This is a genomic window from uncultured Ferrimonas sp., from assembly GCF_947489035.1.
In the GTDB taxonomy this organism is placed as follows: domain Bacteria; phylum Pseudomonadota; class Gammaproteobacteria; order Enterobacterales; family Shewanellaceae; genus Ferrimonas.
In genome coordinates, this window is record NZ_CANLCI010000014.1 from 1 (window position 1) to 56645 (window position 56645).

The following is a 56645-nucleotide window of genomic DNA, read 5'->3' on the forward strand; positions in this document are numbered from 1 at the left end:
AAAGCAGTGCCATCGAAGCTCGCCGCAGGCGACAATAGCTACCGCGCAGCAACGCCAACAGTTAACTAATACACAGCTTTTTTTATGGCCGCCGCTTTTGTCCGTGGACTCACCGCCGCCGTCATTGAACGAATTTGTGCTGTCGTGATTGCTGTCGTGATTAGTGTGGCCACAGCCTGGTCGAATCGGTTGTCATGCGGGGGCGTGCAGCTTACGCCAAAGGGCGGCTAACGAGCGCGCCGGTGCAGAGGATTGCCGCGGCGAGTCTGCGCCATTTTATCAATACGGCTGGATTGTTAACTTTTTGTGGTAAATGCTGCATTTACGGTTGGGATTTGTAAGAATGCGCGCCAAACCGTCAGTAGATTGATTCATGGAGAGATAATATGAAACGGACCTTTATCGCCGCGTTGTTGCTGACGCCAGCAGCCGCAATGGCCGACTACAGTGCAGAAGCGGAATTGGGCGCGACCTTAATCAGTGGCAACACCGACAGCACCAATATCCTCGCCAAGTACAACAGCAAGCATAAGCTGGGCGACTGGAGCAACAGCTATAAGTTAGAAGCGCTGTACAGCGAAGACGACGGCGAACGTGCGGCGGAAAAATACCTTGCCGAAGCGCAAACGGATTATCCTGCCGAGGGAAAGCACTACTTCTTCGCGGCCTTGGGGGGCGAGGTGGATAAGTTTAGCGGCTACGATTACCAAGTGAATGCCGCTGCCGGTTATGGTCAGCGCATTATCCAGCAAGACACCATGACCTTAAAAGCGGAGATTGGCCCTGGTTACACCTACAAAAAAGTAGATGAGGACGTAAGCCCGAATGCCGACGACGAATCCGATGCGATGATGCGAGTCTTTGGTGAGTTTTGGTGGCAGTTTTCAGACAACGCCGAATTTAAGCAGGTGCTGCGTTCGGACGTTGCTTTTGATGGCGCCACCATCACCAAAAGCGAAACCTCGGTTGCGGCCAATTTGATTGGCGAATTGGCGATGAAACTGTCTTATAACGTGGATCACAACAGCGATCCGGTGGCGGGCACCGACAGCACCGACACCATCTTAGCCGCCACCTTGCTGTACAAGTTTTAAGGAGCAGCAGCCAACCGCCACTTAGGTGGTGCAGCGGCATGGGCCTGTTGAACAAGCCCACAACCGAAAAGGGCAGCGTTTCGCTGCCCTTTTTCATGGCTGTGCATCAAGTAACGGTTGCTCAGCTTTGCTGCAAGCCGCGCAGCCAGTTGATCTCATCCGCCCACAGGGTGTCATCGATGGTTTCTAATACCAGCGGAATGCCGAGGGTAGCGTGGTGAGTCATCAAGAACGCGAACAGTTCTGTGCCCAGCTCCCCTTGGTGCAGGCTGTGGTGGCGGTCTACGCGGCTGCCTAAGGTGGACTTGCTGCCGTTCAGGTGCATCGCTTTTAGGTAATCAAAGCCAACGATGTTATCGAACTGCTCAAAGCTGCTGGCGGCGGCCTCAAAGCTCGACAGATCGTAACCCGCGGCAAAGGTGTGGCAGGTGTCTAAGCACACCCCCACTCGGGATTTGTCCTCAACTTGCTCGATGATGGCTGCAAGGTGCTCAAAGCGGTGGCCAAGGTTGGAGCCCTGACCGGCGGTGTTCTCGATAATGGCGCTCACCCCACGGGTGGCATCCAAGGCCAAATTGATCGATTCGGCGATGCGCGCCAAGCAGTCTTGCTCTGAGATCTGCTTCAGGTGGCTGCCAGGGTGGAAGTTCAGCAAGGTTAGCCCCAGCTGTTCACAGCGCTGCATCTCGTCGACAAAGGCATCGCGGGAGCGCTGTAAGGGCTCAGCTTCGGGGTGACCCAAGTTAATCAGGTAGCTGTCGTGGGGCAGGATCTGCTCTGGCAGGAAGCCATATTGCTGGCACCGCTGCTTAAATTTACGGATGTTATCCGCCGTTAACGGTTTGGCCTGCCAGCGGCGCTGATTTTTGGTAAACAGGGCAAAGGCGTTTGCACCGAGGTTGTGGGCATTAACGGGGGCGTTTTCTACGCCGCCACTGGCGCTAACGTGAGCTCCGATGTATCGCATGACGTCTCCTTTGTATTAACTCGGCGATGCTACGGTGGCTGGCTTGCCTAGGCAAATGGATTCGGTACTCTAGCGTCATCGATTTTTTCGGAGCGCACTCCTATGGTTAAAAGCTGGCAGTCGTTGTTGCAAGCTGAGCAACAGCAACCCTACTTTTCTCAAATGATCACTCAACTGCAACAATGGCGAGCCCAAGGGCAGGTGATCTACCCGCCACAGGCGCAGGTGTTTGCCGCGTTTGAGCAAACCCCACTGCAGCAAGTGAAAGTGGTTATTCTTGGGCAAGATCCATACCACGGCGCCAATCAGGCCCACGGATTGAGTTTTTCGGTCGGAGCCGGGATAAAAGTGCCGCCTTCGTTGGTCAACATCTATAAGGAGTTGAGCACCGACATTGCCGATTTTGTGACACCGAACCACGGCGATCTGCATGGCTGGGCACAGCAGGGGGTACTGCTGCTGAACACGGTGTTAACGGTTGAGCAAGGCCAAGCCCATTCACACGCTAAAATAGGATGGGAGCGTTACACCGATGCGGTGATTGCCCAGATCGATCAACACTGCGATGGGGTGGTGTTTATGTTATGGGGCAGCCACGCCCAGAAAAAGGGCAAGAACATTAACCGCGATAAGCACTTGGTGCTGGCGGGGCCGCATCCGTCGCCGTTGTCGGCCTACCGTGGCTTTTTCGGCTGCGGTCACTTTTCACAAGCCAACCAGTGGTTAGTCGAGCAACAACAGCAACCGATTGATTGGCAAGTTTGATACGGATCATAGCGGTTGGGACGCGGATCCGGCACTGTTTGAGTAACGCTCGTGACGAGCAAATGGAGGCGTAATGCTAGCTCGAATTGATACCGATCATCGTCATATCTCAACGCTGTTGGATCTGCTTGAACGCAAGATTGAGCGGTTGCAGCAAGGCGGTGCTATCCAGATGACGATGTTGCGCGATGTGGTGGACTACCTGCACCGCTATGCCGATCAATGCCACCATCCCATGGAAGACATTCTCTACCAGTTTTATCTGGATAAGACCGGTCAGTCCGAGGGAGAGATCCACCGCTTAGGCCATGATCACCTGGCCTTAGCCGACGCCACCAATGCGATTTTAGATACTTTAAACATGATCCTGAGCGATCAGGTGGTACCACGGCAACGGCTGATTAAGGATCTGCAGCTGCTGTTAACCATGCAGCGTCAGCATTTGCAGTTTGAAGATACGGTGCTGCTGCCGAAGATCAGCGCAGCACTGGATGAGCAAGATTGGCAACAGCTGCAATCCGAGATAGCGCATAAAATTCAAAGCGATCCGCTGTTTAATAGCAGTGAACGCGACTATGAAGATCTGCGTGCGTACTTAGCCGAAGCTTAACGCGCCAAGATAGTTCACATAAAAAAACGCCTCGCAATGCGAGGCGTTTTTGTTGCCAGTAACAGCGTTAATGGTCAGGCAACCAGAGCGCTGTTAATGACGATTAGCAGGAGAGGTTAATCCTCCTCCAACAACTCTTCTTCTAAGTCGAAGCAGAAATCGATCCCTTCCAACTCTTTGCGTAAACGAGCACGTTCTTTAATTGCTTCGATCTCACGCCACTTACGCTTTTTACTGCCACGCGAGCGGGTGGGTTTCTCTACTACGCTACCAGTCGGCGAACCGTAATCCAGTCGTTCCATAACTTCCCCCTGTTGCTATGTCCTGTAATCACTTACGGATATATCACGCACGGGAGAGATCTTGCAACATCTTTGTTACAAAATGAACTGTTCTTGGAAACGTTTAGATTGAACCTTGACGCAGGCTTGCAACCAACGCATTGGTTGACGCGTCCAGTTTGTTTGGCTGGGTTTCGGCTTCAATTTCAGCTAAAACCGCGTCACCAAGCACCTTACCCAGTTCAACGCCCCACTGATCGAAGGAGTTGATCCCCCACAAGGCGCCCTGTACGAAGGTACGATGCTCATATAAGGCCACTAATGCGCCTAACGTGAACGGCGTCAACTTATCCATTAATAAGGTATTGCTAGGGCGGTTGCCCGGCATCACCTTGTGGCTGGCTAAGCGATCCAAGCTGGCTTCATCCAGGTTTTTGCCTGCCAATTCGGCCTTGGCTTCAGCAAAGGTTTTGCCTTGCATCAACGCTTGCGCCTGCGCGAAGCAGTTGGCGGCCAACATGTTGTGATGCTTGCCAATGGGGTTATGGCTTTGCAGTGGCATGATGAAATCCGCAGGGATAATGGCGGTGCCTTGGTGGATCAGCTGATGGTAAGCGTGTTGACCGTTGGTGCCTTCGCCACCCCAGATCACTGGGCCCGTTTGGTAATCAAACGGGTTGCCGTCTTTATCAACGCTTTTGCCGTTGCTTTCCATATCCAACTGCTGCACGTAAGCCGGCAGGCCACGCAGGTAATGATCGTAGCTCAGCAGCACTTGGCTTTGGGTGCCAAAGAAGTTGCTGTACCACAACGACAACAGCCCCATTACCGCGGGCATGTTCTGCTCTAGTGGTGCTTCACAGAAGTGTTTATCCATCGCTTCGGCGCCGCGCAGCAGTTGCTCAAAGTGATCAAAGCCGACAGCCAATGCGATAGGCAGACCAATGGCCGACCACAGGGAATAGCGGCCGCCAACCCAATCCCACATTGGGAACACGTTTTCCGCCTTCATGCCAAACTCTACTGCGGCAGGCACGTTTGAGCTGATCGCCACGAAGTGATCGCCAATGGCGCTTTGCGGCACGCCGTTGGCGATAAAGTGATCGCGGGCGCTGACGGTATTGGCGATGGTCTCTTGGGTCGAAAACGATTTGGAGGACATCAGCACTAAGGTGGTTTCGACATTCACGCGCTTGAGCTTCTCCGCTAAGGCGGTGCCGTCAACGTTGGCAACAAAGTGCAGCTTCAGGCCATCTTTGGCGTATGGGCGCAGTGCTTCGGTGGCCACTTTCGGGCCTAAGAAGGAGCCGCCGATGCCGATGGCGATGACGTCGGTAAAGGCTTTGCCGGTGTGGCCGGTTAGCACGCCGCCATGCACGTCAGCCACAAACTGCTTCATCTTGGCGAGCGTGGCGTTCACCTCTGGCACCACGTTGTTGTCGCCGTCATTGATTTCAGTGCGCTGGCTGTTACGCAGCGCGGTGTGCAGCACGGCACGACCTTCGGTGTTGTTAATGATGTCGCCATTGAACATGCCATCGCGCAACTGCTCTAAACCCGCTTCGCGTGCCAGTTGGCACAACGCGGACAGGGTGTCGTCGGTCAGCAGGTTTTTAGAGAAGTCTAATTTCAGTGCGGCGGCTTTAATGGACATGCGCTGAGCGCGCTCTGGATCGGCGGCGAAGCTCGCCCGCAGCGAGAACTCTTGGTAGCTGTCGCGTTGCTGTTGCAGTTGTTGCCAAGCCGGAAGTTGAGTCAGTGTGGTCATGTTCTGTATTCCCAAACAATGAGCCCGAGCATAAGCTCGGGCTGACTAAGAGGTGTGTGTGCTTATAAACCTAGGCGGTCGCGCAGCATGGTTTCCAATTTGTCTTGATCGATAGCGAAGTTACGGATCCCTTCGGCCAGTTTCTCGGTGGCCATGGCGTCTTGGTTCATCTCCCAGCGGAACTGGTTTTCAGACATTGGGGCTGGGCGGCTTTGCACTTCGCCGTTGTAAGCCAATACGCGCTCTACTTTAACGTCGCTGGCTTCCAAATCGGCCAACAGGTTTGGCCCAATGGTCAGGCGATCGCAACCGGCCAGTTGCAGGATCTCACCGGTGTTACGGAACGAAGCGCCCATCACGACCGTGTTGTAGCCGTGCTGCTTGTAGTATTGGTAGATCGCGGCAACGGAAACCACACCCGGATCGGTTTCGGCGCTGTACTCGTCACCCGTGGCTTTCTTGTACCAATCCAAGATGCGGCCAACAAACGGAGAGATAAGGTAAACGTCGGCTTCGGCACAAGCGCGGGCTTGGGCAAAGCTGAACAGCAAAGTCAGGTTACAGCTGATCCCTTCTTGCTCTAATTGCTCGGCCGCGCGGATCCCTTCCCAAGTGGAAGCCAGTTTGATCAGAATGCGTTCTGGACCAACACCGGCTTCTTGATACATACGCATTAGCTTGCGTGCTTTGGTGACCGAGGCTTGGGTGTCGAACGACAGACGCGCGTCTACTTCTGTCGAGATGCGGCCTGGTACCAGTTTCAGGATCTCTAAACCGATGTTCACCGCCAGTTTGTCGGCGGCGTCTTCCAGTTGCGTGGCGGCATCGTTGCTTTGAGCTTGGGCATAGGCCACTGCATCGGCGATCAGGCGGTCGTATTCAGGGATCTGCGATGCCTTGAGGATCAGCGATGGGTTGGTGGTTGCGTCTTCCGGCATGTAGCGACGGATCGCTTCAATGTCGCCGGTATCGGCAACAATGGTGGTGAATGCTTTTAATTGCTCTAATGCGTTGGCCATCGGGAGTTTTCCATACTGCAAAGGGGTGCGAGACCCCGCTTCGGGTTAATCTGATCATTAAAGGTGATTTGCCTCAATTTGCCAACCACTTGCGTAAATTAATTACCAACAGTGTGGAAAGCTGCCATATAAGATGGGTTTTGGCCTACATCTGTTCAACTTTTATGAAAGGAAACAACAAAAAAAGCCACATTTGTGGCATGAAAAACACGCAGATATTCGGTTCAATTGGGTGGCCTAGTTAAATTGAGTGGTTTTTGCACAGAAATAGACCGACGCAAGCCAGTAAAAAACGCACATATTACCCGCGTTAATTTTGCATTTTAGTTAAAGTGGTGGGGTTTTGGTGTATTTTCGGTTGCGGCGAGGTAGCGTAGATGATTCGGTGTGATCTTCGTCACCTGTGGTCGGAAATTTTGTGTGTTACTGTGCCGCCTCGTTATCAGTACAGGAACGCGGCAAACGCGCTTCGAAACATAACAATTTAGCGACAATAAGGCTGATAACTGGCCTGAACTGGCCCACAGTTTGTAATGGAAGTTTACTGTTAGTCACCGCTGGAACTGCCCGTATGAGAATGCGTAGCAGGCTCTTTTGGTGCCCTCAAGAAGAACTTAATATGATTGAAACTATCTCTGCTGCTTTAAACACGGCCATCGGCTTCGCCAACGGCCTACTTTGGGGCAAGCTACTTATTTACGTATTGGTTGCTGCTGGCATCCTGTTCACCGTGCGTTTGGGCTTTATCCAGTTTCGCCTGTTTGGTCATGGTGTGCGTTTGGTACGTCAGGGTCGCAACAAGACCGATGGCATCTCCTCGTTCCAGGTATTTTGTACCTCAATGGCGGCGCGAGTGGGTACCGGTAACATGGCCGGTGTTGCCGTTGCGATTACCGCCGGTGGCCCAGGCGCCATCTTCTGGATGTGGCTGATCGCCATGTTGGGCATGGCAACCGCCTTTGTTGAGTCGACTTTGGCTCAGGTTTACAAGGTACGCGGCGAAGATGGCCAGTACCGTGGTGGTCCGGCTTACTACATCGAGCAAGGCTTAGGTAAGCGCTGGATGGGGTCGCTGTTCTCTATCTTGCTGATCATCGCTTTCGGTTTTGCCTTTAACTCGGTGCAAGCCAACACCATTACCGATGCACTGCATAACGCTTTCGAGCTGGATAAGAGCATCGTTGGGGTGGTGATCATGCTGGTGACGGCGTATGTGATCATGGGCGGCCTGAAGAAGGTCGCGAAAGTATCTGAACTGATTGTGCCGGTAATGGCAGTGCTGTACTTGGGCATTGCGATGGTGGTACTGGTGCTGAACATCGCTGACGTACCCGCGGCCATTGCCTTAATCGTTAAGAGTGCCTTTGGCTTTGAACAAGCAGCAGGCGGCGCCTTAGGTGCCATCATGGCGGGTGTGGCTCGTGGTTTGTTCTCCAACGAAGCGGGCATGGGCTCGGCGGCAAACATTGCGGCTTCCGCAACGCCAAACCCGAACCACCCTGCGTCTCAGGGCTTCGTACAGATGATCGGCGTCTTTGTTGATACCATTGTTATCTGTACTGCGTCTGCGGCCATCATCTTGCTGTCCGGCGTGCTGGATGCTTCTGAAGGTCAGAAGGGCATTGGTTTGCTGCAGTTGGCGCTAACCAACGAGTTGGGCAGCTGGGCGGCGTACTTCTTGTCGTTTGCTATCGTGCTGTTCTGCTTTAGCTCCATCATTGCGAACTACAGCTACGCAGAAAGCAACATTCTGTTCCTGACCAAGAGCAAGCCAACATTGCTGGTGTTCCGCTTGTTGGTGCTGCTGATGGTGCTGATCGGTTCGATGGCGTCGCTGCAGATGGTATGGAACTTCGCTGACGTATCAATGGGCTTGATGGCGTTGGTGAACTTGATTGCCATCATCTTGCTGTCGAAAGTGGCCTACGCGGTGATTAAAGATTACGAAGTTCAGTTGCACGCGGGCAAAACCCCAGCGTTTGATCCAAGCCGCATTGCGCGCTTGAAAGATCAACTGGCTTGTAACAACTGGTTTGACGACGAAAAGCACTAAGCTTCGCCGATAATCCCAATCGAAAAACCACGCCAAATGGCGTGGTTTTTTTGTGTCTGGTCGATGGTATATTGGCTCCACTTACAGCGGATTTGGAATGCGATTATGTTGGCGGTTATCTCTCCGGCGAAAAATTTAGACTTTGACACACCAGCCCATATGGCGGTGCACACTCAACCAGCCTTGCTGGCTGAGGCCGAAGAGTTGATGGACACTTGCCGTCAGTTAACCCCAGCGGATCTGGCGTCACTGATGAAGCTGTCGGATAAGTTGGCGGGGCTCAATGCGGCTCGCTTTGCGGATTGGCACACACCATTTACCCCAGACAACGCCAAACAGGCGGTGCTGGCGTTTAACGGCGATGTCTACACCGGTTTAGATGCGGCCAGCTTAAGCGAAGCGCAGCTGCAATACGCGCAGCAACATCTGCGGATCCTCTCTGGGTTATATGGGCTGTTGCAGCCACTGGATCTGATCCAACCCTATCGCTTAGAGATGGGCACCAAACTGGGCAATGAGCGGGGTAAGGATCTGTATCAGTTTTGGGGCCGCCAGATCACCGAGGCGTTAACCGCCGCGGTGGCCGAGCAGGGGGATCAGGTGGTGGTGAACTTGGCATCCAATGAATACTTTAAAGTGGTAAAGCCGAAGCTGCTGGACGCGCGGGTGATCACCCCAGTGTTTAAAGATCAAAAGAATGGTCAGTACAAAATCATTAGCTTCTACGCCAAGAAAGCCCGTGGCCTGATGGCGCGCTTTATGATCGAACAGCAGCCGCAGCAGCCGCAGGATCTGGAAGCGTTTAACTACGACGGTTACTACTTTTGTGCTGAGCAATCCACGGCAGACAGCTTAGTGTTCCTGCGGGATGAACAGCGCTAACCCGTGGCAGTAATAAGCTGGCGTTAGCACCGACTTCATGGCAGTGGCGCCATCAAAAATGCCCCCTCAATGGTTGAGGGGGCATTTTTATTGATGGCTTAATTCAGGATTAAGATTTTGGCAGTGGGATTGGCCGTAAGTTGCTGTTGGCGTTAGCCATTAACCAGGTGAACACGGTGTAGACCGCCGAGGACTGCTGAATCGCCGCGGGCGGGATCTTGTCGAGGGTGTCATCGGGGGTGTGGTGGTAATCAAAGTAATCAGTCCCGTCTAAGGCCAAACCGGCGACGGGCACCCCCAGCGGGGGCAATACCGACATGTCTGGGCCACCCCAGCTGTTGTTGTTGCCCCGCTTAACGCCTAAGGATTCCAGTTGCTTAGCCATGGCATTAAAGTCGCTAAGGGCGTGTTCACCAACGCGGCTGTGAATGGCGTAGATGGGGCCAGCGCCAAAGTCAGCTTCGGCGGCGATGTAGTGCTTATCCAATTCCCCCTTATGGGCATCGCGGTACGCTTTGGCGCCCACGAGGCCAATCTCTTCTGCGGCAAAGAGCGCCACACGGATGGTACGCTGCGGCTTCAGCTTGGCATCGATGATCTGCTGGGCAGCCCCCACAACAATGCCAACTCCGGCACCATCGTCTAGGGCGCCGGTGCCTTCATCCCACGAATCAAGGTGGGCACCAATTAAGACGATCTCGTCGGCTTTGCTGCTGCCGGTGATCTCACCAATCACGTTGTACGACGTTTTAGGGCTGAAAGATTCAGTTTGAATGTTCATGCTGAGCTCAACATGGCTGTCGCGCTGTAGCATGCGAGTCAACTGATCCGCATCCGGTGCCGACAGGGTGACGGCAGGCACCTTGGCAATCCCTTTGGCGTAACGCATCACCCCCGTGTGGGCAAAACGGTGGCTGTCGGTGCCTACGGAGCGCAGCAGCAGGCCAACGGCCCCTTTGCTGGCGGCAATGGACGCGCCTTTGCTGCGTGCCTTAACCACTGGGCCATAACCTCGGCCATCGCGAGAACGCTCCATCTGGTGATCAATAAACGCCAACTTGCCGGTTAATGACCCCGCCGGTGCGGCTTCCAGATCCGCCAAGGTGGCAAAACGCACAATCGGTGCGGTAATGCCGGATTCTGGCGTGCCCACGGAATTGCCTAAGGCGGTGATCACCAAGGCTTGGGGGTAAGGTTGGGTTACCTGAGCACTGATGGCACGACGCTCCCAATGGGGCACTTGCACAGGCTCGATATACACCTTATCAAACCCCATCGCTTTAAAGCGGGCTTGAGCCCACTGCACGGCACGCATGTCTGCGGCGGTGCCCGGTAGGCGCGGGCCAATTTCGGTGGTGAGATCTTCCACAATTTGATAAGCGGCACTGGACTGCATCGCTTGCTGCTGCAGCTGGGCGGCGGCATCTAAGGTGGCGTTAGAAAAGGGGTTGGCCAGTGCGGCAGCACTAACGAGTGAAAGGGCGAGAATGGCGCGTTGCATAAAATCCCTGCAAAGTGAGTTATCCGTAAGCGGGCTACTTTAGCAGATCTTGGGGTGAAGCTAAGAGGCGGTGGCGGGCTTTATGTAACAGCAGGTGGCAGGGCTGAATTACAGGCATAAAAAAACCGACCCTAAGGTCGGTTTTTAAAGCTTTCTGCTCAAAGTTCTGTATTACAGAGCTTTGATTTGAGCAGCCAGACGGCTCTTATGACGAGCAGCTTTATTCTTGTGGATCAGGCCTTTGGTGGCCATGCGATCCAGGATAGGCTGGGCGGCAGTGAAAGCTTCGGTAGCAGCAGCTTTGTCACCAGAGGCGATTGCAGCTACAACTTTTTTGGTCAGGGTGCGCATCATGGAGCGACGAGAAGCGTTGTGTTGACGACGCTTTTCAGCTTGGATGGCACGCTTCTTAGCAGACTTGATGTTAGCCAAGTGCGAACTCCTAAAAACGGTACGATCTGGATTTTACAAGGGTCGCGAATTTACTCATTTCGCTCGTTAATGTCAATGACGACGGGCAAAATAACGCCAATATATTGGTCCAGAAACCAATTTTGGCCTTCCACAACCCTACGGTTTAAGATGGTGCGAAATTCTAGCAGCATTCCTGCCACGGTGACAGTGGTCGTGGATTTTTTTTGCTGACTATTGCGCCATTGGCGAATAAAGCGTCAATTATGCCCCTCTATCCAAGTTGAGTATTCCTGTTGAGTAAAAAATTAGTGCGTTCTGGCCTTATTGTCAGTGCGATGACCCTGATCTCTCGCGTGCTGGGATTAGTGCGTGATGTGGTGGTGGCCAATTTAATGGGGGCCGGGGCGGCGGCGGATGTCTTTTTCCTGGCCAATAAAATCCCCAACTTTCTGCGTCGGCTGTTTGCCGAAGGGGCGTTTGCCCAAGCGTTTGTACCAGTGCTGAGCGAATACCAGCACGATAAGCCCGATCAGGTGCGGCAGTTGGTGGCGAAAGTCAGCGGCACCTTAGGCACCATTATTACCGTTGTGACCCTGCTGGGGGTGATCGGCTCGCCAGTGATTGCCGCCCTGTTTGGTACCGGTTGGTTTATTGATTGGCTGAATGACGCCCCCGGCGGGGAGAAATTTACCCTTGCGGCCCTGATGCTGAAGATCACCTTCCCCTATTTATGGTTTATCACCTTAACGGCGTTGTCGGGGGCGATTTTGAATACCCTTGGCCGTTTTGCGGTGGCGGCGTTTACCCCGGTCTTTTTAAACGTGGCCATCATTGCCTGTGCCTTGTGGTTGGCGCCGCAGCTGGCACAACCGGAATTGGCGCTGGCGTGGGGGGTATTCTTAGGCGGACTCATTCAGTTTCTGTTTCAGATCCCCTTTCTATACCGCAATAAGATGTTGGTGCGGCCGCAATGGGGTTGGCATGATCCTGGGGTAAAGAAAATTCGTACCTTGATGATCCCAGCCATGTTTGGGGTGTCGGTCAGCCAGATCAACCTGTTATTTGATACTTTAATTGCCAGCTTCTTGATGACCGGCTCCATCAGTTGGCTTTATTACTCGGATCGCTTGTTGGAGTTTCCTCTGGGTCTGTTTGGGATTGCCATCGCAACGGTGATCCTACCGGCGTTGTCGCGCAATCAAGCCGCGGCCGATCCGAAGCAGTTTGCCCGCACCATGGATTGGGGCGTACGCAGCGTATTGCTGGTGGGCATTCCGGCGATGTTGGGATTGATGGTGTTAGCGCAGCCGATGCTGATGGTGCTATTCATGCGCGGCGCCTTCTCCGTGGCAGACAGCCAAATGGCGGCCATGAGCCTATTAGCGTACGCCTCAGGCTTATTAAGCTTTATGTTGGTGAAGGTGTTAGCGCCGGGTTATTACGCCCGCCAAGACACCAAAACTCCGGTGCGCTACGGCATCATTGCGATGGTGGCCAACATGGGCTTTAACGTCGCTCTGGCGATCCCCTTTGGCTACGTTGGCTTAGCGTTGGCAACGGCGGCATCGGCCACCTTAAACGCTGGGCTGCTGTACCGCGGTTTAGTGCAGCAGCGGGTGTATCAAGTCAGCCAGCAAAGTGGGCGCTTAATTGGCAAAATGGTGGTGGCCGGGGCAGTGATGGCCACTACGGTGTGGTGGCTATCCCCAGCCGAAGCGGTGTGGTTAGCTTGGGGCCTAGCCGAGCGCAGCTTGTGGCTCTTTACCTACATTGGTGCTGGCGTAGCCACCTATCTGGCCAGCTTGCTGCTGTTAGGGCTGCGCCCGCGGCATCTGCGTGCGGCTTGAGTTAAATTCGACCGGACTGGGATGATGCAGCCAATGGCCGTGCCAGTTCGCCGCCTACGGCGCGGCCGTCCATTGGTATTGCCCCTAAGCTGGGGTATAATCCGGCGATTTTCGAAGCAAAAGACAAGCTGCACCCTATGGAGTTAGTGCGAGGGATCCACAACCTCACCCCAAAACATCACGGCTGTGTATTAACCATTGGTAACTTTGATGGGGTACACCAAGGCCACGCGGCGGTTATTGCCCGAGTGGTTGAGATGGCAAAACAGCATCAGGTGCCCGCAACGGTGCTGCTGTTTGATCCGCAACCGCAAGAGTATTTTGCCGGCGATAACGCGCCAGCAAGATTAAGCTTGTTGCGCGATAAACTGAGCCGTTTGGCGCAGTTGGGGATTGATCGGGTGCTGTGCATCCGTTTTAACCAAAAGTTTGCCGACTTTGAAGCCCAGCGCTTCGTTGAGCAGCTGTTGGTGAAGCAGCTCGGGGTGCGTCACCTCGTGGTGGGCGACGACTTTTGCTTTGGTAAAGCGCGGCAGGGCAACTACGCCATGCTGCAACAAGCTGGTGCACGCCACGGCTTTACCGTGCAAGACACCGCCAGCTGTTTGCTGGGGGCGGCACGGATCTCCAGCACCTTGATCCGACAAGCGTTGGCGCAGGGGGATCTGAGCGGTGCTGAGCAGATGCTGGGTTACCCATATCAGATCAGTGGCCGCGTAGCCCATGGCGACAAGCTGGGGCGCACCCTCAACTTTCCTACTGCCAACTTGCCTTTAAGACGCAAGGTGGTGCCGGTAAGTGGGGTGTACGCGGTCAAGGTACGCTTTGCCGATGGCAGCGTGCGCGATGGCGTGGCCAACGTGGGCAAACGCCCCACGGTGCACGGTGAAAATTGCCGTTTAGAAGTACATATTTTTGATTTTGCTGCTGACATTTATGGGCAGCAGTTGCAGATCCAGCTGATCAGTTGGCTGCGAGATGAACAACGCTTTGAGTCGCTTGATGCGCTGAAAGCCCAAATAAGCGCAGACGTTATCGAAGCAAAAGCTCGTTTGTCTGCACCTGAATACTTAGTTTGAACTCCTTGATGGTGAAGCCCTAAATGGTTGATTACAAAACAACTCTGAACTTACCGGAAACAGATTTCCCGATGCGTGGCAACTTGGCCAACCGGGAGCCGGAAATGTTGAAAAACTGGGACGAGAAGGCGCTGTACAAAGCGATCCGTGCCAGTCGTCAGGGCGCCAAGCCGTTTATTCTGCACGATGGTCCTCCGTACGCGAACGGCGACATTCATATCGGTCACTCAGTGAATAAGATCCTGAAAGACATCATCATCAAGTCCAAAACCATGGCGGGCTTTGATGCGCCATACGTGCCGGGCTGGGATTGTCACGGTCTGCCAATTGAATTGAAGGTCGAAGGCAAAGTCGGCAAGCCGGGCCATAAGGTGTCTGCAGCGGAGTTTCGTCAGAAGTGTCGCGAGTACGCCAAGGTGCAAGTGGAAGGTCAGAAAGCCGACTTCATCCGCTTGGGCGTGTTGGGTGAATGGGATAAGCCATACCTGACCATGGATTTTGGCACCGAAGCCAACATCATTCGTTCGCTGTCAAAAATCATCGACAATGGCCACCTGCACAAAGGCGCGAAGCCAGTGCATTGGTGTACCGATTGTGGCTCTGCCTTGGCTGAAGCCGAAGTGGAATACGAAGATAAGAAATCCCCAGCCATCGACGTTAAGTTTGCGGCTGCAGACGACGCGGCGGTTGCGGCTAAATTTGATGGCGAGGCGGGCACCGGCCCAATCAGCGCCGTGATCTGGACCACCACCCCGTGGACCTTACCAGCCAACCGCGCCATTTCGCTGCACGCTGAAGTGCAGTATGCGTTAGTGCAGCTGGACGGCGAGCGCCTGATCTTAGCCGCCGATTTGGTTAACTCAGTAATGCAGCGCGCCGGCATCGAAAGCTTTAAAGAGCTGGGTTACTGTCAGGGCCAAGCGTTAGAGCTGCTGCAGTTCAAGCACCCTTTCTACGACTTTACCGTTCCGGCCATCTTGGGCGAGCACGTTACGACCGAATCCGGTACCGGTTGCGTTCACACCGCACCGGGCCACGGCCAAGACGATTTCATCGTTGGTAAGCAGTACGATTTGGAAGTGGCCAACCCGGTGGGTAACAACGGCGTTTATCTGCCCGATACCGAACTGTTTGCTGGCCAGCACGTATTCAAAGCCAACGACAACGTGATTGCGGTACTGCAAGAGCGCGGCGCCTTGCTGCACATGGAAAATATCCTGCACAGCTACCCGCATTGCTGGCGCCACAAAACGCCAATCATCTTCCGCGCTACGCCGCAGTGGTTTATCTCGATGGATCAAGCGGGTTTGCGTCAGCGTTCACGGGAAGAGATTGAAAAAGTGCAGTGGTTGCCTGATTGGGGCCAAGCGCGCATCGACAGCATGGTGGCTGGTCGCCCAGATTGGTGTATCTCGCGTCAGCGTACTTGGGGCGTACCAATTGCTCTGTTTACCCATAAAGAGACTCAAGAGCTGCACCCACGCACCATCGAACTGATGGAGCAAGTGGCCAAGCTGGTGGAAGAGCAAGGGATCCAAGCGTGGTGGGATCTGGATGCCAGTGAGCTACTGGGCGACGACGCCGCCAACTACGATAAGGTGCAAGACACCTTGGATGTGTGGTTTGATTCTGGCGTGTCACACCACAGTGTGGTGGATGCCCGTGACGAGTTTAAAGGCCAGCCGGCGGATCTGTACTTAGAAGGCTCGGATCAACACCGTGGCTGGTTCATGTCGAGCTTGATCTCCTCTACCGCGATGAAGAACAAAGCCCCGTACCGCCAAGTGCTGACCCACGGTTTCACTGTGGATGGTAAAGGCCGCAAGATGTCGAAGTCTATCGGCAACGTGATGAGCCCACAGCATGTGGTGAACAAGCTGGGTGCCGACATCCTGCGTTTGTGGGTGGCCTCTACCGATTACTCCGGCGAGATGACCGTTTCTGACGAGATCCTCAAGCGCTCGGCAGATGCGTATCGCCGCATTCGTAACACCTCTCGTTTCTTACTGGCCAACATGAATGGCTTCAACCCAGCCACCGATATGGTTGAGCTGGCTGATATGGTGGCCGTGGACCGCTGGATTGTGGCCCGTGCTCACAGCCTGCAGCAAGAGATTGTAACCGCGTACGATCAATACAACTTCCATCAGGTTACTCAGAAGCTGATGCACTTCTGCTCGGTTGAACTGGGTAGCTTCTATCTGGACATCATCAAAGATCGTCAGTACACCGCCAAAGGCGACAGCGTTGCGCGTCGTTCTTGTCAAAGCGCGCTGTACTTGATCTCGGAAGCGATGGTGCGCTGGATGGCACCAATCTTAAGCTTTACCGCCGATGAGATCTGGCAGCAACTGCCGGGTGAGCGTGAGCAGTTTGTCTTTACCCAAGTGTGGTACGACGGCTTAGCCCCAATGGCCGACGACGCCATCTTGAGCGACGGCCAATGGCAGCAACTGGTTGATGTGTTAGCGGTGCTGAACAAGTCTTTGGAAGCGGCGAAGAAAGACGGCATTAAAAACCGTTTGGGCGCGGACGTAACTCTGTACGCCAATGGCGAGCTGAAAGCGCTGTTGGAGCAACTGGGTGACGAATTACGCTTTGCGCTGATCACGTCCAACATCCGCGTGCTGGATCTGGCTGACGGTGCTGATGCAGAAGAAACCGAGCTGGAAGGCTTAAAGGTTAAGCTGGTTAAGACCGAAGCGGAGAAATGTGAGCGCTGCTGGAACCACCGCGAAGACGTGGGCAGCCACGCGGGTCACGAAACCATCTGTGGTCGCTGTGTGACCAACATTGATGGCGCTGGGGAAGCTCGTACATATGCTTAAGGAAGCCTGGGCTAATCGCCCCGCGCAATGGACGCGCAGTGGTTGCTCTTGGTTATGGCTGGCAGTGGTTGCATTGCTGGTCGATCAAGCCACTAAGTTGTATGTGGCGGCCAGCTTTGAGTACGGCGTGCGCTTGCCGTTTTTGCCGTCGCTCAACCTAACCTACGTGCATAACCCCGGTGCCGCATTCAGCTTTTTAGCCGATGCCGGTGGTTGGCAGCGTTGGGGTTTTGCGGTGTTTGCGTTGATTGTGACCGTCGCACTTACCCTGATGATGCGCGCCGAAAACAAACAGAAAAAGATGATTAACATCAGCTATGCGCTGATCATCAGTGGTGCCATTGGTAACATGATAGATCGCCTAGCTTATGGCTATGTGATCGACTTTATCGACTTTTACGTGGGCAATTGGCATTGGCCAGCGTTTAACATCGCCGATACCGCCATCTGCATTGGTGCTGCCCTAATGATTTTAGATTCGATGCTGCAACCTAAGCCATCGAAGGAGGCTAAGTGAGCGAACTGGTAGTCGGGCTTAATGCCCACGTATTTATGCACTTTAACGTTGAGCTGCCCGATGGCAGTGTGGCCGATAGCACCCGAGCTCACGGTAAGCCCGCACGGTTAACCTTGGGTGACGGCAGCTTAAGTGCTGGCATGGAAAAGGCGTTGATGGGCTTAGCAAAGGGCGATAAAAAGCGCTTTAGCTTGCCGCCAGAAGACGCCTTTGGCCAACCGAACCCAGACAACATGCAGCACATGGATCGCACTCAGTTTGCTGCGGATGCGGATCTGACTAACGGCACCATCATGGCGTTTACCGCGCCGGATGGAAATCAATACCCCGGCGTGATCCGCGACGTGGTGGGCGATTCAGTAACGGTGGATTTTAACCACCCACTGGCTGGGCAAACGGTGCTGTTTGATGTGGAGATTTTGGACGTCGTTGCCAAGGAGGCACAATGAAGGTCCTGATGGCCAATCCCCGCGGTTTTTGTGCTGGCGTTGATCGCGCCATCACCATTGTTGAGCGGGCACTGGAGCTGTTTGAAAAGCCGATCTACGTACGCCATGAAGTGGTGCATAACCGCTACGTGGTTGACGGCCTGCGTAACCGTGGCGCGGTGTTTGTTGATGAACTGAGCGAAGTGCCAGACAACAGCATTGTGATCTTTTCAGCGCACGGGGTATCGCAAACCGTGCGCGGCGAAGCCAAACAGCGTGGCTTGAAGGTGTTTGATGCCACTTGTCCGCTGGTGACCAAAGTGCACATGCAGGTAACTCGCGCCAGCCGCAAAGGGATTGAGTGCGTGTTGATTGGTCATGCTGGTCACCCCGAGGTGGAAGGCACCATGGGCCAATACGACAACGCCGAGGGTGGCATCTACCTGATCGAATCGCCGCAAGATGTGGCGAAGATGCAGGTGAAAGACGAAACCAACCTGACCTTTGTTACCCAAACCACATTATCAATGGACGATACCGCGGCAGTGATTGATGCGCTGCGAGCGCGTTTTCCGTCGGTAGAAGGGCCACGCAAAGACGACATCTGTTACGCCACCCAAAATCGACAAGATGCGGTGCGCGCGCTGGCCGCTCAAAGTGATTTGGTGCTGGTGGTGGGATCGAAGAACTCCTCGAACTCTAACCGTTTGCGTGATGTCGCCATCAAGTGCGGCAGCAAAGCCTATTTGATCGATGGTGCCAACGACGTTGATCCCCAATGGTTTGAAGGCGTTAGCCGAATTGGCGTTACCGCTGGCGCGTCGGCGCCAGAGGTGTTGGTGCAAGGGGTGATCGATACCCTTAAAGCTCACGGCGTTGATGCGGTGGAGGAAGCCAGCGGAGTTGAGGAAAACGTGATTTTCCATGTGCCGGCTGAGTTAAAGTAAGCCACTGTTTTATTTAAAAGCGCTGCCTTAGGGCGGCGTTTTTTTGGGCCTGTCGATCCGCAATAGAGCCCCGTTGACTATATTCTGTACTGCCTTTTGGGCAATTAGGGAGCGGTACGGATGTTGGGGCACAGGAAGCTGTCTGCCACTGCTGTGAGGGGCATGCAGCATGGCTTTACATTGATTGAAGTGATGGTGGCTGCCATCGTAACCACCGTGGGGTTATTGGGGGTGTTTCAGCTGCACACTCAAGCCAAACGCAGCAGCTTTGAATCATTCAATTACAGTAATGCCAGCGTAATGGCCACGGATGTGATTGATCGCATGCGCCTTAATCCTACCCAGCTGGCCAACTACGCCGGAACCAATTTCGGCGCGGGCAGCCAACCCGTACCAACTACCCCATGCAAACTGTCTGCTGGTGTCATCAATAATTGCAGTGATAACGAGTTACTGCAGTGGGATCGTTTCCACTGGGAACAGATGCTCTTGGGCAGTGCCGAGCAGCGGGGCAGCACCAACATTGGCGCCCCGGCTGGCATTGTGGGCTGTATTTTTGTTACCGGCATTGTGGTGGAAGTGGTGGTGTCGTGGCGGGGATTGGTGGCCAGCAGTGACGGGGCCAGCAACCACAGTGCCAATGCCAAAACCTGCGGCCAGAGCAACAGCCATCGCCGCCAAGTCGTGCTTAATACCGTGATATTGAATCGCCCATGAAAACACAACAAGGGCTAACCATAGCCGAATTGATGATCGCGATGGTGGTGGGACTGTTTGTGCTGGGCGGTTCGTACGCGATCTTTACCATGTCTGCGTCCAGTGTGCAGTCCACCGGTCAACAAAACCAGATCCAAGACAGCGCGCGGATGGCGCTACGGATGCTGCAAGATGATCTAAGCCAAGCGGGCTTTTTTGCCGATTTAACCGGATTGGATCTCATCCCTGGGGTTAATTTGTTGCCTTTACCCGCCATTGCGGGCATCGATTGCAATGGCGCGGGGCCCAATAACCGTACCTTCCCCAACAACATTGGCCATTTCCGTACACTTTGGGCTTACACCGAAGGGCATGGCCCCAAAATCAGCTGTTTGAGTGGCAATCGTGGCGGTTCTGATGTGTTGCAAATCAAACGCCTACTCGGGCCTCAACAAGCCGCAGGCGATGAAGAAAGCGATCGCTATTACTTTATCAATAACCTCACCCAAGGGCGCTTTTATGCTGGTAGCGGGGCTACGCCTGCCATGACCAGCGGCCGGATCTGGCAGTATCAACATCGAGTGTATTACGTGGCGAATAACGATGCTGGGGTGCCCAGTTTGTTTCGCCGCAGTCTCAATACTGCCGATCTTATGGGCGCCGCTGAAGAGTTGGTTGAAGGGGTGGAAGAGATCAAATACCAGTTTGGGCTAGATGCCGATGGGGATTCCTTTGTGGACAGTTATCTGACCGCACGTGAGGTGACCAATAACATCTGGGATCAGGTTGGCGATAACCGCATTGTCGCGGTACGCATCAACATTTTGCTGCGCAGTGCCACTGAAGACAGCAGCATGAACCCCTCGGGTAGCACCACCTTCCAGATGCCAGACGCCAATAAAGTGATTGCCGCGGATAAGCATCGGCGCCGCTTGCTGAGTGCCACGGTGATGATGCGTAATCCGATCCTAACGGCGAGGAAAGGCTGATGAAACAGCAACGAGGCATTGCCTTGGTGGCCAGCATTTTGTTGTTGCTGATCCTTACGTTAGTGGCCGTGTCACTGGCGCAAAATAGCCGCAGCAGCAGCCAGTTGGCGGTGGCCAGCATGGCGCGGGATGAAGCGTTGCAATTGGCGAACGGCGGCCAAGAGAATTTTGTCGAAGGGCAGCGACTTGCTCGCGGTACCAGTGTGCTCATTACCAACTCGGATACTACGACTGTGGTTGATGGCACGTTGGGAGTGAATAACGACGTGGTGTTTATTATTGAAAGCAGTTGTCGTCGAGCTCGTAATGCCACCGCGAGCGGGGTGATTAACTGTCGCCAAAGCGATGTGGAAAGCACAATCCGTTTTGGTCGCAATCATCGCGGTAATCTGTCGGTAACCGCGGGCGTAGAGCAGCCGGTATTAAAAATGGGAGGGGGATAGGATGAACGCTGCCAATAAACAATGGGCTTCGCTGGTGCTGGGGCTGAGCTTAGTGTTGCCTGCTGCTGGGGATGACACCGAACTTTATGTGGCGGGGGGCGATGTGATCACCTCCTCGCGACCTCAGGTGATGATCATCTTTGACAACTCGGGCTCGATGCGTACTGAGGAAGCCGTGGCGCCAGCCCCCTTTGATCCCACGGTGGATTACACCAACGGCAATAATCGCAATCGCATCTATTACGTTAAAGGTGCGGTTGATCCCAGCAATTACCCCGATCCTCGCGACGGCAGTGAACGCCGCTATGTCAATTGGAACCAAAATGCGTGCGCCGATTCTTTGCGGCCACACCCCAGCAATGCCAGCATCAACCTGTTGACTTATGGCGGCCTGTACACCAATAACATCCGCGCCTTTCGTTACAATAAGAATCGCAATAACGGCATCTTTTGGCGGCAGCTGCCCGACTCTATTGCCGATGATAAACGTCAGCTGTTTATTATCGATTGCAAGGCGGATTTAGACAGCGCCAATGCCAATAATGCCAGCAGTCATCCTAACTCGGGATTGCGTGGCAGTGGCTTTGTGCAAGACGTTAATAAAACCTCCCCCTTTGATGGCACGGCCACCACGGCATCGGCACTAGAGCGCGAAACCAATGCCGCTTCTGCCCAAGCTGGGACTCGATTTGGTAGCGGCGATACCGTAACGCTGTTTACCGAAAACTATCTAACCTATTTCCACACTGCGACCACGTCGGATAAAACTCGGCTGCAGATCGCCAAAGACACCATCACCGGCTTGGTGAACAGCACCGCTGGCGTGGATTTTGGTTTAACGGTGTTTAACTATGAAAATGCCGGCAGAGTGGTCAAGGGCATTAAAGAGATGACCGACACGAACCGCACTTCGCTAGTGAATACGGTCAATGCGCTGTCGGCCAGCACCTGGACGCCACTGTGTGAAACCTTGTTTGAAGCTTATCGTTACTACGCCGGTAAAGCTGTGCATAAGGGGACGTTAGAGCCCAGTCGCACCCCAGTGTTTGATGCCAGCGTCATCAACAATGGCTTCTACACCTCGCCCATGCTGGCGTGTCAGCCTCAGGCTTATGTGGTGTTGATCACCGATGGCGCGCCAACGCGAGACAACAGCTACGACAGCTTGATTAAATCAGAGCTGGGGTTAACCGACGCCGATAAGGTGGATGGCAATCTATTACCTGGGGTGGCCGATAAGCTCTACAACAGCGATCTCAGTGCCAGCTTGCAGGGGCAGCAGCGGGTGGTGACCTACACCATCGGCTTTTCGGATGGCGCGGACAACGCTGCCAATGTACTGGAAGAGGCGGCGTTGCGTGGTGGTGGTGAATACTATCCGGCCGCTGATGCACAAGCGCTGCAGGGGGCGTTACAGCAGATCTTTAGTCAAATCCTTGCGGTTAACGCGTCGTTCACCTCGCCCTCAATCGCGGCCAATAGTTTTGATCGTACGCGCACCTTAGATGCGGTCTATTACGCCATGTTTCTGCCGAGTGATCGGCCTCGTTGGTTGGGCAACTTGAAGAAGTTGAAGATCAATAGCGCCAGTCAGGTTGTGGATAGCAGCGACAGCAAAGCGATAGACATTGAAGGCAACATTTCCGATAACGCCTGCACCATCTGGACCTCCAGCGGCATCTGCGCTTTGGCATCCAGTGGTGGCGATGGTAACGACGTGGGCAGTGGTGGGGTGCTGGAGGCGTTGCAAAAGCAAACCAATCGCACCTTTTTCACCTCTCCAGCAGGCAGTAGTGGCGCTCTTGTCAGCCTCAATAAGGCGAACTTGGCTGCAGCGGTTGGCGGGGAAAGCGAGATGTTGAGTGACTTAGGGATCTCAGACAGCAACTTAGCGACCGCGTATGTGTCGTGGTTAAAAGGCGTGGATGTCGATGATGAAGATGAAGATTTAAGCGCCACGGATCTGCGCTTCGACGTCATGGGTGATCCGCTGCATTCGAAGCCTGTGGCGATCAACTACGGCAGCGGTGATGGGGTGCGTATTGTGGTCGGCACCAATGCTGGCGTGCTGCACATGTTTGAAGATAAAGGCAACAGCGTTAGCGAAAGTTGGAGCTGGTATGTGGCAGATCTGCTCGATACCTTACCTCAGCTTCGTGCCAACGAAAAAACGGGTGGCCATACGGTGTACGGCGTAGATGGGCCGCCGGTTGTTTATATTCAAGACAGCAACGGCAATGGGGTAGTGGACGCGGGTAGCGACAAAGTCTGGCTTTACTTTGGTTTGCGCCGCGGTGGCCGCATCTATTACGGGCTGGATATCACCGATCCGGACAGCCCCAGTTTGATGTGGAAAGTCAGTTCTGCCAGTCCCAATATGGCGGAGCTGGGACAGACTTGGGCGGAACCCTTAGTAACCACGGTGCCGGCCAATGGTGGCAAGCCAGTTGTAATCGTGGGCGGCGGTTATGATGCCAATAAAGACAGCCTGACCGTGGGTGCTGCCGATAATATGGGGCGAGGGGTGTTTATTTTGGATGCCGAAAGCGGCAGCTTAGTGCACCGTTTTACCGCATTAGCGACGAAGAGCAGCAGCTCGACGCCGCTACCCACAACGGATTCAATCCCCAATAAAGTTGCTGCACTCGACAGTGACGGCGATGGGATCAGTGATCGTCTGTATGCTACCGATACCGGCGCCAACGTGTGGCGTATCGATATGCCGAGCAGCGAACGTGACAGCTGGAGCGTAATCAAGTTTGCCGATCTCGGCGGCACGACCTTAGCTAACGATCGCCGCTTTCATGCGGAAGTGAGCGTGGCCCAAACCAGTTTTGATCTACGCCAAGAGCTGGTTATTGAAAACCCCGATGGCAGTGACAGCACCATTGTGACCAACAGTGAAGTGCCGTTTGATGCGGTGGTTGTGGGCAGTGGCAATCGGGCTCACCCAAACTCTACCGGCACCAATGATCACCTTTACATGCTGCAGGATCGCTGGGTGCTAAGCCAAACCTTTGGCACCGATGATAACCCTGCTCCAGCGGTGATCACTCAAGCGAGCCTGTATAACGTGGCGAATGATCCTTTTGGCAATGCCGATAATGAGGCAGAGCAATTGGCGGCAGAGCTGGCCTTAGGGGCTACGCTTGGCTGGTATTACCCGTTAGCACCGAAAGAGAAAGCGTTAGCGGCACCAACGGTGATCGCCGGTTCGGCTTTTTTTACCACCTTCACTCCCGGCGATACAGGAGCAAGCATCAACGCCTGTGTGTCGGCTGGTGCAGGGCATCTGTATGAGTTCTCGCTGCAACAAGGGATCGGCATTCGCAGCGTCAGCTTAGGGGCTCGCTTACCAGACACCCCTCAAATCGTGGTGCCGCCACCGCCATCGCCCACTCCGGATGATTGGGATCCCACGCTGTATTTGATCGGGGTGGGGGCGGGCGATAATCGCAGTGGCACCATTGCCACGAACCAGCTAATGACCCCCAATCGGGTTTACTACCATAGCGGTAATAATTAATAAGCTTTAACAGGCTTTGGGCTTAGGGTGATAGCGGATCCCACCGGTTGCGCTGATGGTCACTTGTTGTCGCAACTCACTGTTGCGTTGTAGTGGGCAGTAACGGATAGAACCGGTGAAATAAGTGAAACCATCGCTGCTGAAACGCACCTGAGTCCGACTGGCCGTAATAAAGTCTTGGGGGGCGATAGCGGCCCGCTGCTGTAATATTTCATCGCCCTCGTTCCAGCGTCCTTTGGGCTGGGTATCGATAAAGACGGAATAACCGTGTTGCCACTGGTTACTGCAACGGTTGTCATCATTAATCGGGCAGACGGTAATGGTGTTTTGGTAGCTTACGGCCAATTGCCGTGCGTAGTTGAGATCTTGATATAGCTGGCTGATGTGGGTTGAGGCGCGGCTGTGGGCCAGCAAATAATCGATAACTGGGCGACCAATGCCGAGCAAGATGGTGGCGATAGCGATGGCTATCAAGAGTTCAATGAGAGTGCGGCCACATTGGGTGTGCATGATTACTGTCCGACAGGATTGAGGGCAACAGTTCGACTACAGAGACAACCACAAACGAAAGGGCAGCATCAATGGATGCTGCCCTTTTGTGTACGCATATTGTATCGGGGTTAGCTCAGCTGCAATTGCCAGCAGAGTTTGATTTATGGATTAGCCCTGTTTCACTGATATCAAGTTGCCTTTTGTGGGCGCCATTTTTGGATTCAGCGCAATAGCGGATGTTGACGTCGCTACTGAGGAAACCATCTACGCTAAAGCGGTAGAAATCTGCGCCATTGATGAAGTCATCATCATTAAAATTACCGCGACGGATCAAAACCTCTTCTGTGCTGTCGAGCTGAGCATCGGTATCTTCATCAATGAAGACCGTATAGCCGTTCAGCCATTCACCATCACACACATTGTCCTCATTGATCGGACAGATGGTGACGGGGTTTAAATAGGCGGTCGCCATCTGCCGAGAATAGAGGAGATCCTGCTGGATCTGTTCAATGCCGCTAGTGGCTCGCGTACTTTGCCGTGCATCGCTTAGCGAAGGCATTGCAATACCAAATAAGATGGCTGCAATGGCAATGGTTATCATTAATTCAACCAGTGTAAATCCGTGTTCTACTTTCATGCCCTATCCCTAAACATGCTTCCCCAAAGGCTATTGGGTGCAGTTAAAATCCATTTTAGCCGTCCAAAACAATGGTTTTAAATGTCAACAAATCCTAGTTTATCAGCGAATTAAGGCTAACTTCTGAACGCTTTTGTGGTTATCATTTGCTCGCTTGAGTGTTAATGTTATCGCAATTGGCCGACAGGACGCCAATGCCTCGATAGAACGGAATCTATTGCTTTAAATAGGGAGTCTGACATGGTTGTTGGACAAAGAAGAACCAATCAAACAGGAATGACCCTGATCGAAGTACTGATCGCCGGGGTTGTTCTGAGCATCGGCCTGTTAGGGGTGTTCCAGCTGCATGTGTTTTCAAAGCGCAGCAGTTACGCATCCATTAACTATTCCCAAGCGACCATGATGGCCGCGGATATGGTTGATCGCATTCGCTTAAACCCTGCCCAGCGTGATAATTACATTTTTAATAATTACGGGGCTGCGACCATCACGTTGCCATCCAAAAGCTGCAATAAAACATCCGGTGTTATTAATCAATGCACACCAACTGAGATGACCAATTGGGATCAGTACCAGTGGGATCAAGAACTCAGCGGCAGAAGTGAGCGGGTCGGAAGCACCAATATTGGTGTTGCTGAGGATGTAACGGGGTGCGTTTTTGTGGTTGGTAATGACGTGGAAGTGGTGGTTTCTTGGCAAGGTCTGATTGGCAGCAGTGACGCCGCCGATCGTTCCAGTGCGAATGCGAAAAGCTGCGGTACCAGCGGCAATAAGCGCCGCCAAGTGGTGATCAGTACCGTTGTGGTGGCCGCTCTATGAATAAGCAACGTGGATTAACGATACCGGAATTGATGGTCGCCTTAACCATTGGCTTGTTTGTGCTTGGCGCAACCTATTCAGTGTTCACGATGTCGGCCAGCAGTGTGAACGCCACCGGTCAACAAAATCAGCTGCAAGAAAGTGCTCGGTTATCGCTGCGGATGCTGCAGGATGATATTGCTCAGGCGGGTTTTTTTGCTGATCTCACCGGGGCTGATCTGGTTACTGCGACTGTCGCGTCTCCAAATTTAGCGGGTGGTTCAGATTGCATTGGCGCAGGGCTTAATAACAGCAGTTACCCCGCTGCTGTGGGCCATTTTCGCACCCTATGGGCAGAACACGTAAAGACCGATCCTACCTTAACCTGCATCACTCAAGTGGTGAAAGACAGTGATGTGCTGCAAGTGAAGCGGCTTGATGGTGTGCCACTTCTGGCGGCTGATCTGGCCGACAATGAAATTTATTACGCCGTTAATGTTAACCAAGGCCAATTCTTCCAAGGCAGCGATGGCATCCCTGCTGGGATCAGCAACAGCCGCGTCTATCGCTATCGGCACCGCAGCTATTACATTCGCAAAAATGCCGGCGGGATCCCATCGCTCTATATGCACGATTTAAGCGCAGCAGGCATGGCCACCGCAACGCCGCTGGTGGAAGGGATCGAGGCGATTGAGTATGAATTTGGAGTGGATATTAACGGCGACAGCGTTGTTGATACTTACCTTGCAACGCCTGATGTTACCGATGCCATTTGGGATCAGCAGGGGCTGAGTCAAATTGTATCGGTACGGGTGCATCTATTACTTACCAGTGTTGCCCCAGACAAGAGCTTAAAAACGGGTGCCGTAACTTACGATATGCCCAGTGGTGCGCGGTCCATCAGCAACGACGGTTTACGTCGAAAAAAGGTATCCACCACGGTGATGTTGCGTAATCCCATTATCGTTAACCGGAGAGATGGCATATGAAAAATCAAGCCGGGGTTGCGTTAGTGACCAGCATCTTGTTGCTGTTGATCTTAACCTTAGTGGCGGTTTCGTTAGCGACCCGCAGCCGAGCCACTACTCAAATGGCAACCGCCAGTGTGGCCCGAGAAGAAGCGGTGCAACTGGCCAATGGTGAGCAAGAGGGGTTCATCGAGCAAGAGCGTCTCTCCCGCGGTGATAGCCAGTTTATTACTACGCCAGATGGCGCGGCCCCTGCGGATCCGGCGAACCCTAATGCCAACCCCAATCTGGTGACATTTATCGTAGAAAGCAGCTGTCGACGTTCGCGCAACGCCACCGCCAGTGGTGTATTAGCGTGCCGACAAAGTGAATTAGAGAGCACCATTGTGTTTGGTCGTAACAACCGTGGCAGTTTATCTGTTGTCGCTGGGGTTGAGCAGCCGGTACTGCGTGCGACAGGAGGATAGGATGAAAAAAGTAAGCGCAGGGATAAGCGCAATCGTTACGGCACTGGCCATCGGCCAAAGCGTGATGGCTGATGATACTGAGCTGTACGTCTCTGGCGGCAATTTGAACGTCAGTTCGCGGCCGCAAGTGCTGATCATCATGGATAACTCCGGCTCGATGGAAAACAACAAAGTGACCGTCTCGTCCGATTACGATCCGAATACCAATTACATCTCTGGCAGTGGCGCCAACCGGATCTATTTCACTACGGGCAATCAGCCCCCATCCTTAAGTGATAACCCTAAGTATATTGATATTACCGACAATGGCTGTCGCAGTAGTGAGGCACCGTTAGCCCAGTACGGCCAGTTTACCTCGAAGTTTCGCTTTCATCATTTAGGTCAAAGTGCGGTGAATAACAAATGGCGTCAGTTAACCCGCGGTGAATGGCAAAATGGCACCTATATTGTTGATTGTGATACTGATATTGTTAAGTTGGATTTGGGGGCAAGTAGCCAATCTAGCGGCATTGCAATCGGCTTTCCGATGCACGGTAGCGCAACCGGGTACGACGGCAGTACGGCGAGTATGACGGTGGCAGAACTGGAAGCCGCCCGCGATGCAGCGCTGAGCGGCGCCAAGTTTGATGTTGCTAATGCGTACACCATGTACACCGCGAATTACCTAGATTGGTACCACAACCATCGTACTGAGACTGAAAAAACGCGCATTCGTGTCGCAAAAGACACCATCCATAACTTAGTGTCGACCACTCCTGGGGTTGATTTTGGTATGGCGATTTTTAACCGAAATGGTGATACCAGTGACATTACCGAGACAGAATTAAATAACAACGGCGGTCGGGTCATCTTTGGTATTCAAGAGATGACCGATACAAACCGAGCATCGATGTTGACCACGATGGAAGGGACCCCGGCAGACACTTGGACGCCGCTGTGCGAAACGCTGTTTGAAACGTACCGCTATTTTGCGGGATTGGCGCCGATGAACGGTCGCTACAATGCCACGCCAAATTATGATTCGGCTGTTATTAGTAATAACCTTTATTTGTCACCACTGCAGGATTGCCAAGCGCAAGCCTATGTGATTTTGATTACCGATGGTGCACCAACCAATGATTACCAATACAACAGTGTGATCGCTTCTGAGCTCGGGGCGTCAGCGCATGAATTTCCGATCTCTAGCAGTGATGCCATGACGGTGAGTGATCGGGGAACCGATCGGTCTAATTACTTACCAGCCATTGCTAAATTCATGTTTGAGAATGACATGAAGCCCAGCGCTACGGGTCAGCAGCGCGTGGTTACCTACACCATTGGCTTTTCCGAAGGCGCGGCGGATGCGGCACCGATTTTGAGTCAAACGGCCTCGGTTGGTGGTGGCACCTATTATGCTGCAGAAGATGCTAATGCGTTGAAAGAGAGTTTGACCGAAATTTTTACCGACATTCTGGCGACGAATGCTTCGTTCACCTCGCCATCGGTGGCCGCCAGTGCGTCCGATCGCACCAGTACCCGCGATGCGGTGTATTACGGCATGTTTTTACCCAGTGATAGCCCCCGTTGGCGTGGGAACTTGAAGAAAATGCGCATTGATGCCCAAGGTCGGGTTGTTGATGCCAACGGTGAGCTGGCCATTGGCAGTAATGGCAATATCGATAATTCGGCCTGTTCTATTTGGACTAAAGCAAGTACCTGTACCGCCGCTGAAAATGGCGGCGACGGTAACGACGTTACCATTGGTGGCGTGGTTGAATCGATGTTGGCACAAAACAACCGCAGCGTGAAAACCCTTGCCGGAGGCGCTGTTGTCGATCTTACCCTGGATAACCTAAACAGTGCTGCTGGCTCGGAAGCACTGCTGCGCTCTCGCCTCGGTGTTGATGCCAGCGTCAATCTGAATGGTTACGTTAATTGGCTGAAAGGCGTTGACGTGGACGATGAAGATCAAGACGGCAGTGTCGCCGATACAAGGGACAGTGTCTTTGGCGATCCGCTGCACTCCAAACCGTTGGCCATCAATTACAGCGAAAGTGGCAGCGGTGACGATGTGCGGATCCTAATTGGCACCAATCAGGGCTACCTGCACATGTTTAAAGACAGTGGCAACAGCGTCAGTGAAAGCTGGGCCTTGTTTTTGCCGGAACTGTTAAAAAACGTCAAATCATTGCGTGAGAACCCCAAAACCGGCGGTCATACCACGTACGGTTTGGATGGGGTGCCGGTGGCGTACATAAAAGACGCGAATGGTGATGGGCAAATCACGAGCGGAGATAGCGCTTGGGTTTACGTTGGTATGCGCCGAGGTGGCAGCAGCTACTACGCCTTTGATGTGACCAATCCGGACAGCCCAAGTTTGAAGTGGCGTATTGATGATGAAAGCACTGGCTTTGAACAATTAGGGCAATCGTGGTCTGAGCCTGTGGTAACAACCATTCCTGGTTATGCCAATCCAGTGGTGGTGTTTGGTGGCGGCTACGATACCAATAAAGATATCCAAGGGGCGGGAACAGAAGATAACGTTGGCAAAGCGTTGTATGTGGTTGATGCCAGTTCTGGCGCCCTGGTTCACCGCTTCGTCGGCGAAAACAGCAGCGGTAATACGTCGGCCTTTGCGACGGACGATTCCATCCCCAACAAAATTGCTTTACTTGATAGCGATGCCGATGGCACAACCGATCGCTTCTATGCCACCGATACCGGCGGCAATGTCTGGCGTTTTGACTTACCCGGAGTAACCCGTGCGCATTGGTCGGCTAATAAGTTTGCTGAGTTAGGGAGCAGCACACTCATTAGTGATCGTCGATTTTTCGCTGAAGTGAGCGTGGCCCAAACCAGTTTTGAGAAAAAACAAACCGTTTCTCAGCCTGGGCAGCAAGACATCATATCGGCGCAAGAGATCCCGTACGATGCGGTCGTGATCGGTTCTGGCAACCGTGCTCACCCGAATGGCAGTGGTACCAGTGATTACCTCTTTGCGCTGCAAGACAGGCAGATTAATACGCAACATTGGACCACCGCTAATCTGTATCCCGAGGCGATCACCACCAGCAACCTTTACAGCGTTGCGGGGGATCCCTTCGGTAACATTGGCGATGACGCAGACAAGCTGAGCAAAGAACTGGCACTGGGCGCGAAGCTGGGCTGGTACTATCCTTTAGACAGCAAAGAGAAGTCGTTGTCGGCACCGTTGATCGTAGCGGGTACGGCGTATTTCACAACCTTTACCCCTGGTGATGTCAGCAACAGCAACAGTTGTGTGGCTGCGGGGCAAGGCAAACTGTACGGCTTTAATTTACAGCAAGGCATCCACAGTTTTGCGATGAACATTGGCTCTAATTTACCGGATACGCCACAGATTTTGGTGCCACCGAAGCCCGATGATGCACCGAATGACTGGAACCCTGAACTTCGCTTAGTTGGGGTGGGCGGCGGCGAAAATCGCATTGGTACCGTTGCCACTGGTCAATCGTTGGTGCCAAGTCGGATCTATTATCACCATGGAGGGAAGTAAGGCGGTGAAAGCGAACGGATTTACCTTAATCGAAGTGATGATAGCAGTGGTGATAGTGGCTATTATTGCTTCGATTGCGTACCCCTCTTATCAGTCGTTTGTTGGTCGTGGTTATCGGGGCGAGGCGCATTCTCAGTTGAATCGTGTTGCTAACCTGCAAGAGCAGTATTATATGGATAATCGCGCCTTTACCACGGATTTAACCCAACTAGGGTTAGCAACCAGCCCGTTTGAAACCGACAGTGGCCGCTATAAAATCAGCGCGACCTTAGCGGGTGGCAGCTATACCCTAACGGCAGCGGCACAGGGTAATCAGCTTACTCTCGACAGCAGTTGCACCTCGTTGGTGTTAACCATGGAAGGGGTAAAAACCCCAACGGAGTGTTGGTAATGAAAACGACAATGGCAGTGATGGCAATGCTGCTCAGCAGCGGAGTTGCGGCGGCAGAGTATCGACAAGAATATAAGTGCTACGTGATTGATGAAACGGCTGTGCCCCACGTTTTCTTTGTGATGTTGAAGCCGAGCTTACGCTTAAGCCAAATTAGCAAACTACCGGGAAAACCCATTCTGGATGGTCTTGGCAAGCCGAAAGCCTACATCGACAAGGTGATGGAATGCGTGCCTCTTGAAGCGCAATTTAACAGTGCCGATGCGCGTTTCTTGGACGACAACACCCCACGTTAACTGCAGTTACCACTGACCCCCAAACTGCGTAGCATCCCTGAGCTTGATAAGCGGATGCTGCGCGAATATTCACTGTTAGCATCGTTTGGGCAGTAAACAAAATCGCCGTTATTAATGCTGCTACCGTCGCCGTTAAAGCGCACTTGATTGGCAGCATAAATCAGTTTGTCGGCGTCATTTAATGGTCTTCGCGTTTGCACGGTTTCATCGCCTAGGGTAAAGGAGTTGCTGCCATCGGCATCGATAAAAACGGTGTAGCCCTTACTCCAATCGCCATCGCAACTGTTGCTGCTTAAGTGACAGACCGTCACGCTGTTTTGATAAGTTGCGGCCAGTTGCCGAGCCATCATGAGATCTTGGTATAAACCATCGGTTGCACTGCGGCTGCGGCTGCTCATGGTTAAGGTGTGCAACGAGGGCACGGCAATGGCGATCAGCACGGCGGCAATGATCAGCGTGATCATCAGCTCAACGAGCGTCATCCCTTGGTTTCGTTTGCGCATCGTGGCTCTCCCCTATATTCCCATCGCGCTTTGGCTTACACTTGCGACGCATATAAAAGGATAGCTTGTGTTGGTATGAGTAAGTCGTTGAACATCGCCTTAGCGCAAAGAAATTACGTGGTTGGAGACATTGAAGCCAATGCCGCCGCCATCTGCAAAGACATTGATGCTGCCGTGCAGCAAGGCGCCGACTTGGTGCTGTTTCCCGAGCTGGCACTGACCGGCTATCCACCGGAAGATCTGTTGTTACGGCCAGATCTGTACCAGCGCTGCGTTGAGCAACTGGCACTGATCCAGCACCACAACCCAGCGGTCGGGGTGATTGTTGGCCACCCTCATCGACAAGATGGCGAACTCTATAACAGCGCCAGCCTGTTCCATAACGGGCAAACCTTGGCGCTGACTCACAAGCAAAAGCTGCCTAATTACCGTGTCTTTGATGAACAGCGCTACTTTGCCTGCGGCAGCAGCTCTTGCGTTGTGGAATTTGCAGGCCACCGCTTAGGCTTACTGATCTGTGAAGACATCTGGCATCCAGAGCCCGTAGCTCAGCTGCGTCAACAAGGGGCAGAAATCTTACTGAGCCTGAACGCCTCGCCGTTTGATATGACCAAGCTGGATGAGCGTTTAAATGTGCTGGAAGCGTGCAGTGCAGAAGCGCAGGTGCCGGTGGTTTACCTGAATTTACTGGGCGGCCAAGATGAGTTGATCTTTGATGGCCACTCGATGGTGGTTGATAGCCGTGGTCGCATTACCCACGAGCTGCCCCAGTTTGAATCCACTTTGGCCGTAGTTAACTTTGTTGATGGCGAGCCGCAAGCGGGCGAGCGCACTGCGCCGCCGAGCACAGAGGCTCAAATTTATAACGCACTGGTTTTATCGGTGCGTGATTACATCAATAAAAACCGCTTCAGTGGTGCGGTGCTTGGGTTATCCGGTGGTATCGATTCCGCGCTTACCCTCGCCATTGCTGCGGATGCCATTGGGCCGGAAAAAGTACAGGCGGTGATGATGCCGTTTAAGTACACCTCGGACATCAGCCAAACCGACGCCGCTGCCCAAGCGCAGGCAATGGGCGTCAGCTACGACAGCGTGTCGATCGAACCGATGTTTGATGCCTTTATGGGGCAGTTGGCGCCCATGTTTGCCGGTACAAAGCCCGACACCACCGAAGAGAATCTGCAAGCCCGTACTCGTGGCGTGTTGTTGATGGCACTGTCGAATAAGACCGGAAAAATTCTGCTGACCACCGGCAATAAGAGCGAACTGGCCGTGGGTTATTGCACCTTGTATGGCGACATGTGTGGCGGCTTTGCGGTGATCAAGGATCTGCCCAAACAGTTGGTGTATAGCCTGTCGCGTTACCGCAATAGCCTGTCGGCGGTGATCCCAGAGCGGGTGATCACCCGGCCGCCATCTGCAGAGCTGGCCCCAGATCAAGTGGATCAAGATAGCTTGCCTCCTTATGATGTACTGGACGACATGCTTGAACGTTATGTCGAGCAGGACCAAAGCGTTGCCGACATCGTAGCGGCAGGGCATATCGAAGCAGATGTACGCCGAGTGATCCGCTTGGTGGACTTAAACGAATATAAACGGCGCCAAGCTGCGGTAGGACCGCGGGTAACGCCTCGAGCCTTTGGGAAAGATCGTCGCTATCCGATCACCTCAGGGTTTGGTAAACGTAACTGGTAAAGGACAACGATGAAAAAGCTCGAAGCAGTAATCAAACCATTTAAGTTAGACGATGTACGTGAAGCCCTTGGCGAGATCGGCATTGCTGGCATGACCGTGCAAGAAGTGAAAGGCTTCGGGCGTCAAAAAGGCCATACCGAGCTGTACCGTGGTGCGGAATACATGGTCGATTTTCTGCCAAAGGTGAAGCTGGAAGTGGTGGTCTCCGATGAGATGATCGACCAAGCGATTGAAGCCATCGTTGATACCGCTCGCACAGGTAAGATCGGAGATGGTAAAATCTTCATTACTGACGTAGAGCGGGTGATCCGGATCCGCACCGGCGAAGAGAACGAAGAGGCGATCTAAGCCCTTTCGGATAGCTGACCAAAGGCGCCCGATGGCGCCTTTGTTGTTTTCAGCTTTGCCCCATATTGTTAATGTGCCGCGCCTATTGGCCACAGAGGAATCACCATGAGTAACACCCCCAACGCACTGGCGTTATCTGCCGTGCGTAAAACCTATGCCGGTGGCGTACAAGCGTTGCGCGGCATCGACCTTACCGTGGCCCAAGGCGATTTTTTTGCCTTGCTTGGCCCCAACGGAGCCGGCAAGTCCACCACCATTGGTGTGATCAGCGCCTTGGTGAATAAAAGCAGCGGCACCGTTAAAGTATTTGGCCATGACATCGATACCGATTTAAACGATGCCAAGCGCTGCATTGGTTTGGTGCCGCAAGAGTTCAATTTCAATCAATTTGAAACCGTGCTGCAGATTGTGGTGAATCAGGCGGGATTCTATGGCGTGCCCAAAGCGGAAGCACTGCTGCGCGCCAAGAAGTACCTGTCTCAGCTGGATCTGTGGGAAAAGCGCGATGCCCGTGCCCGTGAACTCTCCGGTGGCATGAAGCGACGGTTGATGATCGCTCGTGCCTTGATGCACCAGCCAAAGCTGTTGATCTTAGATGAGCCAACCGCAGGGGTGGATATTGAGATCCGCCGTTCGATGTGGGAGTTTTTGCAGCAGATCAATGCTGATGGCGTCACCATCATCTTAACCACCCACTACCTTGAAGAAGCAGAAATGCTGTGTCGCAACATCGGCATTATCGATAAGGGCCAGCTGGTGGAGTGCACCAGCATGAAAGCGCTGCTGGCTAAGTTGGATGTGGAAACCTTTGTCTTAGATACCCCATTAGATGCCCCTAGCGCGCAGCTTGATGGCTTTGTGAGCCGTCAGTTAGACGCACACACCTTAGAGGTGGATGTGCCTAAAAGCGCCAGCTTGAATCAGGTGTTCTCGCAGCTGTCACAGCAGGGGATTGAAGTGCTGTCGATGCGCAACAAAGCTAACCGCTTAGAAGAGCTGTTTGTGTCCTTAGTGGAAAATGGTCGTGAGGAGCAAGCATGAGCCACCCTTACTGGATTGCGTTCACCGCCTTGGTGCGTAAAGAGGTCAATCGTTTTAGCCGTATTTGGGTGCAAACCCTAGTGCCGCCGGCGATCACCATGACCCTCTACTTTTTGATTTTTGGTAATCTTATCGGCAGTCGTATTGGCCAGATGGGGGGCTTCAGTTACATGGAGTTCATTATGCCGGGGCTGATCATGATGTCCGTGATCACCAACTCTTATGCGAACGTAGCCAGCTCGTTTTTCAGCGCGAAGTTTCAGCGCAATATTGAAGAATTGTTGGTGGCCCCCGTGCCCAACATGCTGATCATTATTGGCTACGTAGCCGGTGGTGTGGCCCGCGGTCTGTGTGTTGGTGCCATTGTAACAACCGTCGCCTTACTGTTTGTCGACATTCAGATCCACAGCGTGCCGATGCTGATTTTAACCGTACTGATGACCTCAATCATGTTCGCGTTAGGTGGGTTGATTAACGCGATTTTTGCCAAAACCTTTGATGACATTTCAATCATTCCGACTTTCGTGTTAACGCCGTTAACCTATCTTGGTGGGGTGTTTTACTCCATCAGCTTGCTGCCGGATGTGTGGCAGAACGTGTCGCAGTTGAACCCCGTGGTATACACCATTAACGCCTTCCGTTATGGCTTCTTGGGGATCAGCGATGTGAGCGTTAGCATGTCCTTGGCCATCATGGCCACTTTCATCGTGGTGTTAACCGCCATCGCTTACCGATTAATTGATAAAGGCATAGGGCTGCGCAGCTGATGGAACAAGGCAATTCACGGATCATCGAATCCAACCAAGATGGGCTGCACGAAAGTTTAGATGCCACGGTGCAGCGGCACCTACAGCATCAATTTCGAGCCCCGTATGCCGATCACAGCCTGAAGTTGTTTGAACAACTGAAGGCATGGAAAGAGCAAGACGGGCGTCCGCTGGTGTTGGACTCCTGCTGTGGCGTGGGTGAGTCCACCGCCAATCTGGCTAAGCGTCACCCTGACGCGATTGTGCTGGGGATGGATAAGTCCGCCGCGCGGGTGGAGAAACATCAGCATTACCACAGTGGCGTCGATAACTACCAAGTGGTGCGAGGCAACCTTAACGACCTGTGGCGGCTAATGGCGGCAGATGGTTGGCAGCCTAGCCACCACTATTTGCTGTACCCCAACCCGTGGCCGAAATCGTCACATCTGCAACGCCGTTGGCACGGTGGGCCGCTGTTTCCATCGTTATTAGCGTTAGGCGGGCAATTAGAGCTGCGTTCTAATTGGCGGATCTATCTGGAAGAGTTTCAGCGAGCGTTGGCGCTGGCGGGACATCAAAGCCAATTTGAGCCATTGCCCGATGAATCACCACTGACCCCTTTCGAACGTAAATACGGTCAGTCTGGGCAGTCACTGCACCGGCTGGTGGCGAACTTGACCACCAAGTTGTAAAAACCACGAGTCGAAAACCATAAAGCCCTGTTTATTTCTTTAATAAACAGGGCTTTATTCTATTGGCACGAAATCTGCTATGGCCTTAGTTATTGTTTGTTTCGCCCAGAATGGGTTTAGGTCACGGAGTGGGTGTCATGCCAAGAGTGCAGCTGAAATTGATGTTACTGGCGATCAGTATGTTGGTGGTGTTATCGAGCCAAGCGTTGTTGGTGTGGCTGCTGCAGGGCTTGTAACGTAGGTGTTGTAACAGTAGGCGCGGCGTTGCTGGGTGAATCGAACCCACCGCGGCTCAGTGCTTAAACCAGCTAACGCACTCTAAAACTCCGCTGTCGCTAGACACAAAAAAGCCCCTTTGTTCAGGGGCTTTATCACATCATCCGCGGCGTTATTCCTCTTCGGAGGCGCTGTAGTTCTGCTCCAGTAAATCGACCAGTTGATGGCCAACGGTGCCATCACGCCATGAACTGTCTTGCTCGCTGGCATGTTCTGCTTGCTGCTGTTCCTGCATGTCCTGCTCCATCGTTACGACCACAGTGATTGTGTGAACCTGCTCAAATAAATATCACTCTACGGGTAAAAGATCGACCATTTAAATGAAATTAATTGTTCGTTTTTGGCGAAATCTGTTTTCTTGATCACCGCAGGCGCACAGTAAAATCGTTAGCATTGCGGCAATTTTTCATGTCTGGACAGAGAGATGCTGATCCCGTTGTTGCAGCTGGCGTGTGTGCTTACCGCGCTCTATTTTTTATTTAATCTTTACCAAGTGTGGCGCCTGCAGCCAGGGGGGTGGTTCGGCCCCAAATCGATCGCCGTGGCCGTGGTTGGTTTTGTCGCTAACTTCTTAGATACCTTGGGGATCGGCAGCTTTGCGATCAAAAGTGCGGCTTATAAGCAATTTAAATTAGTTGATGATCGCTTGTTGCCCGGCACCATGAATGGTCAGTGTGTGCTGGCGACCATGGTGCAAGCGCTGATCTTTCTTGGGGTGGTGGAGGTTGATCCGCTGACGCTGCTGAGCATGATTGCCAGCGCCGTCGCCGGTGCGGTGGTGGGAGCCCGTTTTGTCGCGCAGTTAGACCGACAAACAGTACGCATCGCGATGAGCCTGAGCCTAGCGGTAGTGGCGCTGCTGATCTTAGCAGGGCAGCTGCAGCTGTTTCCTCTGGGCGGAGAAGCAACGGGGCTGACCGGCGGCAAGCTGTTGCTGGCCATCGCCGCTAACTTTGTTTGGGGGGCATTAATGACCGTTGGGGTTGGGATCTTCGCCCCCTGCATGACCACCGTTTACCTGTTGGGGATGAACCCACTGGCGGCGTTCCCCATCATGATGGCTTCCTGTGCCATGTTGGCTCCGTTTTCTGCCAGCACCTTTGTGCGTAAACAGGCGGTGGATCGGGCGGCGGTATTGGCGGTTGCGATCACTGGGCCTATCGCGGTGCTGCTGGCGGCATTTTTAGTGCAATCGCTGCAATTGGATACCTTAAAGTGGTTGGTGTTTGTGGTGGTGCTGTGGACCTCGTTCAGCATGTTCCGCTCTTACCAGCATGAGCGGGTTCAGTAATCCTTCCTGTGGTTAATTGAGTCATCAGCTTCGACACCCTCAAGCCCTCGGTTTGAGGGTGTTTTTTTTGCTGGCGTCAAAGCGGTGCCGTTGTTGCGATGAAGCCGATGGGCAGCAATCGCTTGTAAATGCCTTAGCCGAATAACATGAAGAATGAATAAAAATTCATCAACTATTTGGTTGGCATGAATGTGAGTCAAATTGGGACAGTGTGATGCAAAAAACTGAAAGATATTACCTTGGTGGACTTTTTGTCCGTCGGTGCTTGCCTTTTGGTTGTTATGGGGCGTTTTGTGGCGTTATGACGGTCGTTGGCGTTGATTGGCAAAGCGATAGCTGGCGCATACTTTGACAATTTGTCCGCTGCAAAAATCAAAAGTTAGGGCTGTCGCACAGTTGCCGCCCAGATTGCTGATTAAAGTGAACACAACATCAGGCACCACAGGCACTTAGGGGATAATGACAATGACAGCCATGGAGACAGGCTCAACAATGAGCTGGGGATCACCCAATCAAGCACGTTTTCGTCAACGTGACCAAGTTCTGGTTCGCTTAGCGGAGCAGCTGTTGCAGCAGCAGGGGCTGGTTTCATTTCGTTTCTCTGAATTAGCGCCATTAGCTGGATGCAGTGCAGGCACCTTGTATAAGCACTTCTCCAGCAAAGAAGATCTGTTGGTGGCGATTTTAGCTCGGCATGTTGAGCATCTGGTTGAGCGTCAGCCGCATTTGATGAGCTGTGAATTGAGCTTTGCGGAACGCTGGGTGGCGATGCACCTCTTTGCGGTGATAGCCAGCAAGCGTTGCAGTTGGACCTTAGGGTTAACCGCGCTTGGTGGTCAGCCGAAAGTGATTGAGCGAGCCAGTGAATACCGAGTGCAAGAGCTGAAGATGTACTTGGATCAGTTCTATAGCGCCATCTTACGGGTGGTGGAAGGGGCTCGCATTCAAAGTGAGTTGTTTGCCAGTGACAACCAAGTTGCGATGGTGCACAGCATGCTGACTTATTTAGAGCGTGGCGCCAGTGGTGCTCAGGAAAACCCACTGTTGTCTGGTTCGGTTAAGCCCCTCGACAGCCGACAGCTGTTTGATGCGTTTGCGGTGTACATTAACTCGTTGGATTGGAGCACCCCATTGCGCCCGGATTCTTACAACCGGGTGATGGCCGAAGTGGAGCACCAATTGGCCGAATGCGATCGAGAGCAGGCGCTGCTGCAAGCACTGTGATCCTGTCCGCATTAAAAAAGGCCGCGACTGCGGCCTTTTTGGATCTTAAGCGGCGTGGCGTCGGCCGCCATTTAACGTGCTGATGAAATCAGGCCGTGAAGACAAAAGGTGCTGACGCTGTTCGTCGGTCATATTGGCTTCGGGCAAACGCAATGCTTGGCGGCTTAATAGCTGTTTGGCGTTAGGGTTTAAACGCAATAAACCCACGGTGCCTTCAATGGCGTAATGCTGCACACTGCCGGCCTCTTCTAAGATGCCGACTTTCAGCAACTCGCTGACCGCGGGGTGGCCATAGGGCATGCGTACAACGCTGCTGGCCTGCAGAAAGTACTCACGTAAAATGGCGCGCTCCTGCCCATCTAACAGGGCGATCTTGCGTTCAAACTGCTGTTGTTGTTCCAGCTGGCGGCGTTTGTAGGTGGCCTTGTGCAACAACCACAGTAACCATTGACCAAGCAGATAGCTGGCGGAAAAAACCACCATCAAGCCTAAGCTAAAGCCGTTATTGGCCACCCATTGTTGCAGGTACAGCGATTGCAGCGTGGGGATCGGCAACACCAGCATCGCTAAGGTCGCGATCAGTAGCCATAAGGCCACTTTAGTGCCTAGCCCGGTCCAGTCGATACGGCTGACATTGGCCCAGAAATGATTCATGTAAAACTCGTCAGAAGGTTGACTATAGCAAGGTTTAAGCAAGCATGATGCCACAGTGCTCGATGGAGGCACTAGCGCCTTTTGGGCGGCGTGTAGGGCTGGATCTCAATCTTGTTGCTGCTCACGGCGATGCGGCTAGGGCCTGTCTCTTTGCTGCTGCTGTGGCGCTCGTGGCCGATCTCAAATAAAACCCGCGGGTGCAGCTGCTTCAGTACCTTAATATCAAGATGTTGATAAAAATCCTGTAAGGCGAGCTCTTGCTGTTCCAGTTGCTGCTGGTTTTCCCCTAAGCGCGCTTTATGGCTGGCAACACTTTGTCGCAGCGGTTGCTGTAACTCGGTACTGGCGTGTTCTTGCACCAGTTGTTTCAATTGCAATTGCTGAGTCACGATCTGCTTGGACAGTTCAGTTTGTTGTTGCATCAGTTGCTCTACCTGCTGCTTTAATGGCTGATAGTCGCTGCCGATCTGCACCTTGGTTTCGGCCCCGGCTTTGGTGCCAAGCTCAACGCAAATCAGGCTACCGCGGGCACTGGCTTGGCCGCCAAATAAGCCCCCTTGCATCCGCTGGGGATCGCCAATCTCAATGTGTTGCTGCGACTCTAACTGACAATGGTTGCACTGCAGTTCAATGTGGATATTGCCAATGGCATTGATGTGGGTGAATTGCGCGTATTTAACGTGAATGTTACCGCCGGCTTGCAGCTTGCAGCTAAGCTGTTGCTCTCGTTGGCGACCGATAACCCCTTGCGCGATGGTGATGTCGCCACCGGCTTCAATTATCGCCCCTTCCACTAGGCCAGTAATGTGCACATCGCCACTGGCTTTGACGTGCATCCCTTCCGCCACGTTGCCGTGGATCTGAATGGCACCATCGAAATTTAAGTGGCCGCTGCGGACGCTCACCTCTTTCACCGTAAGCAGTTCATCCACGGCCATGCCGTTGAGGCTTTCGATGGGTAAACCGGAACGGGACGCGACGAGCAGGTTAGGATCGGTGGCGCTGAGCTCGGTGCCTACGCCGGGGGTGAGCTTGACCACGTTACCGGGCTCGGCCAGCAATTGTCGGCCAAACAGATCGTAGCCATGTTCACCTTGGCTCGGGGGATGGCGCTGCATCAAGACTTCGCCGCGCCCAACCATCTGCAGGGTCCCCAGATCGCGCAGATCCACCCGAGTACGATCTTTGGCTTGGGGGGTTAGGTGTCGTTCATGAGCCAGTTTAACCAGCCGTTGCAGGTAGCCATCGTGGCCGGTTTGCGCGGGCTTACCTTTGGCGATGATCCCTTGGTGCACGCTGCCTGGGCTGCCATTGCGGCTGTGTTCAAGCAGGGCCTTGATGGCGTTGCGGCTTAGCCCTTGTTGGATGTTCTTCTGTTTCAGCAGCACCAACAGGTCATCCACGCTGGCGTGCTTGCCGCCGTGGGGGAGGGTGAGGCTGGCGCTGAGCTGCATCTGATCCGCACTGATCTCTAACTGCCAAAAGCCATCCAGTTGCTTTGCCACCACTAAAGTCAGTGGTACCTCGGCAGTTTCGAGCTGTTGTAAGAGGGCAGGCCAATCTTGGCTTTGCGGTTGCAAGCAGGCAAAGCGGCTGGATTCAAACAAGCGTTGGATATCGGCAGGGCTGGTGCGCTGGTGTTCAGCAGGATCCAGCAACAGGGTTAACTGTTTTTGCTCGGGATCCCACAACAGCGCGTGTGCTTCTAACATGTAGGCTGATCTTATCTGGCAACAGTAAGATCATGGTGTTCTAAGCGCGGGGAAATGTACAGTTTTTGTAAGATTCAAATGCAGAAAACCCCTCGGCCCGTAAGGACCAAGGGGTCTAAATCTGGTGCAGATGGGGAGACTTGAACTCCCACGTCCTTTCGAACACTAGCACCTGAAGCTAGCGCGTCTACCAATTCCGCCACATCTGCAAATGTGGTGCTCGGGGGGAGACTTGAACTCCCACGTCCTATCGGACACTAGCACCTGAAGCTAGCGCGTCTACCAATTCCGCCACCCGAGCATTTTTATTTGTTGTTGGTGCAGATGGGGAGACTTGAACTCCCACGTCCTTTCGAACACTAGCACCTGAAGCTAGCGCGTCTACCAATTCCGCCACATCTGCGGCACGAACAACAAATTGTTCCGAACGATGATTTGGTGCAGATGGGGAGACTTGAACTCCCACGTCCTTTCGAACACTAGCACCTGAAGCTAGCGCGTCTACCAATTCCGCCACATCTGCGAATCATCGTTGGTACGGGGGCGCATTATAGAGAGATTGCGGTGCCGGTCAACCACGAAAACGATTTTATCTGCCGTCTGCGTATATTTTGAACTTGCTGTCTTGGTCGATGATATTAACCCGGCCAAAAACGTGATTCAGATCATCGCCGTAAGGCAGATGGTGGTTGGCCACAATAATCAGTTGGCCGCCGGGATTGAGCTTGGCCGCGGCGTCACGGATAAATTGCTGGGTGGTATTAAAGGTTTGATCCAAGCCGTGATGAAATGGTGGGTTGGATACGATCAGATCAAATTTGCCGTTGACCTGAGTCAAGCCATTGGAGCCGTAAACTTGGCCACAGAGTTGATGATCCGCCAAGGTGGTTTGAGCCGCGGCAATGGCCATGGCGTTGATGTCGACCATGTGCAGTTCAATCTTAGGATTGCGTTTGGCTAAAAAAGCCCCGATGACGCCATCGCCACAACCGAAATCCAGCACCCGACCGTGCGGCAGTTGCGGCAGGTTTTTCAGCAGCAGTGCGGTGCCTTGATCCAGATTGCCGTGACCAAAGACGCCGGGCAATGAGGCGAGGCTTAGCTCTCCATCGGGAGTTGCCACAGCATGACGTTGCCACCACTGGGCTGGGTTCCATGGTTGCTGCTGGGCATTAACACCACGCAGCAACTGGCAGTGGGCGCCAGAGGCGAGTTTTAGGGCAAAGTGGCTCCAAGGTTTCACCACCTTGGCAGCGGTGCGGATCCCGCCTTTGTTTTCGCCGACCCAAAAGAGGTTTTCGCCCGCTAATACCGCATTGCTGGCCAGCGCGGTTAACAACGCGAGCTGCTCTTTGGCTTTTGGCAGCCGAATGATGGCCGCATCAAAATGGTGGTGTGGCAATAAAGAAGGATCGCAGCCAAACAGTACCGTGGCTTTACTGGCAAAGCGTTGCAACTGTTGAAAGTGGATTAAATCTTGCGCCATCACGGTAACGCTGGCGCACACCTTAAGCAGTTCATCCAGCAAGTGATCGCCATCGGCATTAAGCAGCAGTAACTGTTTGCCTTGAAACTCATCAAGGTTCTTCTGCAACAGACGGCTAGGGTTGGAAAGGGTCATAAGATCTTCGTAACGGCTTGTTTGGCGCCAATTATACGCTGAATGACCGCGCTTGACCTACACTCAAACAAGCAAACTGGCAGCGGAGAGCACGGATGCGATTGGACACACAGGGAAGGTGTGTGCTGATGATGGGCTGGGCACTGGTGGCTCATGCCGAACCCATTGTGATTGGGCATCAACAGCAACAGCTAGAGCAATTGAGCAGCGCCGAATTAAGGGCGATGTTCAGCATGCGCCGACAATTTTGGCAAGACGGTACCGCCGTAGTGGTGTTTGTGCTGCCTGCCGACTCACCGCAACACACTCAATTTTGTACGAAAACATTGGGGCTTTTACCGTTCCAACTCACCCGTGCCTGGGACCGATTGACCTTCTCTGGCAACGGGGATCGCCCCCGCATTGTTTACACCCAAGCTGAAATGCGCCGTTTGGTGCACGCGACTCCAGGGGCCATTGGTTATATCGAACCAGCGTCTATGTCGATAGGGAGCAAGGATGACATTAAGATTTAGTGCAGCGGTAGTGGCCATATTATTAACCGGCGCCGCGCAGGCGAAGGTTGATGGCACTATTTATGCCTCACAGGGATTGGCATACACCACCGATGGCTACAACATCGCCGACCGAGAAGAGCTGGAAAGTGAATTTCGTGAATTGGCGCTGAACTTTAATTGGCGCGCCAGCCCTCGCTGGCGAGTGGCGGGTCAAGGCACCTGGCGTCAGTTAGGCAACTTATCGGATGAAGATCCCGCCATTGATTACCTGTTTGCGCAGTATCGCTACCCAGTCAGTAATGGCCAATTGAACGTATTGGCTGGCCGCTATAAAAGCCCCATTGGTTGGTACAACGCCAGCCGCGATAGCCTCTTTAGCCGCCCCAGCATCTTACTGCCGAACCTTTACCAAGAGTGGAACCGAGATGCGGTATTGCGCCGTGATGGCCTGCAAATCGAAGGGCTGCATTATTTTGGTGAGCAAAGCCTGAACTGGAACATTGGTTACGGCGAGCTGGATCTCAGTGACAACTTTGATGAGAACGTGGCGGGAACCACCGATGGCATCGATTCGGACAGCGATGGCGCCCTGATGATCACCGCCGAGTGGTATTCCCAGCCGTGGTTGCAGTTGAAGTACACCTACAGCGACAGCCGTCTTACCATCCGTAACAGCAATTTCTTCACCACCTTTGGGTTGCCGAGTTTGGACTACAAGGGGATCCGCCATCTGTTCAGTTTTCGCAGTGAAATGGGGCAATGGGAGCTGGTGTCCGAAATCGACTTTCAAGAGTTCGACATTGATTACGTGGATCTTGGCTTATCGCAAAGCACCGATGCGATTTCGGCCTATTTGCAACTGCGCTACTTGTTCAGTAACGAGTGGCAGTTCATCAGTCGCTACGATGAATATTACCCCGATAGTGATGACCGCGATGGCGACAACGTGGCACCACCGGGACGACCATTTAGCGCCTTCACCAAAACCTTCACGCTGGGTGCCAGTTGGCAATTTAGCAACGATTGGCAGCTGGCGGCGGAATGGCAGAACATCAATGGCACCGCGAATCAGCCGGCACGAGTGCGTAACTTAGACGATCAAGACAAGGTCAATAACTTGTTTATGTTGCAGCTGGCATATCGCTGGAACTGGTCACTATGAGGAGCTTCAACATGAAACCGATAGGGTTGTTTTTGCTCCTATGGCTGAGCCTGACTCAAGGGGCTTTGGCCGCCCAAGTGGTGGTGAATGATCCCAGTGTTGCTGGCGAGATAAGCCAGTCTGAACTGCGCGCAATTTACAGCATGAAGCGCCAATTTTGGCCAGACGGCACCGCCATTACGGTGGTTACGCTGGCGGCTAACGATCCTCTGCATGTGGAATTTTGTAAAAACCAGCTGAAATTACTGCCATTTCAACTTAACCGCGAATGGGATCGGTTGGTGTTTTCTGGCATGGGGGAACGGCCGCAACAGGTGGCCAGCGCCGAAGAGTTGCTGGAGTTAGTTAGCCGCACCAAAGGGGCGATCGGCTATCTGCCAGATCAGATGGAAGCGGCGGGGCACCAGCTCAATGTTAAGTTTTGAACACCTTTATCCGTCAATAGACCAAGCTGTAAGTACAGGCAGCAGTGGTTTCGCATCGGGATGGGCGACAGCTTGCCCCAGCGTTGACCATCCAATGTCGTTAGCCCGAGGTGCAGATGGAACGTTCAAGTAAGACCCACTTTATTAGCTTGCGTTGGAAGTTCATTTTGTCGCTGATCGCCATGCTGCTGTTGGTGAGCTTAGTGATCAGCGTATTGGCGATGCGGCGATTTGAGCAGCAGCTTGAGCACGTATTAACTCAGCAATACGAAATTCTGCATCGGGATTACCAGATCCGTTTACGCTCGGAAGAGGAGCGGTTGATTGTGCTCAGCCAGGAGCTGAACTTGATGCTGCGGGATGATAACCAGCAACTAGAACAGCACCACATGGCAGAGCTGATCGAGAAGAACTGGGGCGACTTCGAGCTGTTCTGGGGGCTGCAAGGGTTGCAGTTGATCGATGCGAATTATAAGCCACTGCTGAGCGCCGGTAAGCCACTGGAACCACAAGCCTCTTGGTTAGCCAATAGCTTTAACTCCGGCCAACCAGTGAACCGAGTGCGGTGTGACGACCGCTGTTACATTGAGGTGGCGGTGCCATTGTTGGTTGGCAGCGAAATTAATCTGATGCTGTTTGTCACTGGGCTTGAAGACGTTTTGGCGCAACTTACCGAAAACCACCAAGTACAACTGGCGATGTTAAGTCCCGCATCGATTGATGGGCAGGGGCCGTGGGGGCGCAACTTCATTAGTTTGACCAATCGCACCAGTAACATGCGCTTGTTGGCCGAGGTCAGCTCGCAGCTGAACATTGATGACATTGGCAAGACCCCCAGTCGCTTAACCCTGCACGACAACAGCTGGGCCTTTTACAGCTGGACCGTGACGGAGAAAGGCGAATCGATGCTGCTGTTTCGCGACATCGATACCTTAGCCAACAGTGAACGGGACTTTTTAAACGATCTGCTGGGCATGTTGGTGGCGGCCACGTTGTTTTCGGGTGGCCTTGGGGTTGCGCTGTTCTGGCGACCATTGGCGCGGATCCGTCGCTTAGGCACGGTGTTACCCATGCTGGCGCAAAGTCGCTTTGATGATCTGCGTAAGCGTTTACATCAGACCCACAGCCGGTTTGGCGATGAATTAGTGCAACTGGAAACCACCACCTTAGAGGTGGCCAACCAGCTTGAACGGTTGGAAAGCGATGTGGATCGGTACACCGATGAACTGCAACGGATGGCGATGATGGACGCCCTGACCGCCTTGCCCAACCGCGCGATGTTCCATCATGAATTGGCCAAATCCCTGGGCAGCATTGGCCGAACCGATGAGCAGATCGCACTGCTGTTTCTGGATTTGGATGAATTTAAGCGGGTTAACGATACCTTGGGCCATGATATTGGCGATGAGCTGTTAAAAACCGTGGCCAACCGACTGCAAAAAAGCGTGCGCTCGATGGACACCGTCTGCCGTTTAGGCGGCGACGAATTCACGGTTATCGTGCGCGGCTTGGAATCTGAATCCGACATCCATCGCATCATCCATCAGATCTTCACCAGCTTGCAGCAACCACTGCAACTGGGGCGGCATACCCTAATCATCACCACCAGCATTGGTGTGGTGTTCTGTGATAACCCGATGGCAAGACCGGAAGAACTCCTGAAACGCGCCGATCTGGCGATGTACCAAGCCAAGCAAGCGGGGCGCAGCAACTATCGGGTCTTCAACGAACAGATGCTCGAGAGCGCTTCTCGCCGCTTAGAGCTTGAGCAAGACATCCGCGCGGCGTTATCGGAAGAGCAGTTAAGCTTGGCGCTGCAGCCGATCGTCTCAATGGTGGATAATCGCATTGTGGGGTTTGAAGGATTAAGCCGTTGGCACCACCCGAAGCGGGGGTTGGTGATGCCAGAGGAGTTCATCAAAGAGGTAGAAGGCAGCGAGCAGGGGATTGAGCTGGGTTATTACGTGATTGAGCAGGCGCTGTCGTCGCTGGCACGCTTAACGAAGCGGCTGGACAGTGAAGACTTCTATATTTCGTTGAACTTGTCGCCAAGCCAATATCTGCATACCGGCTTAGTGGATAACATCGCCAAAAAGCTGGAGGAACATCAGGTTGCGCCATCACGAGTGATGTTGGAGCTGACCGAAGAGGTGCTGATCAAAAACCTGGATAAAGCGATGCATATCATGCATCAATTGAAAGCGATGGGGCTGCGGATCGCCATTGATGATTTTGGTACCGGTTATTCCAGCTTAAGTTATCTGAAGCAGTTGCCGTTTGATGTGCTGAAAGTGGATCGCGGCTTTGTCGCAGATTTAGACAACTCCGATGTCGACCGCAATATTGTCACCAGCGTGATTGATTTGGCTCATAACCTGAAGCGCACGGTGGTGGCTGAAGGGGTAGAGAGCCACGATCAACGCCAGTTCTTACTGCAAGCCAAGTGTGATTTTGCCCAAGGCTTCCTGTATGCCTCGCCGATGGATGAACATCAGCTACTGACCACCATGGCACGGATTGGTCCAAGCATGATCTGGACCGACGAAGAGCGAGTTACGCGGCCTGTACGGCAGTCGGCTGGGGGCAATCGGCCAAGTTAGGCCAATGCTGTTATTTAGATGAAAGCGCCGCCCTAATGGGCGGCGTCTTTACTGGTGTCGGCTTCAGGCAGAGCAAGCAGCCGCCGTAGGGTTTGCTGCCGCAGTTGGTAGGTCGCCGAGAGGCGTTCTAACTCTTTCTGCAGGAGGTTTTGCTCGGCAAATTTCTCGACGCTGGCGTAGTTTTGCAGGTAGTCAAAGTCACTGATGCAAACACACACCATCTTTTGTGTAGGCTCTTCCGGCGTGGCGGTATACACCAAATTCGGGCAAGCCCCTTGGCGCCAACTGGCTTCAAGGCAAGATTGCGCCGCGGCCAGCGGCGTAATCAACAGCAGCGTTAACGCCAGTGCAGTTTTCACTTAGTTAGCCAGCCGACGTTCAATCGCATCCATCAACATGGCGCTGATGTTGGTATCAAAGGCGTTGTCGATCTCTTGCACACAGGTGGGGCTAGTCACGTTGATTTCGGTTAGGCGATCGCCAATCACATCCAAGCCGACAAAAATCAACCCACGCTTTTTCAGCTCTGGGGCAACGGCACGGGCAATGGCCCAGTCGCTGTCGGACAATGGGCGTGCTTCGCCACGGCCGCCAGCGGCCAAGTTGCCACGGGTTTCTTTGCCCTGTGGGATCCGCGCTAAGCAGTATGGTACCGGCTCGCCATCGATGACTAAGATGCGTTTGTCGCCCTGCTTAATTTCCGGGATAAACTTCTGCACCATGGTGTACATGTTGCCCATATTGGTCAGGGTTTCGATGATCACCCCAAGGTTGTCGCCTTCTGGGCCCACCTTGAAGATGGACGCGCCACCCATGCCATCAAGTGGCTTAACGATGATTTCGCCATGTTCGGCGTGGAATTGACGAATTTTATCGGCACGGCGGGTGACTAAGGTGGTTGGGGTGTGTTCAGCAAACCAAGCCGTAAACAGCTTTTCGTTACAGTCGCGCAGGCTTTGCGGCTTGTTAACGATTAAGGTGCCTTGCTCTTCTGCGCGCTCCAGCATGTAGGTGGCGTAGATAAATTCAGTATCAAATGGCGGATCTTTACGCATCAAGATCACGTCTAAATCGTTTAACTGGGCTTCTTGCGCGTCACCAAGCTGGTAGAAGTTATCCGCATCACGCTGCACCGATAACGGCTGCATCCGCGCGTATGGCTGGCCTTGCTCCAGATACAGATCACTCATCTCCATGTAATACAGCTCGTAGCCACGGGCTTGTGCCTCTAGCAGAAAGGCGAAGCTGGTGTCTTTGTTGATGTTAATGGATGAGATGGGATCCATCACGATGCCGAGTTTGATCATGGGTGCTCCTAACCTAAGTCGCCGAAGCGTACTTGCAGTGCGGTGATGGCGGTCAAGGCGGCGGTTTCAGTTCGCAGCACTCGAGGGCCTAATAAAATGTCGGTGAAGTGTTGGCTGCTGGCCGTGGCGATCTCTGCCGTTGACAGCCCGCCTTCTGGCCCAATCAATAAGCGCGCTTGGCTTACTGGGGTAGGCAGCGTATTGATGCTGTATTGGGCACGGGGGTGCAGATTCAGCTTCAAACCGTCGTAAGGTTCTTGCAGCCACTCGTCCAGCTTCATCACTGGTCGGATCTGCGGCACCACGTTACGGCCACTTTGTTCGCAGGCGGCAATGGCGATTTTCTGCCACTGCTGCAGTTTCTTGTCTAGGCGGTCGCCGCTGAGCTTAACACCGCAGCGTTCTGACCACAGTGGGGTAATGGTATTGACCCCCAGTTCAACCGACTTCTGGATGGTGAACTCCATCTTATCGCCACGGGAGATTACTTGCCCGAGCTCAAGATCCAGCGGCGATTCGCTTTGGTGCTGCTGCACTTCGTCGATTTGTACTTCCACCGACTTTTTGCTGCTGGCGGTGATGGTGGCCAGAAACTGTTGGCCGTCTCCGTTAAACAGCATCAGTTGTTGCGGAGGTTGCATCCGCAACACACGGCCAACGTGATTGGCGCCGTCTTCATCCAGCGACAGTTGTTGTCCCAGCGCTAATGGGCTGGGCTGAAAAATTCTTGGGATCCGCATTCGTCTTACCTGATCAGCTGCATTGCTGCGCTGTGAAGGGGTTTATCTGCCCCTGTTTTTGGCTAACCAAACGATGCCGTTGGCATTCGCTTGGGGTGGCTGGGTACATAGTATGCCAGCTTGAATAGAGTTTTCGTTGTGCTTTTGATAATCGGATCTGGTAGCGCTGCGCCATATAAAGGTAACTGCGTGCAACCTGCCCCCGTGCGCGTTTGGGTGGCTGCGCCTGTTTGCGCTTAAAATCCACCACCATCTGGCACTGACCATATTGATCCGCGCGGCCATTCCAATCGGTTAAGCGGTAGTTCGAGCGATCGCCATTCACCTCGCCAATGGCGGGATAGAGGTTATGCATGTCGGCTTCCATCGCTTTAAAGGTTTTGTCTTTGCGGCAGTTCTTACGACCCCCTTGCTGCCAACATTGCAGCTGGCGGCCAAAGTCGTAAGCGGGCATGACGTGTTCCCATTCGATCCGGTGTGCGCGTTGGTAATACTTGCCCTTCTTTTTCTCGACGCGAGATTGATAGCCGCAGCTGGCCAAGGCCGGCACTAATTTCACTTTCTTGCCTTTGGCTGAATCGGTGAAACGGCAGCCACAGTAGAGCGACTCCATCGGTAATTCATTTTGATATAGCTTGGCTAAGTTCTTCTTGGCGGCACTAAAGGAGCTGGGGGCAGCCCATGCTACCGAACTGAGCAAACAGCTCAGTACTACAACGGTTCTCAACATCTACAGCAACTTCTCTAACAATGTTTTTTTAGCTTGGGTCGTTACCCACCAATTGTAATGGGGTTTGGCAACGACGGCAGCGATATTGTGCTTGGCCGCGTAGCACCTTGTTATGACGGCGAATGGTTAATTGGTGCGACTGGCACTGACAGCGGTAAGCAAAGCTGCGTGGCTGCACTGCGGTCACATCAAAGCTGTGGCGGGTTTTCGGTTCAAGCTGAAAGAGACTGCGCATCAGCTGTTGCCATTGCACGCCGTGGGGTTTAACTCGGCCGTACAGCTGCCATGCCAGCAGGTGCGCCACTTCGTGGGGCACGACCTCATCCACAAACGCCTGTGGGTTTTGCTGGGCTAAGGTGGGGTTGAAGCGCAATCGGTTGACTTGCAGGTGTGCTGTTCCCGCGGCTTGGCCACGCAGGGCAAAGCTGATGGTTGGGCGGGAAAAGCGGCGCTGTAGCTGTTGCTCGGCCACTTGATAGCAGTGCTCAACTTGCGCGCTGATGCGCTGAGCGAGGTCGTTTGGAGCGGTCATGGCGGCGATTATACGCTGCTGTGGGGTTAATGGGGCAATTTCTGTTGCTGTTTGCGGCTTAACCGCAGCTGCGTTGGTTGGGCGGGGTAGTGTTGGCAAGCCAGTACCGATTGGCCGTCGCTGAAGCTGACTCGACATTGGCCGCATTGCCCTTGGCCACGGCACCGTCCTGCTAACGGCAGATCTGAACTGAGCAACGGCTGCCCCCAGCGTTGCCGCCATTGGGCGATAAGCTGGCCGCTGCCATCCACGGCAGAGATCAACGGGCGCTGGGCTAAATAACCAAGGCGCAGCTTCTGCACCATTAACGCGATGCCGGTGCCGACAAAGCCTAAAAAGAGTGCAGCCAACAGATAGATCAGGGTGTGGTTAAAGTCGCGGCCATTGGGGTAATCGGCAAAGTGCACCGCAAATGCCCAGCGGTTCAAAGTAGAGAAACGATTACGATGGCCCAGCACTTGCCCATCGCGGCTGACGTAAATGCGGGTATTGAGCTTATCGTTGCTGTTGATGCGCCAAGCGGCGCTCAAGATTGAATCCTGTGGCGTCGCTTGCCATTGCGGCGGGGCTAATTGGCCCGGGCCACGATAACTGTTGGTTGCAAGGGTGGCGATCTGCGCTTTGGTTAACTGCAGCGGCTGGCCCTGTTGGCCATCAAACAGCTGCGCCTGACCATCAATGAACACTCGAAAATGGCTTTGGCCTAAGCGTTCAACGTACTCCACTTTGTCGATGTGATTGCCAGCAAGCCGTGCCAATAGCGTCGGCAGCGGCAACGGTGGTGGTGGCGCAGTAAGCGCGGCGCGCACTCGATAGCTGCCCCCGCGCATGGTGTCACCGTCCATCAGGCTGAACCACAACCCACTGAGCAGCCACAACAGCAGCTGAACGGCGATCGCAAGGCCAAAGTAGCGGTGCCATTGGGCTAGGGGGCTCATCGGCGTCGCCACAGCAGCAAGCCACTGATGCTTAACAGCAGGGAGCAGAACGTGACAAGCGCCAGCCACGGAGTTTGGGGGCCACGATCGCCAAAGTAATCCATGATGTGCAGCCGCCACAGCAGATCAAAGCCACGCCAGTAGTGGTGGCGCTGGGTCACTAACTGACCGCTGTAGCCATCGAAGTAGAGCGTGGGTTGGCTTACGCCATTAAAGGCTACGGCGTAGATTGGCAAAGGGCGACGGCCGAGTTCACTGGGGGGATTCTTGTCAATTAAGCGGGTGGCAGCAATTGTGGCCTTGCCGTTGAAGCTTTGGCGCGCCAAGGTTTCGATTTGCGCTTGGGGGATCAGCGTTAACGGTTGGCCGGTGTGCGCGCTGATGGCGCGGCGCTGAGAACCGCTTATCTGAAAATAGGGGCCGCGCAGCCCAGGCAACAACTGTACCGACTCGTCGGGATTGAGCGTGGGCCAGCGCTGCTGCACTTGGCTTAGTTGAAGCTGGTACTGCGGTGGCGTGACCCAAGTTTTACCGCGAATAAAATCAATATCAAAGGCCACCATGTAAGTGCCACTGAGGGCCCACAACAGCAGTTGTGAGCCAATCAACAGGGCCAGTAGGCGGTGCCAGAAGCGCAATTTCAGCATCGGGTGTTACAGGGTCATGGCGGCTTCTGCCAGCATCATCTCCAGCTGGGTTACGATGGCTTGAATCGCATCGGCGTCGTAGCCGCTGATCCGCGGGGTATGGACGTGGCCAACCGGCACCTTGCTGTTGAGCAGTTCACTTAACAATACGCTGCGGTAGCTGATCTCGTTTGACAGGTAACCGCCGCCCGAGCCTTGTACCGAGGTGGCGTTACGCAGGGCAAACAGATTGCGCGCTTGCTTGTCGCCCTGGCTGGTGCTGACGTTACGGTTGTCGTTGATCTTATATTGGCCTTGCGCCTGCATCATGGCGGCGGCTGGCAGAGTAAATTCGACAAATTCAGGGCCGTTAAGCACTTGGCCATTTAACTGCGGTGGCAGGGGCTGGCGCTTGCTGGCGCCGGTGTGCACGTTTTGATTGTCGCTGGCGCTGGCGGAGCGATTGCGGCCGGGAAAGCGCTCTAAGTCAAAGTCGCTGCGGCCCATCGACACGGTGACCACCATATCGACGCTGTTGTCGCGGAAAAATGGCGTGAGCACCGATTCAATCAAACCATCATCAAAATCTTTAAAGCGCACCGGGATCATCACGGTTTCAATTTGCACCTTTTGTGGCCCCAGCTGGAAGCTCATGCCATCCATTGCCAAGGCGGCCACCCCGGAAGGGTTGGACTGACCAAGGTTGCGATCCAATTGGAACGGATCAAAGCCGGTGAGCAGGATGCGAATGTCGCTGTCGGCATCAAAGCGGATGTCGCTCATGCCGCGGGAGGCTTTCTCTAAAGTGGTCAGCAGAATATTGCGTTGCCAGTCGGCCAGCGGGAAGTTGGGCTGCTGTTGTTTCAAGGCGATGCGAGTTGCGAGGCGATCCCAATAGAGTGAGCGATCGTCAAGGTAGCCAGATTGCACATCAGCCACGGCGGCGCGCCAAAGGGCATTGCCATCTTCGGCCACTTTACGGGTTACGGTTAGCTCGTTGTTGTCGGCACGATAGCGGGATAACAGGCGATCAATCTGGGCTTGATAGCGACCGGTGGCGCTGGGTAATTCAGAAACGGCGCTGGCATAGCGGCGTTCTTCGACATCCATGGGGGCGGCAACCGCGGTGGAAGCCAGCAACGATAGGGCGAACAGGGCTTTGTAGGCCATGGCACGCTACTCCTTTAGCGAATTAATGAGCATAACTTACCTTGCAACCTTGCAACGGGTAAAGCCAAGGTTCTGATCCGTAAGCAATAAAAAACCCGCACTCGGCGGGTTTTTCTAACAGCGTAACCGTTACAGGCCAGCTTCTTCGCGCAGCGCGTCGGCTTTGTCGGTTTGCTCCCAAGGGAACTCAACGCGACCAAAGTGACCGTAAGAAGCGGTCTGCTGGTAGATTGGGCGTTCTAGGTGCAGCATCTGGATCAGGCCGTATGGACGCAGATCGAAGTGCTTACGTACCAAGGTGATCAGCTTGTCTTCAGACAGCTTACCGGTGCCGAAGGTTTCGATGCTGATGGAGGTTGGCTCTGCCACACCGATGGCGTAAGACACCTGAATTTCACAGCGATCAGCCAAACCAGCCGCAACCAAGTTTTTGGCAACGTAACGGGTGGCGTAAGCGGCGCTACGGTCAACCTTAGATGGATCTTTACCAGAGAACGCACCGCCACCGTGACGAGCCATGCCGCCGTAGGTATCAACGATGATCTTACGACCGGTCAAACCACAGTCGCCCATTGGGCCGCCGATAACAAAACGACCCGTCGGGTTGATGTGGAACTTAGTGTCTTTGGTGATCCACTCTTGTGGCAGCACTGGCTTGATGATGGTTTCCATCACGCCTTCACGCAGATCCGCAGTGGAGACGTCATCGCTGTGCTGGGTAGACAACACAACCGCATCGATGCCCGCGACTGAGCCGTCTTCGTTGTAGGCGAAGGTTACCTGAGATTTTGCGTCTGGACGCAACCAGTTCAGGGTGCCGTTCTTACGCACTTCCGCTTGGCGCTTAACCAAACGGTGTGAGTAAGTGATTGGCGCAGGCATCAGTACGTCGGTTTCGTTAGAGGCGTAACCGAACATCAGGCCTTGGTCGCCAGCGCCTTGCTCACGCGGGTCGGTTTTATCAACGCCTTGGTTGATGTCTGGAGACTGCTTACCGATGGCGGACAGAACCGCACAAGAGTTGGCATCAAAGCCCATGTCAGAATGGGTGTAACCGATGTCGCGGACGGTTTGGCGGGTGATCTCTTCGATATCAACCCAGGCGTTAGTGGAGATCTCACCACCGACCATTACCATGCCGGTTTTTACGTAAGTTTCGCACGCAACGCGAGCCTTAGGATCTTGCGCCAAAATGGCATCAAGTACTGCATCAGAGATCTGATCAGCAATTTTATCCGGATGGCCTTCGGATACGGATTCGGAAGTGAACAGGTGACGTGCCATAAAAGGAACTCTCTCGTCGGTAAATCAAATTTGGTGTGTAGATGCATCTACGTCTGGACGGCTATTTTATGGATTTTTAACCGGATTGCCAGCGTCCTAGATCAAATAGTGCCGTTAAAGCGACAAAATTTGTCCAAGTGTAGTTGGCGGTGGTGGCTTTGTTGCCATCTTGAGCGGTTCTTGGGGCGGTGGGGTCAGTGCACTTGATTTGTTTATCAACTGCCTGATAATTAGTCATCTAAATGTCGAACGCCGATGGAATGGCGTTCTTGGGATCACGCAAGGGAGAGTTGCCATGACATTGCCCTATCCGGCGCTGTGGCTTAGCGGGGCCGCCGCGCTGTTGCCAACGGCGCTGTACGCGAAGGGGCCAGATCTGATGCTGGCCAAAAGTTACCACCAAGATGTGGAAGTCAGCAGCTACCTGATCAGCGAAAAGTACGATGGCATGCGCGCGTATTGGACCGGCAGCAAGTTGGTCAGTCGCAGTGGCCATAAAATTGCCGCACCGGCGTGGTTTATTGCTGCGTTGCCGGCGATGCCACTGGATGGCGAACTGTGGTTAGGGCGCGGCCAGTTTCAAGCGTTGATGTCGATTGTGCGTGATGCCGAGC

At 53.6% G+C, this 56645-nt stretch carries 55 protein-coding genes and 4 tRNA genes (1 of these 59 running past the window's edge); 33 read left to right on the top strand and 26 right to left on the bottom strand.

What is annotated here, in order from left to right; genetic code table 11:
- The first annotated feature begins 386 nt into the window (after nt 1–386).
- Entirely contained in the window at nt 387–1094 is a 708-nt protein-coding gene (locus Q0796_RS09970) for a DUF481 domain-containing protein (RefSeq protein WP_298442472.1), read from the top strand.
- A 121-nt stretch (nt 1095–1215) separates the two neighbouring features.
- Here the strand turns inward: Q0796_RS09970 and nfo are convergent, their stop codons facing one another.
- Nucleotides 1216–2061 (bottom strand): deoxyribonuclease IV, encoded by an 846-nt coding sequence (gene nfo, locus Q0796_RS09975; RefSeq protein ID WP_298442475.1) that lies wholly within the window; start codon nt 2059–2061, stop codon nt 1216–1218.
- 102 nt (nt 2062–2163) lie between these two features.
- Between nfo and ung the strand changes: the two genes are divergently transcribed.
- Complete coding sequence (gene ung / locus Q0796_RS09980) at nt 2164–2826, top strand: uracil-DNA glycosylase (RefSeq protein ID WP_298442478.1); 663 nt, start codon at nt 2164–2166, stop codon at nt 2824–2826.
- A 73-nt stretch (nt 2827–2899) separates the two neighbouring features.
- The gene (locus Q0796_RS09985) at nt 2900–3436 is read left to right on the top strand and encodes a hemerythrin domain-containing protein (protein WP_298442480.1); all 537 of its coding nucleotides are present in this window, start codon (nt 2900–2902) and stop codon (nt 3434–3436) included.
- A gap of 116 nt (nt 3437–3552) precedes the next feature.
- Here the strand turns inward: Q0796_RS09985 and Q0796_RS09990 are convergent, their stop codons facing one another.
- The 3 genes from Q0796_RS09990 to tal all read right to left on the bottom strand — a co-directional run bounded on the left by Q0796_RS09990 (nt 3553) and on the right by tal (nt 6504).
- A complete protein-coding gene (locus Q0796_RS09990) occupies nt 3553–3738 on the bottom strand; it encodes a DUF3545 family protein (RefSeq protein WP_298442483.1) in 186 nt (61 codons plus the stop codon).
- Between the two features lie 103 nt (nt 3739–3841).
- Nucleotides 3842–5485 carry a glucose-6-phosphate isomerase gene (pgi, locus tag Q0796_RS09995; protein ID WP_298442485.1) on the bottom strand — a complete coding sequence of 548 codons (1644 nt, stop codon included), beginning with the start codon at nt 5483–5485 and terminating at the stop codon, nt 3842–3844.
- Between the two features lie 62 nt (nt 5486–5547).
- Nucleotides 5548–6504, bottom strand: a complete 957-nt coding sequence (gene tal, locus Q0796_RS10000) for a transaldolase (protein WP_298442488.1) — start codon at nt 6502–6504, stop codon at nt 5548–5550.
- Between the two features lie 619 nt (nt 6505–7123).
- On the opposite strand from tal, the gene Q0796_RS10005 reads away from it, so the two are divergent.
- Together Q0796_RS10005 and yaaA are read left to right on the top strand one after the other, a co-directional pair.
- Nucleotides 7124–8557 (top strand): alanine/glycine:cation symporter family protein, encoded by a 1434-nt coding sequence (locus Q0796_RS10005; RefSeq protein ID WP_298442491.1) that lies wholly within the window; start codon nt 7124–7126, stop codon nt 8555–8557.
- A 105-nt stretch (nt 8558–8662) separates the two neighbouring features.
- Nucleotides 8663–9439 carry a peroxide stress protein YaaA gene (gene yaaA, locus Q0796_RS10010; protein ID WP_298442494.1) on the top strand — a complete coding sequence of 259 codons (777 nt, stop codon included), beginning with the start codon at nt 8663–8665 and terminating at the stop codon, nt 9437–9439.
- Between the two features lie 109 nt (nt 9440–9548).
- Here the strand turns inward: yaaA and Q0796_RS10015 are convergent, their stop codons facing one another.
- The gene (locus Q0796_RS10015) at nt 9549–10940 is read right to left on the bottom strand and encodes a M20/M25/M40 family metallo-hydrolase (protein WP_298442496.1); all 1392 of its coding nucleotides are present in this window, start codon (nt 10938–10940) and stop codon (nt 9549–9551) included.
- 171 nt (nt 10941–11111) lie between these two features.
- Nucleotides 11112–11372 carry a 30S ribosomal protein S20 gene (gene rpsT, locus Q0796_RS10020; protein ID WP_298442498.1) on the bottom strand — a complete coding sequence of 87 codons (261 nt, stop codon included), beginning with the start codon at nt 11370–11372 and terminating at the stop codon, nt 11112–11114.
- Between the two features lie 275 nt (nt 11373–11647).
- Here rpsT and murJ point away from each other — a divergent pair, with 275 nt between their 5' ends.
- The 10 genes from murJ to Q0796_RS10070 all read left to right on the top strand — a co-directional run bounded on the left by murJ (nt 11648) and on the right by Q0796_RS10070 (nt 24654).
- A complete protein-coding gene (murJ, locus tag Q0796_RS10025; protein ID WP_298442501.1) occupies nt 11648–13201 on the top strand; it encodes a murein biosynthesis integral membrane protein MurJ in 1554 nt (517 codons plus the stop codon).
- Between the two features lie 137 nt (nt 13202–13338).
- Nucleotides 13339–14280, top strand: a complete 942-nt coding sequence (ribF, locus tag Q0796_RS10030; protein ID WP_298442503.1) for a bifunctional riboflavin kinase/FAD synthetase — start codon at nt 13339–13341, stop codon at nt 14278–14280.
- 23 nt (nt 14281–14303) lie between these two features.
- Nucleotides 14304–17108: an isoleucine--tRNA ligase gene (gene ileS / locus Q0796_RS10035; protein ID WP_298442505.1), complete on the top strand. Its 2805-nt coding sequence runs from the start codon at nt 14304–14306 to the stop codon at nt 17106–17108.
- A complete protein-coding gene (gene lspA / locus Q0796_RS10040; RefSeq protein WP_298442507.1) occupies nt 17101–17625 on the top strand; it encodes a signal peptidase II in 525 nt (174 codons plus the stop codon). Before ileS ends, lspA begins: the two co-directional genes overlap by 8 nt.
- Nucleotides 17622–18074, top strand: coding sequence for an FKBP-type peptidyl-prolyl cis-trans isomerase (gene fkpB / locus Q0796_RS10045; protein WP_298442510.1), 453 nt, complete (start codon nt 17622–17624; stop codon nt 18072–18074). Before lspA ends, fkpB begins: the two co-directional genes overlap by 4 nt.
- Nucleotides 18071–19000, top strand: coding sequence for a 4-hydroxy-3-methylbut-2-enyl diphosphate reductase (gene ispH, locus Q0796_RS10050; RefSeq protein ID WP_298442513.1), 930 nt, complete (start codon nt 18071–18073; stop codon nt 18998–19000). The genes fkpB and ispH overlap by 4 nt, the downstream gene beginning before the upstream one ends.
- A gap of 162 nt (nt 19001–19162) precedes the next feature.
- On the top strand, nt 19163–19717 hold the full coding sequence (gene pilV, locus Q0796_RS10055) for a type IV pilus modification protein PilV (protein WP_298442516.1): 555 nt from the start codon (nt 19163–19165) through the stop codon (nt 19715–19717).
- Nucleotides 19714–20685, top strand: coding sequence for a PilW family protein (locus Q0796_RS10060; RefSeq protein WP_298442519.1), 972 nt, complete (start codon nt 19714–19716; stop codon nt 20683–20685). Before pilV (Q0796_RS10055) ends, Q0796_RS10060 begins: the two co-directional genes overlap by 4 nt.
- Complete coding sequence (locus tag Q0796_RS10065) at nt 20685–21128, top strand: PilX N-terminal domain-containing pilus assembly protein (protein ID WP_298442521.1); 444 nt, start codon at nt 20685–20687, stop codon at nt 21126–21128. The genes Q0796_RS10060 and Q0796_RS10065 overlap by 1 nt, the downstream gene beginning before the upstream one ends.
- 1 nt (nt 21129) lies before the next feature.
- A complete protein-coding gene (locus Q0796_RS10070) occupies nt 21130–24654 on the top strand; it encodes a PilC/PilY family type IV pilus protein (protein WP_298442523.1) in 3525 nt (1174 codons plus the stop codon).
- Between the two features lie 6 nt (nt 24655–24660).
- On the opposite strand, the gene Q0796_RS10075 is transcribed toward Q0796_RS10070, so the two are convergent.
- Nucleotides 24661–25164 carry a GspH/FimT family pseudopilin gene (locus tag Q0796_RS10075; RefSeq protein ID WP_298442525.1) on the bottom strand — a complete coding sequence of 168 codons (504 nt, stop codon included), beginning with the start codon at nt 25162–25164 and terminating at the stop codon, nt 24661–24663.
- A gap of 115 nt (nt 25165–25279) precedes the next feature.
- On the bottom strand, nt 25280–25783 hold the full coding sequence (locus Q0796_RS10080; protein WP_298442528.1) for a GspH/FimT family pseudopilin: 504 nt from the start codon (nt 25781–25783) through the stop codon (nt 25280–25282).
- A gap of 240 nt (nt 25784–26023) precedes the next feature.
- On the opposite strand from Q0796_RS10080, the gene pilV (Q0796_RS10085) reads away from it, so the two are divergent.
- Genes pilV (Q0796_RS10085) through Q0796_RS10110 form a run of 6 tightly spaced genes read left to right on the top strand, consistent with a single transcriptional unit; the run spans nt 26024 to nt 32217 of the window.
- Nucleotides 26024–26602: a type IV pilus modification protein PilV gene (gene pilV, locus Q0796_RS10085; protein WP_298442530.1), complete on the top strand. Its 579-nt coding sequence runs from the start codon at nt 26024–26026 to the stop codon at nt 26600–26602.
- On the top strand, nt 26599–27570 hold the full coding sequence (locus tag Q0796_RS10090; protein WP_298442533.1) for a PilW family protein: 972 nt from the start codon (nt 26599–26601) through the stop codon (nt 27568–27570). The genes pilV (Q0796_RS10085) and Q0796_RS10090 overlap by 4 nt, the downstream gene beginning before the upstream one ends.
- On the top strand, nt 27567–28016 hold the full coding sequence (locus Q0796_RS10095) for a pilus assembly protein PilX (RefSeq protein WP_298442536.1): 450 nt from the start codon (nt 27567–27569) through the stop codon (nt 28014–28016). Before Q0796_RS10090 ends, Q0796_RS10095 begins: the two co-directional genes overlap by 4 nt.
- A 1-nt stretch (nt 28017) precedes the next feature.
- Nucleotides 28018–31530 (top strand): PilC/PilY family type IV pilus protein, encoded by a 3513-nt coding sequence (locus tag Q0796_RS10100; RefSeq protein ID WP_298442539.1) that lies wholly within the window; start codon nt 28018–28020, stop codon nt 31528–31530.
- Nucleotides 31531–31534: 4 nt separating this feature from the next.
- Complete coding sequence (locus Q0796_RS10105; protein ID WP_298442541.1) at nt 31535–31921, top strand: type IV pilin protein; 387 nt, start codon at nt 31535–31537, stop codon at nt 31919–31921.
- A complete protein-coding gene (locus Q0796_RS10110; RefSeq protein WP_298442543.1) occupies nt 31921–32217 on the top strand; it encodes a TapY2 family type IVa secretion system protein in 297 nt (98 codons plus the stop codon). The genes Q0796_RS10105 and Q0796_RS10110 overlap by 1 nt, the downstream gene beginning before the upstream one ends.
- Here Q0796_RS10110 and Q0796_RS10115 read toward each other — a convergent pair.
- Nucleotides 32214–32720 (bottom strand): GspH/FimT family protein, encoded by a 507-nt coding sequence (locus Q0796_RS10115; protein ID WP_298442546.1) that lies wholly within the window; start codon nt 32718–32720, stop codon nt 32214–32216. The genes Q0796_RS10110 and Q0796_RS10115 overlap by 4 nt on opposite strands.
- Before the next feature lie 75 nt (nt 32721–32795).
- On the opposite strand from Q0796_RS10115, the gene Q0796_RS10120 reads away from it, so the two are divergent.
- From Q0796_RS10120 to Q0796_RS10140, 5 genes are all read left to right on the top strand, one after another.
- Nucleotides 32796–34415, top strand: coding sequence for an NAD+ synthase (locus Q0796_RS10120; protein WP_298442549.1), 1620 nt, complete (start codon nt 32796–32798; stop codon nt 34413–34415).
- Between the two features lie 9 nt (nt 34416–34424).
- The gene (locus tag Q0796_RS10125) at nt 34425–34763 is read left to right on the top strand and encodes a P-II family nitrogen regulator (RefSeq protein WP_298442551.1); all 339 of its coding nucleotides are present in this window, start codon (nt 34425–34427) and stop codon (nt 34761–34763) included.
- Nucleotides 34764–34868: 105 nt separating this feature from the next.
- Nucleotides 34869–35804: an ABC transporter ATP-binding protein gene (locus tag Q0796_RS10130; protein ID WP_298442553.1), complete on the top strand. Its 936-nt coding sequence runs from the start codon at nt 34869–34871 to the stop codon at nt 35802–35804.
- Nucleotides 35801–36571, top strand: coding sequence for an ABC transporter permease (locus tag Q0796_RS10135; protein WP_298442556.1), 771 nt, complete (start codon nt 35801–35803; stop codon nt 36569–36571). The genes Q0796_RS10130 and Q0796_RS10135 overlap by 4 nt, the downstream gene beginning before the upstream one ends.
- A complete protein-coding gene (locus Q0796_RS10140) occupies nt 36571–37242 on the top strand; it encodes a methyltransferase domain-containing protein (protein WP_298442558.1) in 672 nt (223 codons plus the stop codon). The genes Q0796_RS10135 and Q0796_RS10140 overlap by 1 nt, the downstream gene beginning before the upstream one ends.
- A 388-nt stretch (nt 37243–37630) precedes the next feature.
- Here Q0796_RS10140 and Q0796_RS10145 read toward each other — a convergent pair whose 3' ends face one another.
- Nucleotides 37631–37753 (bottom strand): hypothetical protein, encoded by a 123-nt coding sequence (locus tag Q0796_RS10145; protein ID WP_298442561.1) that lies wholly within the window; start codon nt 37751–37753, stop codon nt 37631–37633.
- Nucleotides 37754–37942: 189 nt separating this feature from the next.
- Between Q0796_RS10145 and Q0796_RS10150 the strand changes: the two genes are divergently transcribed.
- Both Q0796_RS10150 and Q0796_RS10155 read left to right on the top strand, forming a co-directional pair.
- Nucleotides 37943–38809: a sulfite exporter TauE/SafE family protein gene (locus tag Q0796_RS10150; protein ID WP_298442564.1), complete on the top strand. Its 867-nt coding sequence runs from the start codon at nt 37943–37945 to the stop codon at nt 38807–38809.
- A 492-nt stretch (nt 38810–39301) separates the two neighbouring features.
- Nucleotides 39302–40033 carry a TetR/AcrR family transcriptional regulator gene (locus Q0796_RS10155; RefSeq protein ID WP_298442566.1) on the top strand — a complete coding sequence of 244 codons (732 nt, stop codon included), beginning with the start codon at nt 39302–39304 and terminating at the stop codon, nt 40031–40033.
- Nucleotides 40034–40078: 45 nt separating this feature from the next.
- On the opposite strand, the gene Q0796_RS10160 is transcribed toward Q0796_RS10155, so the two are convergent.
- From Q0796_RS10160 to Q0796_RS10190, 7 genes are all read right to left on the bottom strand, one after another.
- Complete coding sequence (locus tag Q0796_RS10160) at nt 40079–40687, bottom strand: superinfection exclusion B family protein (protein ID WP_298442569.1); 609 nt, start codon at nt 40685–40687, stop codon at nt 40079–40081.
- Between the two features lie 71 nt (nt 40688–40758).
- A complete protein-coding gene (locus Q0796_RS10165; protein ID WP_298442572.1) occupies nt 40759–42399 on the bottom strand; it encodes a FapA family protein in 1641 nt (546 codons plus the stop codon).
- A gap of 122 nt (nt 42400–42521) precedes the next feature.
- Nucleotides 42522–42608, bottom strand: a tRNA-Leu gene (locus tag Q0796_RS10170).
- Nucleotides 42609–42613: 5 nt separating this feature from the next.
- Nucleotides 42614–42700: transfer RNA gene (locus tag Q0796_RS10175), tRNA-Leu, on the bottom strand.
- A 15-nt stretch (nt 42701–42715) separates the two neighbouring features.
- A tRNA-Leu gene (locus Q0796_RS10180) sits at nt 42716–42802 on the bottom strand.
- Between the two features lie 33 nt (nt 42803–42835).
- Nucleotides 42836–42922: transfer RNA gene (locus Q0796_RS10185), tRNA-Leu, on the bottom strand.
- Between the two features lie 66 nt (nt 42923–42988).
- Nucleotides 42989–44020, bottom strand: coding sequence for a methyltransferase (locus Q0796_RS10190; RefSeq protein ID WP_298442575.1), 1032 nt, complete (start codon nt 44018–44020; stop codon nt 42989–42991).
- Nucleotides 44021–44115: 95 nt separating this feature from the next.
- On the opposite strand from Q0796_RS10190, the gene Q0796_RS10195 reads away from it, so the two are divergent.
- From Q0796_RS10195 to Q0796_RS10210, 4 genes are all read left to right on the top strand, one after another.
- Entirely contained in the window at nt 44116–44535 is a 420-nt protein-coding gene (locus Q0796_RS10195) for a hypothetical protein (RefSeq protein WP_298442577.1), read from the top strand.
- A complete protein-coding gene (locus tag Q0796_RS10200) occupies nt 44519–45679 on the top strand; it encodes a hypothetical protein (RefSeq protein ID WP_298442580.1) in 1161 nt (386 codons plus the stop codon). Before Q0796_RS10195 ends, Q0796_RS10200 begins: the two co-directional genes overlap by 17 nt.
- An 11-nt stretch (nt 45680–45690) precedes the next feature.
- Entirely contained in the window at nt 45691–46104 is a 414-nt protein-coding gene (locus tag Q0796_RS10205; RefSeq protein ID WP_298442582.1) for a hypothetical protein, read from the top strand.
- Nucleotides 46105–46220: 116 nt separating this feature from the next.
- Nucleotides 46221–48704, top strand: a complete 2484-nt coding sequence (locus Q0796_RS10210; RefSeq protein WP_298442584.1) for an EAL domain-containing protein — start codon at nt 46221–46223, stop codon at nt 48702–48704.
- Nucleotides 48705–48736: 32 nt separating this feature from the next.
- Here the strand turns inward: Q0796_RS10210 and Q0796_RS10215 are convergent, their stop codons facing one another.
- The 9 genes from Q0796_RS10215 to metK all read right to left on the bottom strand — a co-directional run bounded on the left by Q0796_RS10215 (nt 48737) and on the right by metK (nt 56031).
- On the bottom strand, nt 48737–49063 hold the full coding sequence (locus Q0796_RS10215) for a hypothetical protein (RefSeq protein ID WP_298442587.1): 327 nt from the start codon (nt 49061–49063) through the stop codon (nt 48737–48739).
- Nucleotides 49064–50011 carry a glutathione synthase gene (gene gshB / locus Q0796_RS10220; RefSeq protein ID WP_298442590.1) on the bottom strand — a complete coding sequence of 316 codons (948 nt, stop codon included), beginning with the start codon at nt 50009–50011 and terminating at the stop codon, nt 49064–49066.
- An 8-nt stretch (nt 50012–50019) separates the two neighbouring features.
- Nucleotides 50020–50751 (bottom strand): 16S rRNA (uracil(1498)-N(3))-methyltransferase, encoded by a 732-nt coding sequence (gene rsmE, locus Q0796_RS10225; protein ID WP_298442593.1) that lies wholly within the window; start codon nt 50749–50751, stop codon nt 50020–50022.
- Between the two features lie 13 nt (nt 50752–50764).
- Complete coding sequence (locus Q0796_RS10230) at nt 50765–51481, bottom strand: endonuclease (protein WP_298442595.1); 717 nt, start codon at nt 51479–51481, stop codon at nt 50765–50767.
- Between the two features lie 28 nt (nt 51482–51509).
- On the bottom strand, nt 51510–52013 hold the full coding sequence (locus Q0796_RS10235; protein ID WP_298442596.1) for a SprT family zinc-dependent metalloprotease: 504 nt from the start codon (nt 52011–52013) through the stop codon (nt 51510–51512).
- A gap of 26 nt (nt 52014–52039) precedes the next feature.
- Nucleotides 52040–52951, bottom strand: coding sequence for a PepSY domain-containing protein (locus Q0796_RS10240; RefSeq protein WP_298442598.1), 912 nt, complete (start codon nt 52949–52951; stop codon nt 52040–52042).
- On the bottom strand, nt 52948–53598 hold the full coding sequence (locus tag Q0796_RS10245) for a PepSY domain-containing protein (RefSeq protein ID WP_298442601.1): 651 nt from the start codon (nt 53596–53598) through the stop codon (nt 52948–52950). The genes Q0796_RS10240 and Q0796_RS10245 overlap by 4 nt, the downstream gene beginning before the upstream one ends.
- A gap of 6 nt (nt 53599–53604) precedes the next feature.
- Nucleotides 53605–54747, bottom strand: coding sequence for a hypothetical protein (locus tag Q0796_RS10250; protein WP_298442603.1), 1143 nt, complete (start codon nt 54745–54747; stop codon nt 53605–53607).
- Between the two features lie 129 nt (nt 54748–54876).
- Nucleotides 54877–56031 carry a methionine adenosyltransferase gene (metK, locus tag Q0796_RS10255; RefSeq protein WP_298442606.1) on the bottom strand — a complete coding sequence of 385 codons (1155 nt, stop codon included), beginning with the start codon at nt 56029–56031 and terminating at the stop codon, nt 54877–54879.
- 295 nt (nt 56032–56326) lie between these two features.
- Between metK and Q0796_RS10260 the strand changes: the two genes are divergently transcribed.
- Nucleotides 56327–56645: the start of a DNA ligase gene (locus tag Q0796_RS10260; RefSeq protein ID WP_298442608.1), read on the top strand. 524 nt of this gene lie beyond the right edge of the window; the window shows 319 of its 843 coding nt (coding positions 1–319); it begins with the start codon at nt 56327–56329; the stop codon falls past the right edge of the window.

What these genes read in the sequence shown, in the direction of transcription:
- Q0796_RS09970 (WP_298442472.1), top strand. Translation starts at nt 387, where the DNA reads ATGAAACGGACCTTTATCGCCGCGTTGTTGCTGACGCCAGCAGCCGCA.
- Q0796_RS10115 (WP_298442546.1), bottom strand. Translation starts at nt 32,720, where the DNA reads ATGCGCAAACGAAACCAAGGGATGACGCTCGTTGAGCTGATGATCACG.
- Q0796_RS10075 (WP_298442525.1), bottom strand. Translation starts at nt 25,164, where the DNA reads ATGCACACCCAATGTGGCCGCACTCTCATTGAACTCTTGATAGCCATC.
- metK (WP_298442606.1), bottom strand. Translation starts at nt 56,031, where the DNA reads ATGGCACGTCACCTGTTCACTTCCGAATCCGTATCCGAAGGCCATCCG.
- Q0796_RS10070 (WP_298442523.1), top strand. Translation starts at nt 21,130, where the DNA reads ATGAACGCTGCCAATAAACAATGGGCTTCGCTGGTGCTGGGGCTGAGC.
- pgi (WP_298442485.1), bottom strand. Translation starts at nt 5,485, where the DNA reads ATGACCACACTGACTCAACTTCCGGCTTGGCAACAACTGCAACAGCAA.
- Q0796_RS10210 (WP_298442584.1), top strand. Translation starts at nt 46,221, where the DNA reads ATGGAACGTTCAAGTAAGACCCACTTTATTAGCTTGCGTTGGAAGTTC.
- Q0796_RS10165 (WP_298442572.1), bottom strand. Translation starts at nt 42,399, where the DNA reads ATGTTAGAAGCACACGCGCTGTTGTGGGATCCCGAGCAAAAACAGTTA.
- Q0796_RS10130 (WP_298442553.1), top strand. Translation starts at nt 34,869, where the DNA reads ATGAGTAACACCCCCAACGCACTGGCGTTATCTGCCGTGCGTAAAACC.
- Q0796_RS10160 (WP_298442569.1), bottom strand. Translation starts at nt 40,687, where the DNA reads ATGAATCATTTCTGGGCCAATGTCAGCCGTATCGACTGGACCGGGCTA.
- Q0796_RS09990 (WP_298442483.1), bottom strand. Translation starts at nt 3,738, where the DNA reads ATGGAACGACTGGATTACGGTTCGCCGACTGGTAGCGTAGTAGAGAAA.
- Q0796_RS10080 (WP_298442528.1), bottom strand. Translation starts at nt 25,783, where the DNA reads ATGAAAGTAGAACACGGATTTACACTGGTTGAATTAATGATAACCATT.
- Q0796_RS10150 (WP_298442564.1), top strand. Translation starts at nt 37,943, where the DNA reads ATGCTGATCCCGTTGTTGCAGCTGGCGTGTGTGCTTACCGCGCTCTAT.
- lspA (WP_298442507.1), top strand. Translation starts at nt 17,101, where the DNA reads ATGCTTAAGGAAGCCTGGGCTAATCGCCCCGCGCAATGGACGCGCAGT.
- Q0796_RS10145 (WP_298442561.1), bottom strand. Translation starts at nt 37,753, where the DNA reads ATGCAGGAACAGCAGCAAGCAGAACATGCCAGCGAGCAAGACAGTTCA.
- Q0796_RS10155 (WP_298442566.1), top strand. Translation starts at nt 39,302, where the DNA reads ATGAGCTGGGGATCACCCAATCAAGCACGTTTTCGTCAACGTGACCAA.
- Q0796_RS10125 (WP_298442551.1), top strand. Translation starts at nt 34,425, where the DNA reads ATGAAAAAGCTCGAAGCAGTAATCAAACCATTTAAGTTAGACGATGTA.
- Q0796_RS10235 (WP_298442596.1), bottom strand. Translation starts at nt 52,013, where the DNA reads ATGACCGCTCCAAACGACCTCGCTCAGCGCATCAGCGCGCAAGTTGAG.
- Q0796_RS10200 (WP_298442580.1), top strand. Translation starts at nt 44,519, where the DNA reads ATGACATTAAGATTTAGTGCAGCGGTAGTGGCCATATTATTAACCGGC.
- nfo (WP_298442475.1), bottom strand. Translation starts at nt 2,061, where the DNA reads ATGCGATACATCGGAGCTCACGTTAGCGCCAGTGGCGGCGTAGAAAAC.
- Q0796_RS10135 (WP_298442556.1), top strand. Translation starts at nt 35,801, where the DNA reads ATGAGCCACCCTTACTGGATTGCGTTCACCGCCTTGGTGCGTAAAGAG.
- Q0796_RS10120 (WP_298442549.1), top strand. Translation starts at nt 32,796, where the DNA reads ATGAGTAAGTCGTTGAACATCGCCTTAGCGCAAAGAAATTACGTGGTT.
- Q0796_RS10095 (WP_298442536.1), top strand. Translation starts at nt 27,567, where the DNA reads ATGAAAAATCAAGCCGGGGTTGCGTTAGTGACCAGCATCTTGTTGCTG.
- Q0796_RS10110 (WP_298442543.1), top strand. Translation starts at nt 31,921, where the DNA reads ATGAAAACGACAATGGCAGTGATGGCAATGCTGCTCAGCAGCGGAGTT.
- ispH (WP_298442513.1), top strand. Translation starts at nt 18,071, where the DNA reads ATGAAGGTCCTGATGGCCAATCCCCGCGGTTTTTGTGCTGGCGTTGAT.
- pilV (WP_298442516.1), top strand. Translation starts at nt 19,163, where the DNA reads ATGCAGCATGGCTTTACATTGATTGAAGTGATGGTGGCTGCCATCGTA.
- Q0796_RS10195 (WP_298442577.1), top strand. Translation starts at nt 44,116, where the DNA reads ATGCGATTGGACACACAGGGAAGGTGTGTGCTGATGATGGGCTGGGCA.
- ribF (WP_298442503.1), top strand. Translation starts at nt 13,339, where the DNA reads ATGGAGTTAGTGCGAGGGATCCACAACCTCACCCCAAAACATCACGGC.
- Q0796_RS10100 (WP_298442539.1), top strand. Translation starts at nt 28,018, where the DNA reads ATGAAAAAAGTAAGCGCAGGGATAAGCGCAATCGTTACGGCACTGGCC.
- Q0796_RS10190 (WP_298442575.1), bottom strand. Translation starts at nt 44,020, where the DNA reads ATGACCCTTTCCAACCCTAGCCGTCTGTTGCAGAAGAACCTTGATGAG.
- Q0796_RS10205 (WP_298442582.1), top strand. Translation starts at nt 45,691, where the DNA reads ATGAAACCGATAGGGTTGTTTTTGCTCCTATGGCTGAGCCTGACTCAA.
- rsmE (WP_298442593.1), bottom strand. Translation starts at nt 50,751, where the DNA reads ATGCGGATCCCAAGAATTTTTCAGCCCAGCCCATTAGCGCTGGGACAA.
- yaaA (WP_298442494.1), top strand. Translation starts at nt 8,663, where the DNA reads ATGTTGGCGGTTATCTCTCCGGCGAAAAATTTAGACTTTGACACACCA.
- ileS (WP_298442505.1), top strand. Translation starts at nt 14,304, where the DNA reads ATGGTTGATTACAAAACAACTCTGAACTTACCGGAAACAGATTTCCCG.
- tal (WP_298442488.1), bottom strand. Translation starts at nt 6,504, where the DNA reads ATGGCCAACGCATTAGAGCAATTAAAAGCATTCACCACCATTGTTGCC.
- Q0796_RS10245 (WP_298442601.1), bottom strand. Translation starts at nt 53,598, where the DNA reads ATGCTGAAATTGCGCTTCTGGCACCGCCTACTGGCCCTGTTGATTGGC.
- Q0796_RS10015 (WP_298442496.1), bottom strand. Translation starts at nt 10,940, where the DNA reads ATGCAACGCGCCATTCTCGCCCTTTCACTCGTTAGTGCTGCCGCACTG.
- Q0796_RS10090 (WP_298442533.1), top strand. Translation starts at nt 26,599, where the DNA reads ATGAATAAGCAACGTGGATTAACGATACCGGAATTGATGGTCGCCTTA.
- Q0796_RS10005 (WP_298442491.1), top strand. Translation starts at nt 7,124, where the DNA reads ATGATTGAAACTATCTCTGCTGCTTTAAACACGGCCATCGGCTTCGCC.
- Q0796_RS10230 (WP_298442595.1), bottom strand. Translation starts at nt 51,481, where the DNA reads ATGTTGAGAACCGTTGTAGTACTGAGCTGTTTGCTCAGTTCGGTAGCA.
- Q0796_RS10240 (WP_298442598.1), bottom strand. Translation starts at nt 52,951, where the DNA reads ATGAGCCCCCTAGCCCAATGGCACCGCTACTTTGGCCTTGCGATCGCC.
- gshB (WP_298442590.1), bottom strand. Translation starts at nt 50,011, where the DNA reads ATGATCAAACTCGGCATCGTGATGGATCCCATCTCATCCATTAACATC.
- ung (WP_298442478.1), top strand. Translation starts at nt 2,164, where the DNA reads ATGGTTAAAAGCTGGCAGTCGTTGTTGCAAGCTGAGCAACAGCAACCC.
- pilV (WP_298442530.1), top strand. Translation starts at nt 26,024, where the DNA reads ATGGTTGTTGGACAAAGAAGAACCAATCAAACAGGAATGACCCTGATC.
- Q0796_RS10065 (WP_298442521.1), top strand. Translation starts at nt 20,685, where the DNA reads ATGAAACAGCAACGAGGCATTGCCTTGGTGGCCAGCATTTTGTTGTTG.
- Q0796_RS10140 (WP_298442558.1), top strand. Translation starts at nt 36,571, where the DNA reads ATGGAACAAGGCAATTCACGGATCATCGAATCCAACCAAGATGGGCTG.
- Q0796_RS10250 (WP_298442603.1), bottom strand. Translation starts at nt 54,747, where the DNA reads ATGGCCTACAAAGCCCTGTTCGCCCTATCGTTGCTGGCTTCCACCGCG.
- Q0796_RS09985 (WP_298442480.1), top strand. Translation starts at nt 2,900, where the DNA reads ATGCTAGCTCGAATTGATACCGATCATCGTCATATCTCAACGCTGTTG.
- Q0796_RS10060 (WP_298442519.1), top strand. Translation starts at nt 19,714, where the DNA reads ATGAAAACACAACAAGGGCTAACCATAGCCGAATTGATGATCGCGATG.